Below are 57209 nucleotides of genomic sequence, written 5' to 3'. Positions count from 1 at the left end.
GCGAGCGCTCCCTGGCGCGTGAGCCGGGCTATGCCTTTGCCGCCACCACCAACGCGGTGCCGCTGGTGGCCGAAGAGCTGTCGACGGCCGCACGGCACTTTCCCATCGTCTTCAGCGACGAAGCCACCCCGCACCCCGTGGCCATCCTCGGGCTGCGCGGGCAGCAGAACCTGTTCGTGGGCGCCGATGGGCAATGGGCGACCGGCGTGTACGTCCCGGCCTATGTGCGGCGCTACCCCTTCATCTTCCTGGAGGATGAAGCCCGTGCCGAACTGACGCTGTGCATCGACGAGGCGGCCCAGGCCCTGGTGCCCGGGCGAGATCGCCCTCTGTTCGATGAGCAGGGCGAGCCCACGGCCCTGACGCGCAGCGCGCTGACCTTCTGCCGCGACTACCAGGCGCAGCACCTGGCGGCAGCCGCGTTCGCCAAGGCCCTGCTCGAGGCCGACCTGCTGATCGACCACCGCGCGGATGTCACGCTGCGCAACGGTGAACGCCTGAGCCTGGCCGGCTTCAAGGAGATCGATGCGGAGCGCTTCGCCAAGCTGCCCGACGAGACCTTCCTGGCGTGGCGAACCAAGGGCTGGCTCACGCTGGCCTATGCCCACTTCTTCTCGATCGGGTCGTGGTCGGCCCTGGTGGACCGCATGGGTGGTGGTCAAGGCTAACCACGCTGAGGACATTGCTCCTGCCGGAGTGGAGGGTGCTACGCTAGTACCCATGCAATCCTCCTCCTGCCTGTGAAGATCCGCAGTCGGCTGCTCTGGTTGGTGTTCGTGGCCTGGTTGCCCTCGGCCCTGGCCATCGGCGTGGTGGCGCGGTCGGCCTATGTCGAGCAGCGCGATGCCGTACTGGCCGAAGTCCGGAAGGTGGCAGACAACCTCTCGGGCATCATCGAGCGCGAGATCGACAAGCGCTTCGTGATGGCTCGGACGCTGAGTTCGTCCAGCTCATTGCAGTCGGGCAACCTGCAACGCTTTTACGTGGAAGCTGCGCGCGCCACACAGGGAACGGAGAGCTGGGCGCTGCTGCTCACACGCACCCATCAACTGCTCAACACGGCCCGCCCTTACGAGCCCGGCTTTTCGATCCGCATGGCCGAGGGCGAACCCTGGCTGCCTGCAGGTGAAGGCATTTATTTCTCGATGAAAGGCCCGGTGATCAAGAGGCCGGTATTGGGCGTCGTGGCCATTCCCAGGTCACAGCCCGTCCAGTATGGCGTTGCAGTAGCCTTCGAGCCCAAGGTGTTCCAGGCCATCGTCAACGAGAAGACTGCGGCGCATTACGCCGTGGTGGCCGTGATGGACAAGGATCTGCGCGTGATGGCGCGCAGCAAGAACCCGGACCAGTGGATTGGCCGTCACGCTACGGGGCCCCTGAAGGATCGTGCCATGGCCGGCAAGGCTGGCTTCGAGCCCAGTGTCACGCTTGACAATGTGCCCTCTTTGACCTACCTGAGTGCCCCCAACCGGTATGGATGGTACGCCGTGGTGGCCTTGCCGCTGGCGTATCTGGAGCAACAGGCCCGCAAGGCCGCCATCGACGCGGTGGGGCTGGCCGGCATCCTGCTGGTGCTGAGCCTGATGTTTGCCCTCTATGTGGCGCGCAGCATCGGCCGTCCCATCCTGGCCTTGAAGGCTGCCGCTGACGATCTGGTGCAGGAACGCGTACCCACCCCGCCCAGAACCGGGCTGTTCGAGGCCGATGAGGTTGGCAAGGCCTTGCACGATGCTGGCGTGCGGGCCCGTCAATCTGCCGATATCCTGGAGGCTCGTGTCAACGAAGCCGTGGCGCGCACCGCCGAAGTCCAGGTGCGTCTTGCAGAGGCTCAGAAGCGCGAAGCCGTGGGCCGGCTGGCCGGTGGCGTGGCGCACGATTTCAACAACCTGCTGCAGACGATTAGCGCGGCACACCATCTGTTACTGCCCACCACGCCCGAAGGGCCGCCCCGCCGGATGCTCGAAGCCGCCTCGCGGGCGACGGGCAAGGCCGCGAGCCTGGTCAAGCAGATGCTGGCGTTTGGCCGGGCCCAGACACTGGCGCCCGTGCCGGTGGACCTCAATGACTTCCTGCTCAAGGTGAGCGAACTCACCAGCAAGGCGGCTGGTGCGAATGTGGCACTGCACGCCGATGTCGAGCCTGGCACGCCGGCCGTGTTCGTGGACCCGACGCAGTTCGAGCTGGCCTTGCTCAATGTGATTTTCAATGCCCGCGATGCCATGAGGGATGGGGGGCGCATCGACATCCGGGCTGCCGCGGTGGGCGCTGGCGACCCGGCGCAGCATGTGAACACAGCATCAGCTTTCGTGCGCCTGGAGGTGACAGACGATGGCCCGGGCATGTCTCCGGAGACCTTGCAGAAGGCGTTTGACCCCTACTTCACCACCAAGCCGGTGGGGGCGGGCTCTGGCTTGGGGCTGGCCCAGGTGCAGTCCTTTGCCCGGCAATCTGGCGGCGAGGCAAGCATCACGAGTGAGCTTGGCCGCGGTACCACCGTGTGTCTGTTGCTGCCGGCCACCACACAGGCCCCGGCTGCTGCGCCGGCTGCTTCGGTCAGATCGGCCGTGATGCACGGGCCCTTGCGCGTGTTGATGGTCGAGGACGATCCCTTGGTGGCCTCCGTTGTGGTGCCGGCGATCCGTGGGGCGGGATACTCGGTTCAGCACTGCGCCACCGCGGATGAGGCCAAGAGCGTGCTACAGCATGGCGGCAAGTTCGATGTGGTGTTCAGTGATGTGGTGATGCCTGGGAACACCACGGGCTTTGATCTGGCGCGTTGGTGCCATGCGCATCAGCCGGGCCTGCCTGTTGTGCTGGCGTCGGGCTACACCGCACAGGCCCCACAGCCCGATTTGAAGGTGCTTAGGAAGCCCTACCACGTGGATGAGCTGCTTGAAGCCTTGGTGAGCGCCGTCAATGGGGTGAACTGAACGCCGGACAGGGCCCTCATCGCCTGTTGTCTGATGAAACGGGCGCGTGTCGTGGTGCATCGGTCGCCTGTGATTGGTGCGCCGAGGCCTGCGACATGCCCGATTTCAGGGAAACACCCGAATCCAGAAAATTAATTTAACTATAAAGTTTTTTCTGCTGGCACCGCTTTTGCGTGCTGCAGGCAGGCGCCCGGGCTTCCAGCCTGTCGCCGCACCCCCATGCTTGTTGGCGTCCACGGAGGCTCCATGCTCATCCCCACCTCGACCCCTGCGGCGGGCCTGCATCGTGCGATGCTGGCCGCGCCGACACGCCAGTTGTTTGCTTCGAACGATGTGCAGGAGACCCGTGCGCTCGTGGCTCGGGTGATGAAGCCGCATGCGCTGAACATCACGGGTGGGCGCCAGCGCCTGCAGGCGCGCATGCACCATCTGGCGTTGGGCGATGTCAGCGTGAGCCGCCTGTGTTATGGCGCCGAGGTGAGCATCGAGCCGGGCGAGCTGGATGATTTCTTCCTGGTGATGATGCCCCTGCAGGGCAACGCGCAGGTGCGCAGTGGTTTCGACACGCTGGAGTCGCACCCTGATCTGGCCTCGGTGGTGAGCGCGCACCTGGGCACGGCCATGCGCTGGAGCGCCGATTGCGACCAACTGATGGTGCGCATTGCCCGGCCCTTCCTGGAGCGCATGCTCACGGCCCAGTTGGGGCGTGAGCTGGATGCGCCGCTGCAGTTCGCGCTGGGCCTGCGCTGGAAGGAGCAGCCCGCGTGGCAATGCCTGGTGCGCTATCTGGTGGACTGGGCCGAGCAGGCGGGCGACATGTCCGAGCACAAGCTGCTGGTGGGGCAGATGGAGCAGATGGTGGCGACCTCGCTGCTGTCATGCCAATCGCACAACTTCAGTGATGAGCCCCTGGCGAGGCGTTCAACCGTCCTGCCCCGGCATGTGCGCCGGGTGCAGGAGTATCTGCAGGCCCATGCGCACGCGAACATCCGTGCAGAAGTGCTGGCCGAGATCGCCGGCGTGAGCCTGCGCAGCCTGTATGCGGGCTTCCATGATTTCTGTGGCGAGAGCCCGATGCAGTACCTGCGCAATATCCGCCTGGAGCGGGCGCGGGGGGATCTGCTGGCGGGGCCTGTGGGCGGCGGTGTGGCTTCGGTGGCGCTGCGCTGGGGATTTGCGCACATGGGGCGCTTCAGTGCCGAGTACAAGGAGCGTTTTGGGGAGTCGCCCAGTCAGACCTTGAAGCGGGTTTGATGCCTTCTGTTCCATTGCGCTTGCCACGACAAAGCGCCCTAACCAATGCAGGCAGAGAATCAAGACAGGTTGAGCAACGATTCAAACCGCCCATGGTGAAACACCAGTGGCGAGCCTTCCCGCGTGTCCAGCCGAACCACCCGCCCGATGAACAACTCGTGATCCCCTTCCCCATGGTGCTTGACCGTGCTGCACACCAGCGTCGCCAGTGCCCCATCGATCACGGACACCCCCTCTGGCGCCTCACACACCGCCACCTGATCGAACTTGTCGACCACCGCCGGGCTGGCAAACCGGCTGGCCAGATCCTGCTGGCCATGCGCCAGCACACTGATCGCAAAATGCGATGCCTGCTGGAACGCCGCCAGGTTGGGTGAGCGATCCACCAGGCTCCACAACACCAGCGCCGGCGACAGCGACAAGGATGCGAACGAGTTGATCGTCAGCCCAATGTCCCGCCCGTCCGCGCTGCGCGTCGTGACGATCGCCACCCCGGTCGGATAGCGGCCCAGCGCATGGCGCAAGGCCTTGCTCTCGAACTCGGTCTGCCCCCACGCGGGGCCGCGCGCAGAACTCATGGTGGGTGCGTCCTGCGTGATCATGCAGCCACCGCCTCGGCCATCTTCTCGCCCACGAAGCGCTCACAGGCTTGCGGCTCGGCCCACCACGGGAAGAAGTCCGGCGGGTTGTTGAAGCCGTTGACGATGGCCTTGGCGATCGGCGGGCATTGCCCCGCGGCGCCCAGCAGGTTCAGCAGGTGCGGGGGCGGTGGCATCAGCATGGAGTTGGTCCAGGCCACCACGTCCTGGCCATAGCGCCAGAAGGTCTCGAAGGTCTGGTTCATCCAGTCTTCGGTGTAGGGCTGATCGCCGCGCGCCAGGATGGCGTCCAGGTACACCCGGTAGGCCTTGGTGGCGTTGTTCGAGCCCTGACCCGTGATCGGGTCGTTGACCACGACCGCATCGCCCAGGCCGAACACCAGCTTGCCCGAAGGCAGGCGAAGCACAGGCTTGCGGATGGTGGGCGCGAAGGTACCGGCCAGGATGCCGTTGGCATCGGTCAGCTCGACATGCCTGGCGCGCTCGGCCTCCCAGGGCAGGAAGGTCTCCAGGATCTTGCGGCTGGTGGCCAGGTGCTCCTGCGGGCTGCTGAGGCCCTTCCAGCAATCCATGGGGCCGCCGGGCAGGCCTTCGAACACCATGATGTGGCATGGGCCGGTGTGCGTGTAGGCAGGGAACACGAAGTACTCGCCGACGGTCGGGATCAGGTTGAAGGCCACGCGCGTGTAGTCAGGCGTTTCTGCCAGGCTGTGCACATAGGTCAAGGCCAGCGCGCGCTGCGGGCTGTCAAAACGCGAGCGTGCGGCATCGCGCTCGAACAGCTTGACGACCTCGCCCTTGCCTGCAGCGAGCACCACCAGGTCGTGCGTGCTGGCCAGCTCTTCCAGCTCGGCCACGCCAGCGTCCTGAATGATCAGCTTGCCGCCGCGCTGCTCGAACAGTTCCATCCACACGGGCATCTTCACGCGCTGATCCACCGCTTGGCCATAGTGGTCGAGGCGGTGACCCCAATCGATGAGCTTGGCGCCGGGTTGCTCGGGGTGCGGCACGGTCAGGCTGATGCCTTCGACCGGCGGGCACATGGCTTCCCACTGGTTCAGGCCGGCATCACGCTCGATCTGCAGCGAATCCTGGAACATGCACTGGCTGGACATGACCTTGCCCTTGCGCAGGTCGTCCGGCGTGCGGTTGGTCACCAGGGTGACGTCGTAGTTCTTGTTCAGCAGGGACAGGGCCAGTGGCAGGCCGGCCTGGCCTCCACCCACGATGGCGATGCGACGCATGGTGCGTTCCTTTCAGGCGATTGGGGCAATGGGGTTGTGGGGCGATGCGACGGTGTGCGCCGTCATCAAGCCATCAGGCGGGGAATGGCGGGCACGTTCTGTTCGGGGCCCATGGCCGAGTAGCCGCCATCGACGGCGTAGTCGGCACCGGTGACGAAGCTGGCCTGACTGGAGAGCAGAAAGGCCACCACCTCGGCCACCTCGGCGGGATCGCCCACGCGGCCCAGCAGGTGGTAGGACGAGGCCACGTCATTGGCCTTGGCGCGGTTGCCGCCAGCGCATTCGCTGATCACGCGCGACCAGGTCCAGCCGGGCGACACGGAGTTGACGCGGATGAGGTCGGGCGCGAAGTCCATGGCCAGGCTGCGCGTAACCTGCAGCAAAGCGGCTTTGGACACGGGGTAGAGCCAGCGCCCCGTCTGCGCGACGCTCGACGAGATGCTGGTGAAGTTGACGATGGCGCCGCCACCGGCCTGCTTCATGGGCTCGCGCACGGCACGGGCCATCATCACGGCGCTGACGACGTTCACGTCCAGCGCCTTGAGCCAATCAGCACGGCCCGAGGCCGCGCCGTCGTCCAGGTAGGTGCAGGCCAGGTTCACCAGCAGGTGGATGCCGCCCAGGCTTTGCACCACGTCCGCCACGGCGGCGTCGAGCCGCGCATCGTCGGTCAGGTCCAGCGCCTGAAAGCGCACCTGCTGCGGGTGCTGGGCCGCCAGGCTGGCGCCACCCGCTTCGTCCACATCGAACACCATCACCTGGGCGCCTGCGGCCACCAGGCGGTTCACCACGGCCTGCCCGATCAGGGTGGCGCCACCGGTGACGATGGCCACCTTTCCGCTCAATCCTTGCATGACTTTCCTTTCCGTCCGCGTTGCGATCACCGGCGGGAAAGTCAGATGGATCGATCAGACTCCGCGCGGTGCGTGGCTTGATCTTGGTCGAAGAAGGGTGTCGGGCGGTAGCCGCAAGCTGCAGGCCTTATCCACTATCTGCGGACAGTTCAGGCGATCTCCTTGGCCAGCATGTAGCCCGAGCCTGCGCCCGTGCCGCCGCCGGGCCAGGTGCTGGCGCCCACGTGGTACAGGCTGTCCACGCCGGTGCGCCAGCGCGCGCGGCCCCAGGCCGGGCGCAGCATGAAGAACTGGTCCAGGTGGTGGCTGCCGCCCAGGCTGTCGCCGTCGACCAGATTGGGGTTGTCGCGCTCCAGATCGACCGGCGACAGCACCGTGCGGGCCAGCACCTTGGCCTTGATGCCAGGTGCATAGCCTTCCAGCAGGTCCATCATGCGGTCGGCGTAGGCTTCCTTCAGTTCATCCCAACTGCCAGGCATGAGTTGCCCGGCCGCGTCGGCCTGCACTTCGTAGGGCAAGGTGCGCACCTGTACCCACAGCACATGCTTGCCTTCCGGCGCGCGAGAAGGGTCGAAGGCCGTGGGCTGGCCCACCACCAGCATGGGCTCGGCAGGCAGGGTGCCGGCCAGTGATTGCGCGTAGGTGGTAGCCAGTTGCGTGAGCGATGGTGCCAGGTGCACATAGGCGAACTGCTTGAGCGCATCGCCCGCACGCCAGTCGGGCAGTGAATCCATGGCCAGGTGGATCATCATGGTGGCGGGGCCCGAGCGCAGCTTGCTGGCCTTGGCGCTGTCGGCCGGCGCATCCTGGCCGAGCAGGCGGCCATACAGCGCGCGCGGATGCACGTTGGCGATCACCGCGCGGCGGGCCATCAGCTTCTGGCCGTTGGACAGCTCGACGCCGGTGGCACGCCCCGATTCCACGATGATGCGGGACACTGTGCTCTCGGTGCGCAGTTCGCCACCAGCGGCCTCGACGGCCTTGACCATGGCCTTGATGATGGTGTCGGCGCCGCCCTGGCCCAGCATCATGCCGAAGCGCTGGCTGGCCATGGCTTCCAGGTAAGGGAAGAGCGCACCGCCGGACACGTCAGGCCCGAAGTCCAGGTGCATGCCCCAGGAAGCCAGCATGCAGTGCACGGACGGGCTCTGGAAGTGCTCGTGCAGCCAGTCGCGCGGCGAGCTGACCAGGATGCGCACCAGCTCCGAGGCCTTGCGCAGGCCCAGCCCGCGGTACAGGCGCCACAGCAGCTTGAGCGCGGCCCACGATGGGGCCGGTGTGCCCAGCAGGCCGAAGAGGTAAGGCGCCTGTTCGTCGAAGGCCTTGTCGAGTTCGATCCAGCGCGCGGCGTCATCGGGGTTGGCGCGGCGCACGTGCGCCAGCGTGGCTTCAAGGCCCTTCTCGACGCCCACCCACGGCAGGCCCGACGCGGCCGGGAAGGCCGATGCAAAAGGCTTGTCGGCCGGGATGAAGGTCAAACCATGCTGGGCCAGCAGGCCTGCATGCTCGGCATGGAAGGGTGAGCCCGCAAAGGAGCTCAGGTTCATCGCATACAGGTCGTGCCGGAAACCCGGCAGCGTGCACTGGGCGGTCTTGACGGCACCGCCGGGCAGTGACTGGCGCTCCAGCACCAGCACACGCCAGCCCTTGGTGGAAAGGTGGACGGCGGCGGCCAGGCCGTTGAGGCCACTGCCCACCACGATGGCATCGAAATGAGAACTCATGCAGCGTGAGAGAGAGAAAGCTCCGTGCGACGGAAGTTGTTGGCGAAGAAGGCCGGCGAACGCGGCCTGAGGGTGTCGGAAGGCGAGCAGCCAAAGCGCTTGCGGTATTGCTCGGCAAAGCGCCCCAGGTGCACGAAGCCGAAGTTCAGCGCCACCTCGGTGACGCCTACGGGGCGGCCCGACCGGCTGGCATTGCACAGCAGTTCATGCGCGGCCCTCAGGCGCTGTTCACGCGCATAGCTGAGCGGCGAAGGCTCGCCCTGGCGGCGAAAGGCCGCTTCCAGCGTGCGGGCGCTCACGCAGGCGTGGTCGGCGATCTCGCACAGGGTGAGGGCACGGTCCAGGTGCGCGTGGATGTATTCCTTGGCACGGCGCACGCAGCGCTCGTTGTTGCGCTCGGGGCGTGTGCTGGTGGCTTCTTCAGGCATCAGCAGCGCGAAAGCCGACAGCAGGAACTCTTCCATCGAGGCGCAGGCGGCGCGGTGCGTGAGCCACAGCGAGCCAAAGCGGTCCATGTTGTGCGTGATGTCCATTGCGGCCTGCCACCAGGCGGCCACGCCCGGATCCCGTCTGCTGCGGCTCAGGGCGAAGTCGGCATGCTTGGGGGCGCTGTCATTGAAGAAGCGCCGCTGCACCAGTTGGCTGGGCGCGCTGAACAGCAGCATTTCGCAATCCGAACTCCAGTGCATGCGGCCATGGCCCTGCGGCTGCAGGATGCTCAGCACATCGGTGTCGATGGCGATGTCGTCATCCTTCGACTCCAGCCGGGCCGATCCGCGCAGCGGAATCTGCACCATGTAGAAGTCGCCGCGCTGGCCGGGGTCGATGGTCACGTCTGCCCCATACGAGAGCACATTGAGCGAGGATTCCTGCAGGCGCACCTGATTGTGGCACGCATCAAGGATTTCGGTCTCGTCATGCATCGACAGGTCGTGCCTGGAGAAGACCTGGCCGATTTCGCGGCTGGCCTGCTCGACCGTGGTGGCACGCACGAGGGGGAAACTGTCGAGGAGCAGGGGGGCGGGCAAGGGGGACATCAATCACTCCTGGAGTGCGACATATAGTTGACATGTGAAGCAATTGCCGAACAACTAGGGTTTGCGCCAACTTGCCATGTCACCGCCGGACCCGTCGCAAGGCCCGTCAAGTCACTTCAGGGGTAAAGCAATTTGCGGCCCACCCCGGTCTCGCAGGCGATCGGCGCGTTTCGGCTATTGGCTCGCGCTCAGCGGATAGTGCTGATGCGGTCTGGGCGCGAGGATCGCCCCGTGTTCAATGCAGTAAGCCGGATGCGCCTGCCTGGGTGTCCGATGCCTGTTCGATGTCCTGGAAATCCGCCCCGAGAACTATTTTTCACATCGCGCTCACGCTGCTGGGCGTGGCTGTGGTCGTCTTCTTCCTGATGCGGGTGGTGCCAGGCGATCCGGTGGCCATGATGATCCCGCCGGGCGCCGGCCCTGAAGACATTGCCCGCCTGCGCGCCTTCTATGGCCTGGACCGCCCCATCCATGAGCAGTTCGCGGTGTGGCTGTGGCATGCCTTGCAGGGTGATTTCGGCACCTCCATCAGCCTCAAGCAGAACGTGCTGGGCCTGATCCTGGAGCGCCTGCCCGCCACGCTGGAGCTGGGCTTCACGGCGCTGACGCTGGCGGTGGTGACCGGTGGCCTGCTGGGTATTTCGGCCGCGGCCACGCAGGGCGGCTGGCTGGCCTCCGTGATCGATGCCATCACCGCCTTCTGCCAGGCCATCCCTGATTTCCTGTGGGGCCTGATCTTCATCCTGCTGTTCGGTGTGCTGTGGATGTGGCTGCCCATCTCGGGCCGGCTCGATCCCACCATCCCGTTTGACGCGGGCACGGGCTTTTACTTCTTCGAAAGCCTGCTGCGGGGGCGGTGGGATGTCACGGCCTCGGTGTTCGTGCACTCGCTGGCGCCGGCCGTGGCCCTGGCGATTCCGGTCAGCGCGATGATCGCCCGCGTGCTGCGTGCTTCCATCCTCGAAGCGCTGTCGTCCGATTACGTGCTGCTGGCGCGCCTGAAGGGCATGTCCGGTGCGCGGGTGCTGTGGGTGGAGGCCCTGCCCAATGCCGTCACGCCCACCCTGCAGCTCACGGGTGTGCAGTTCGCCTTCATGCTGGGTGGCACGGTGCTCATTGAACGATTGTTCAGCTACCCCGGCATCGGCGGGCTGGCCATCAATGCCGTGATCGCGCGCGATCTGCCGCTGATCCAGGGCATCGTGCTGACCTTCGCGCTGCTGTTCGTGCTGATCAACCTGCTGGTCGAGGTGCTGACCCTGGCCATCAATCCCCGCCTGAGGACCTCGACATGAGCCGCGCCGCTGTACCCGCCTACGCACGGCTCGTGCGCAACCCGCGTGTCGTCATCGGTGCGCTCATCGTCACTTTGCTGGTGGTGGCCGCGGTCTTCGCGCCCTGGCTGTCGCCCGTCGATCCGCTGGCACAGGACCTGATGTCGCCGCTGTTGCCGCCGGGCACGCTGGCCGAGCCGATGATGGCCGGTGACCCTGCCGTGATGCACTGGCTGGGCACGGACAGCCTGGGCCGTGATGTGGTCTCGCGCATGATCTGGGGTGCCCGCACCGCGCTGATCGTGGCCCTGCTGGCCGCCACGCTGTCGGCACTGGTCGGCACGGTGCTGGGCGGTGTCGCGGGCTACTTCGGCGGTCGGCTCGATGCCGTCATCTGCCGCATGGTCGATGTGTGGATGGCTTTCCCGCCCGTGCTGCTGGCCGTGGTGCTGGTGGCCATGCTGGGCACCGGGCTCACCTCGGTGATCATCGCCATCGTGGTGGTGGACTGGACACGCTTCGCGCGCATCGTGCGGGCCGAAGTGCGGGCCCAGCGCCAACTGGATTACGTGACTTCGGCGCGCATGCTGGGCCTCGGCCCGGTGCGCACGCTGGTCAGCGAGATCTTGCCCAATGTGGCGCCGTTGCTGATCACGCTGATCTCGCTGGAGATGGGCGTGGCCATCGTGGTCGAGGCCATCCTGAGCTTCGTGGGGCTGTCCATCGCCTCGGGCGAGGCCACCTGGGGCAGCATGATCGGCGAGGGGCGCCTGTACGTGAACCAGTCGCCCTGGCTGATGACGGTGCCCATCATCGCGACCATCGTCTCCGTCATCGGGCTCAATGCCCTGGGTGATGGCCTGCGTCATGAACTGGACCCGGTGGTGCGTAAATGAGCAAGCAAGTCCTTCACATCGAGAACCTGGAGATGTCGATCACCTCGGCAGGGCGCACCTCGCACATCCTGCGCGGCGTGAACCTGACGGTGGAGGCCGGCCAGGTCCATGCCCTGGTGGGTGAATCGGGCGGCGGCAAGTCCATGGTGACGCGCTGTGCCACGGGCCTGACGCCGCCTGGTGCGCGCATCACGGGCGGGCACATCTTCCTCAATGGCAAGGATGTGACGCAGGCCCACGAGCGCGAATGGCGCCGACTGCGCGGCCCCGTGGTGAGCATGGTGCTGCAGGATCCGCTCACGGCGCTGAACCCGCTGCGGCGCATCGGCGCGCAGATCGAGGACGTGCTGCGCCTGCACAGCGGGCTGCGTGGCGATGCGCTGCGCAAGGAATGCCTGGCCCTGCTGGAGAAGGTGCACATCCGTGATCCGGAGCGCGTGCGCCAGCTCTACCCCTATGAGCTGTCCGGCGGCATGCGCCAGCGCGTGGTCATCGCCATCGCGTGGGCCTGCAAGCCGCAGCTGATCATCTGCGATGAGCCGACCACCGCGCTGGACGTGACCGTGCAGAAGGAAGTGCTGCGCCTGATCCGTGAGCTGGCCCGCGAAGGGCAGGGCGTGCTCTTCGTCACGCACGATCTGGGCGTGGTGGCCAAGCTGGCTGATCACATGAGCGTGATCCACACCGGGCGCATCCTCGAATCCGGCGCGGTGGCCGATGTCTACCGTGAGCCGAAGCACCCCTACACCCGTGCGCTGCTGGGTGCGACGCCCCGCTTCGACCGCCCGGGCCACCAGCTCACGCCGGTGAGCGAGAGCCTGATCGAATCGCTGCAGGCCGAAGCCCACCAGATCGACGCCTTGAGGAACGCCGCATGAGCCAGCCCCTTCTGCATGTCCGCGGCCTGGGCCTGGACGTGCCTGATCTCTCTCCACAAGGGCGCCGCGACAAGGCGACGCGCACCATCCTGCAGGATGTGAGCATCTCGCTCAAACCTGGCCAGGCCCTGGGCGTGATCGGTGAATCCGGCAGCGGCAAGAGCTCGCTGGCACGGGCGCTGACCCTCTTGATGCCGCCCCAGCGTGGCTTCATCGAGTTCGAGGGCGCCCCCATCGACGCGGACATGGACGCCGAGCGCCTGCGCGATTACCGCGCCAAGCTGCAGCTGGTGTTCCAGGACCCGATGTCGGCGCTGAACCCGCGCCGCCGCGTGGGCGCCAGCATCGTGCGTCCGCTGGAGGCCCTGAACCGCCTGAACGGTCGCAAGCCCGAGCAGGCCGCCATCGCGCTGCTGGAGCGCGTGGGCCTGCCCGCCGGTTTCGCATCGCGTTATCCGCATGAGCTCTCTGGTGGCCAGCGGCAGCGCGTGAACATCGCCCGGGCGCTGGCCCTGAGCCCCAAGGTGCTGATCGCCGATGAGGTGACCTCCGGCCTGGATGTGTCCGCCCAGGCCCGCATCGTAGAACTGCTGGAATCGCTGCGCCGCGAAGAGCGCGTCTCGCTGATCTTCATCAGCCATGACCTGTCGCTGGTGCGCAGCCTGTGCGACCGCGTGCTGATCCTTCGCGGCGGCAACGTGGTCGAATCCGGGGATTGCGGTCAGGTCTTTGCCCAGCCCCGCAGCGAATACACGCGCAAACTGCTCGATTCCATCCCTTTGCCCGAGCCGGACGCCCACTGGCTGGATGCTGTGCAAGGATAAGCGCCAGCCGGATAGCCCGGTGCGGATTCTGGATAGAGCCGCGCCAGGCATCTGGGCAAGATGGGGCCATCCCCACCGTCAGACTTTCGCAGGAGCATTTCAGTGACCCAAGTCCTCCAGGATCTCGTTCAAGGCCTCGCCACCGGTTCGGTGCGCATCATCGACCTGACCCACACCTTGACCGAGGATTTCCCTGCGCTGCAACTGCCGCCGGAGTTCGGACAGGTCTGGGCGTTCAAGCGCGAGAAGATCTCGCAGTACGACGCCGCAGGCCCCGCCTGGTACTGGAACAACTTCAGCTGCGGCGAGCACACCGGCACCCACTTCGACGCGCCCGTGCACTGGATCAGCGGCAAGGATTTCCCGGCCAACACCGTCGATGAGATCGACCCCGCCGCCTTCGTGGGCCCGGTCTGCGTGATCGATGCCAGCGCCGAAGCCGCCGAGAACCCCGATTTCATCGTCACCGTGCCCTTCATCGAGCGCTGGGAGGCGCAGCACGGCCGCATCCCGGCAGGTGCCTGGGTGTTCCTGCGCACCGACTGGTGCAAGCGCATCTCCGATCCCGCCTCGTACGCCAACTTCTCGGCCGACGGCCCGCACACGCCCGGCCCGGACAAGGCCGCGGTCGAGTTCCTGGTGGCGCGTGATGTGCGCGGTTTCGGTGTCGAGACCATCAACACCGATGCGGGCCAGTCCTTCGGCTGGGAAATGCCTTACCCCTGCCACACGCTGATGCACGGCGCCAACAAGTTCGGCCTGCAGTGCCTGAACAACCTGTACATGCTGCCGCCCACGGGCGCGGTGATCATCAGCGCCCCGCTCAAGATCAAGGAAGGCTCCGGCTCGCCGCTGCGCGTGCTGGCCCTGGTCAAGAACTGAGCACCGGCCCGCGGTGCGGGCCACCTCTTCAATGATTCTTCAGTGCCTTGGTCTGCCATGAGCAGGCCAGGGGGTCGCTTTGTCTGTTAGATGGCGCCTGATGCGTGCGCCGAGAAAGGTTTGTATGACTACGAATGCGAATCACGATGGCAGCCGGCGTGCGTTCTGCGCCAACACTGGCATGGTGATTGCGGCCTTGGGTGCCTCCGGTCCTTTGAGTGTGCTTGCGCAAATGAAGAATTCGCTGACCATCGCCTACAACGTCGACCTTCCTTCCTGGGATCCCACCGTGGGACCCTCGGCCGTGAACCCCACCATCCAGTCGCTGTACAAGGCGGTGTTCGCACAGTTCATCACGCAGAACAACGATCTGTCGCTGAAGTCCGACCTGCTCACCGAATGGGGTTGGAACGCAGACAAGACCCAGGTGTCCATGACGGTGCGCAGCGGTGCCAAGTGGCACGACGGCACGCCCATCACGGCCGAGGACGTGGCCTGGTCGCTGCGCCGTGCGGCCGATCCCAAGACGGGCAACCCCATCCAGTTCCTGTGGAGCAAGATCACCAACGTCAAGGCCGTGGGCAACAAGGTCACGGCCGATGTGCGCGAGTACGAACCGGCCTTGTTCAAGTGGATGGCCTTCCTGACGGGCTACATCCTGCCCAAGGCCTATTTCGAGAAGGTCGGCCCTGAAGGTTTCGAGAAGAAGCCCATCGGCAGCGGCCCCTACAAGGTCGATGAGTTCGTGCGCGGCTCGCACGTGCGCCTCTCGGCGTTCAAGGACTACTTCGGTCCCAAGCCCGTGTTCGAGACCGTGGTGATCAAGTTCACGACCGACCCGTCGTCCCGCGTGGCCGAGGTGGAGTCGGGCCGTTCTGACATCACGCTGGAGATCCCCTACGAAGAAGCCGACCGCCTCAAGGGCAAGGGCTTCGGCGTGAGCGTGGCGCCTGTCTCCGACATCGGCATGATCTTCCTGACGAACGTCGAGCCGATGACCAACGACAAGGTCCGCAAGGCCCTGGCCATGGCCATCGACAAGAAGGCCCTGGCCAGCCGCCTGCTGCGTGGCTACGTGCACCCGCTGGACACCCTGGAAGCCTCGGGCTATGCGGCCTACGATCCGTCCATCAAGGCGCCGTTCGACCCCAAGAAGGCTGCCGCCCTGATGGCCGAGGCCGGCTACAGCGCCGCCAAGCCGCTGAAGTTCAAGGTGCAGACCACGCGTGGTTTCAAGCCCAAGGATTTCGAGGTGATGCAGGCCGTGGTGGGCATGTGGTCCCGCATCGGCGTGCAGGCCGAGTTGGAGGTCTACGAAGTGGCCAAGCACTACGAGCTGCGCTCGCAGCACAAGCTGGCGCCTGCGGCCTTCTACAACTGGGGCAATGCCATCGGCGATCCCTCTACCTCCACCGGCTTCGCCATGTTCAGCCATTCGCCGCACTCGGCCTGGAAGGACCCCAAGGTGCTGGACGGCATGATCGGCCCGCTGTGGGGCGAGAAGGACGAGGCCAAGCGCATCGCCGGCTACAAGGCCGTGAGCAAGTACATTGCCGATGAGGCGCTGGTGATCCCGCTGTTCCAGTACAGCCAGACGGTGGTCTATCGCAAGGGCCTGAAGTTCGCGCCGCACGGTGCCGGCTTTGTGCTGCCCCAGACCATCGGCCAGGGCGCCTGACGTTTGCGGTTCTCCTGATTGAGGCAGATGGCTGTGCAAGGCAACTCGACATCCCTTCTGGTGGCCATGTCCGTTGTGGGCGCGGGCATCTGCGCGACAGGAGTTTGGAGCCCGGCAATGGCGCAAAGTGCATGGACCAGTGCCTTGCTGATCGCGCTGTTCGGGCTCATTTTTATCCTGGGCTGGCGTGCGCGACCGGTGGCGGCACGCCGCGCCGTGATCGACGACGAGCCTGCGCTCAGCGTGCGGGCGCCCTTGCCGGAGCCGGTCGGCAGCAGCGCCGATGGGGATGCCTCCGATGTCTCGCTGAAGGATGTCGCCACGCTGGCCCACCGCCTGCGCGAGGGCATCGAGCAGTGCCGGCGCGACATGGACCGCGTCACGGACTTGGCGCGTCAATCCAGCGCCCTGGTGGCCACGGCCTCCGGTGCGACCAAGGATGTCAGCGCCTGCTTCGAATCGCTGCGCGAGAACCTGCAAGCCACGGCCCTGGTCTTCAAAGGCCTGCAGGGCCGTGCCGATGAGATCGGTGGCATCGTCGCCGTGATCAAGCGCATCGCACGCCAGACCAACGAAGCCGCAGCCGAGGCCGGGCGCCTCACGAACAATCTCTCCACCTCATGTCGATCGGCCGATGCGGAGGTCGACGGAACCTTGAAGGTCGGCGACGAGGGGGGTGGGCTTCAACAACGCCTCCCGCCACGCGATACAGCAGGTCGAGGACAGCGCGGCGACACGCATCGAGGTCGTGTCGGCCTTCCTGAAACGGCTGGACCAGCAGGTGCTGAGCAGCCAGCAGCTCGATCAACTGGTGAGGCATCATCAGACCGGATGAACATGATGTGGGCGCCCAGGGCGCCCATTGTTGCTTGAGACAGCGCTTGAGACAGAACCACATTTCCATGAAACAAGAATTCGACATCGTTTTCGTTGGCAGCGGCATCAACGCCCTCGTCGGGGCGGCCTTGCTGGCCACCCGGGGCAAGCGCGTGCTGGTGCTGGAGCGCAATGACCGCCTGGGCGGCTGCATCCGCACGGAAGAGCTTTTCCCGGGCTATCGGATCGATGTGCTCTCGCAGTGGTACCCGCTGTTCATGGGCAGCCCCGGCTATGCCGAACTGAAGGACAAGCTGGAGGCCGCCGGCCTGCGCTTTGCGCAGGGCGAGTACACCACCGGCCTGGTGCTGCCCGATGGCAGCGGCCTGGCGCTCAAGCAGGATCTGGCCGATGCCGCGCGCCGCATCGATGCGCTGTGCCCTGGTGATGGCCAGAAGGTGGCCGCCATGGCGGCCCGCATGTTCGGCGAGGACGCCTCGCTCACCTTCGGCCTGATGGGCCAATCGCCCTATGGCTGGGACATGGCCAAGCTGCTGGCCCGCGAGGGCTTCAAGCGCGGCGTGGATGGCATGGTGGCTTATGCCTCGGCCTCGCTGGAGAGCTTCCGCCGATGGGCCGAGCGCGAGCTGGCGCACGATGCCACCCGCGCGATGATCGCCCCGTGGATCCTGCACTCGGGCCTGGGCCCGGACGAGGCCTGTTCGGCCCTGATCGGCAAGCTCACGTTTGCCGCCGTGGTGGCCGGGGGCATGCCGGTGGTGCAGGGCGGCAGCGAAGGCGTGGTGCGCGCCCTCACCAAGGTCATCGAGGGCGCAGGTGGCAGCCTGCGCGTGAACGCCGATGTCACCGAGATCGTGTTCAGCGGGCAAGGCGCCAAGGCCCGTGCCACCGGCGTGCGCGTGGGTGACGAGCTGGTGCAGGCCAGGCAGGCTGTGGTCTGCAACGTGACGCCCACGCAGCTGTATGGCCGCTTGTGGCCTGATGCCCCGGCCGCCGTGCAGGAGAAGGCCCAGGGCTACCGCTATGGCCGTGGTGGCATGCAGATCCACTTCGCGCTGCGTGGCCAGCCCCAATGGACGACGCCCGAGCTGGCGCGCGTGCCACTGGTGCACCTGACCGAAAGCATGGAAGAAGTCTGCCTGTCGGTGGTCACGGCCTGCAATGGCTACCTGCCGGCCCGGCCCACGTTGGCCATCGGCCAGCCGACGGCGGTCGATCCCAGCCGTGCGCCAGCGGACGGCTCGATCCTGTGGGTGCAGATGCAGGAGCTGCCCAGCCGTATCCGTGGCGATGCCGGCGGCACGATCGACGTGCCCGCTGATGGCGCCTGGACCCCGGCCGTGCGCGAGGCCATGGCCGACCGCGTGCAGCAGCGCCTGGAGCAGGTGATGCCGGGCCTGAGTGCCCAGGTGGTGGGCCGCAAGGCCTTCAGCCCGGCCGATCTGCAGGGCTTGAACTGCAACCTGGTGGGCGGCGACCCCTATGCGGGCGTGTGCTCTCCGGACCAGTTTTTCTGGATGCGTCCCTTCGCGTCCACGGCGGGTGCGCGGGGCCATCAGACGCCCTGCGCCAATCTGTACCAGATCGGTGCTTCCACGCACCCGGGCCCTGGCCTGGGCGCCGGCTCGGGCTACCTGGTGGCGCAGGCCTTGTCGCGAAAGTGAACGCATGAAGGATTGAAACCGGCCGCGGGTATCCGTAAATCGCACAAAGCCATCCGGAATTCGCTCCGATTCAATCCATGAAGATTCATCGATTGACTTCTAAAGCAATTGATGTGACAGTGAATCCGTGGCGCATGTGATGTGCGCGCCGTCCCCCCGGAGAAGTGGCCATGGCCGAAAGATCGTTTGTTGAAGAAGTCAAGAAGCTCCGCCTCGGTGCAGGCGAGGTCTTCAGTGGTGAAGGCATCCTGGCTGTCACCAAGGCACTGCTGGAATCCGGCGTGTCCTATGTGGCGGGTTACCAGGGCGCGCCCATCTCCCACCTGATGGATGTGCTGGCCGACGCGCAGGACATCCTCACCGACCACGGCATCCGCTTCGAGAACAGCGCGAGCGAGGCCACTGCGGCCGCCACCTTGGCTGCCTCGGTGAACTACCCGCTGCGTGGCGCCGTGACCTTCAAGGCCACGGTGGGCACCAATGTGGCCTCCGATGCGCTGGCCAACCTGGCCTCGGGCGGTGTGCTCGGCGGCGCGCTGATCATCGTGGGCGAAGACTACGGCGAAGGCTCGTCGATCATGCAGGAGCGCTCGCACGCCTTCGCGATGAAATCGCAGATGTGGCTGCTGGATCCACGCCCCAACCTGCCCTGCATCGTGCAGGCCGTGAAGGATGGTTTCGATTTATCCGAGGCCAGCAGCACGCCGGTGATGCTGCAGTTGCGCATCCGCGCCTGCCACGTGCACGGCCAGTTCGTCGCCAGCGACAACAAGCGTGCCAATTTCACCATCAAGCAGGCCCTGGCCCGCCCGCAGCGCGATGTGAACCGCATCGTGCTACCGCCCGCCAGCTTCCTGCACGAGAAGGAAAAGGTCGAGCAGCGCTGGCCCGCCGCCGTGCGTTTCATCAAGGAGCGCCAACTCAACGAGTTCTTCTCCGAGAAGGACGACGACGTCGGCATCGTGGTGCAGGGCGGCTCCTACAACACGCTGATCCGCGCGCTCAACAAGCTGGGCCTGGCCGATGTGTACGGCGAGAGCAAGGTGCCGCTGTACGTGATGAACGTGGCCTACCCGCTGATCGACGACGAGTTCGAGCGTTTCTGCGAAGGCAAGCGGGCCGTGCTGGTGCTGGAGGAGGGGCAGCCCAACTTCATCGAGCAGAACGTGGCCGACATCCTGCGCCGCCTGAAATCGCCGACCACCCTGCATGGCAAGGACCTTCTGCCCCTGGCTGGCGAGTACAACACCGCCATCATGCTGGCCGGCATCAAGGCCTTCCTGCAGCAGTACGGCAAGATCCCGGCCGACCCGAAGGAACGCAAGGTCATCCCGCTGCAGCCCGTGTCGGCCGAGGCCAGCGCGGAGCTGGCCGCCAACGTGCACGCCCGCCCGCCGGGCTTCTGCACCGGCTGCCCCGAGCGGCCCATCTTCACGGCGATGAAGCTGGTCGAGCGCGAGCTGGGCCCGCACCACGTGACGGCCGACATCGGCTGCCACCTGTTCTCCATCCTGCCGCCGTTCAACATTGGCGCGACCACCATGGGCTACGGCCTGGGCGCCGCCAGTGCGGCAGCCTTCAACACGCCGGGCGCCAAGCGCGCCATCTCGGTGATGGGCGATGGCGGCTTCTGGCACAACGGGCTCACATCGGGCATCGCCAACGCGGTGTTCAACCGCAGCGACAACCTGACCATCGTTGTTGACAACAGCTACACCTCGGCCACGGGCGGGCAGGACATCCTCTCATCGACCGCGCTGAACGACACGCGCAGCACGGGCCACGAGATCGAGAAGGCGGTGCGCGGCGTGGGCGTCGAATGGGTGCACCGCGTCAAGCGCACCTACGACCTCAAGACCATGATGGCCACCCTGCGCGAGGCGCTGACCACCAAGGAAGCCGGCCCCAAGGTGCTGATCGCACAGAGCGAATGCATGCTCAACAAGCAGCGCCGTGAGAAGCCCAAGGTGCGCAAGGCCGTGGCCGCGGGCGAGCGCGTGGTGCGCGAGCGCTTCGGCGTGGACCCGGACACCTGCACGGGCGACCACTCCTGCATCCGCCTGTCCGGCTGCCCCTCGCTCACGATCAAGCCCAACCCGGATCCGCTGCGCACCGATCCCGTCGCGGCCGTGCAGGACAGTTGCGTGGGCTGCGGGCTGTGCGGCGAGGTGTCGCACGCCGCGGTGCTGTGCCCCTCCTTCTACCGTGCCGAGGTCATCACCAACCCCAGCCGCATGGACAAGTTCAAGAAGCGTGTCGGTGGTGCGGTGATCGGCTGGCTGCAGGGCCGCGATGCCCGCCGTCGTGAAGAACTGGCCTTCTGACAAGGCGCGAGAAGATCATGCAAGAGATCAACAACATCCAGCAGCCCATCAAGATCGCCATCCTGGCGATGGGCGGTGAAGGCGGCGGGGTGCTGGCCGATTGGATCGTCGACCTGGGCGAGCACAACGGCTGGACAGCGCAGACCACCTCGGTGCCCGGCGTGGCGCAACGCACTGGCGCCACCATCTACTACGTGGAGCTGCTGCCCCCCGCGGCACCTTCTGAGAAGCGCACCCCCATCCTGGCCCTGATGCCCATGCCCGGTGACGTGGACGTGGTGCTGTGCTCCGAGCTGATGGAAGCCGGCCGCGCCGTGCAGCGTGGCCTGGTCACGCCGGACCGTACGGCCCTGCTGACCTCCACCCACCGCGTCTACTCGATCGCCGAGAAATCCGCGATGGGCGATGGCCGTGTGGACGTCGACGTGCTGCTAAAGCATGCCGAAAAGGCCGCCAAGCGCCTTGTCAGCTTCGACATGGCCCAGGCGGCCGAGGAAACCGGCAGCGTGATCAGCGCCGTGCTTTTCGGCGCGCTGTGCGGCACCGGTGTCGTGCCATTCAGCCGCGAGCAGTTCGAGCAGACCATCGAGCGTGGCGGTGTGGGCGTCAAGCCCAGCCTGAAGGCCTTCGCACGGGGCAGTGCCGAGGCCATGGGCCAGGGCGCCGTCAAGGCCGAGGCCCCGGCAGCGGCTGCGCCCAATCCTCGCTCTGCTGCGGTGGCAGCTCTGTTGTCGCGGGTAGACGCGGGCTTCGACAAGCGCTCGTCGCACTTGGTGCGCGAAGGCGTGCGCCGCCTGATCGATTACCAGGATGTAGCCTACGCCGGCCTGTACCTCGACCGCCTGGAAACGCTGCAACGCCGCACCGGCGGGCTCGACCCGGTGTTGACGGGCGAGGTGGCGCGCCACCTGGCGCTGTGGATGTCCTACGAGGACACGATCCGCGTGGCTGACCTCAAGACCCGTGGCAGCCGCTTCGACCGCGTGCAGGGCGAGGTGCGTGCCAAGCAGGACCAGCAGGTGCGCATCAACGAGTTCATGCACCCCCGCATCGAAGAGATCTGCGAGACGCTGCCGGCCGGCCTGGGCCGCTGGCTGGCCAAGCCGCACGCCATCCATCGCCTGGTGGCCCGCATGACGACCGAAGGGCGCGTGATCCGCACCTCGTCGCTGCCGGGCTTCCTGCTGCTGTGGACGTTGTCGCGCTGGCGCGTGGCGCGCCGCACCACCCTGCGCTACGAGCTGGAGAACCAGCGCATCGAGCGCTGGTTTGCCAAGATCCTGGCGCTGGCGCATGGCCACCCGGCCCTGGCGCTTGAAGTGGCCCGCCTGCAGCGCCTGGTCAAAGGCTACGGCGACACGCATGCCCGCGGCCTGGGCAACTACGAGACGCTGATGAGCATCCTGGAGAAGCACGAGAACCGCCTGGCACCGGCCGCCCTGGGCGAGCTGCGCGATGCGGCACTGGCTTCCGAAGATGGCCAGAAGCTGCGCTTCGCGCTGCAGCGGATGGCGCTGGCTTGAGAGAGGGCTCTAACGCATGGTGACGCCTGTGCCTCAAGACCCTCGCAGCTTCCAGCGCGCTCACCGGATCCACTTCTCGGAGTGCGATCCGGCGGGCATTGTGTTCTACCCCCAGTACTTCATCCTCTTCAACGACCTGCTGGAGGGCTGGGTGGATGCGATCACGCCCCTGGGCTTTGCCGACATGGTGCTCAAGAAGCGCTTTGGCCTGCCCACGGTGCATCTGGAGGCGGAGTTCTTCGCCATCAGCCGCATGGGTGATGACGTGACCCTGAGCCTGCAGGTCGAGCGGCTGGGCACCAAGTCTCTGACTTTGCGGCTCGATTGCGTCGCCGCGGATGGCGAAAAGCGCATGACCGTCAAGCAGACGATCGTGACCACCTCGCTCGAGACGCACCAGGCCATCGAGATCCCGCCGCTGCTCAAGCAGGTGCTCGATCCGGCCTGAGCCCTGGGGCGATGACATGAGCGCACACGCCACCGACATGATCGACATCCGCGAGGCCAGCACGAGCACCGCGGGCTTCGTGGAGCAGTACCTGCCCGCGCTGCTCAACCAGGCGGCGCATCTGGTGATCGGTGATTTCGCCGATGTGGTGCGGGGCTACGGCCTGTCCATCGTCGAATGGCGTGTGCTGGCCATCCTGGCCGATGGCGACCGCGTGCCGGTGGGCCTGCTGGCGCGCAAGGCCATCACCAAGCAATCCACGCTGACCCGCCTGCTCGACCGCATGGCCGAGCAAGGGCACATCGTGCGGATCACGGCGGGCAATGACCGTCGCTTGACGCTGGTGGAGATCACCAGCGAAGGCCGCGCCCTGGTGCAGGTGCTGATGGCCCGGGCCGACGAGCAGCAGCGGCGCGCCCTGGCGGCCTTGGGGCCGGCGCGTCAGCAGCAACTGGAGGCCTTGCTCAGAGGGCTGATCAGCAGCCTTGAGCCGGCCCTGCCGGCCACGGACGCCTTCGGTCAGGATTAGCGCTTGCCGCGGCGCGCCTTGGGGGCGGGGGCTGCTGCGGGGGCAGGCGCGGGCTCGGTGGTGAGCGCATCGGCTGCCTGGGCCGCGTGCAGGCGCAACTGGCCCAGCAGGTCGGTGAGTGTGAGACGCTCTGGCGAGCGCATGCCCGCGAACATCGACACCACCCAGGCTTCATGCACCGCGGCGATCTGCTCGAAACTGGTGCGTCCTTCGGGCGTGAGCCTCAGCCGATAAGAACGGCGATCGGTGGGATCGACCTCGCGGATCACCCAGCCTTCCTTCTCCAGCTCCTGCGTCAGGCCGGTGACGTTGCCGCCTGTGACCATCAGGTAGGCCGACAGGGCACTCATGCTCAGGCCATCGGGGTAGCGATGCAACTGGGCCAGGTAATCGAAGCGGGCCAGCGAGATGCCGAACTCGGTGCGCAGGCGCCTTCGGATCTCGGTCTGGACCTGGTTGGTGCACGACAGCATCCGTAGCCACAGGCGCAGAGATTGGTGGTCGTCTTCGGTGACGCTGGCTTCCAGGCCAAGGTCGTGCTCGGGCAAGGCCAGTTTCATGGGGGTTCGCGACGAAGGCATGGTGTGACGGCAGTAAAACAGGAGGCCGGCCAAGCAACCAGGAAACAGGCGTCCTCCCGCCGTTGATTTCATTGTAAGGGGGGCGTGCCGGCTATCCCTGCGGCGCTGCTTGTCTATCCGTTTGTCGCTGGGCTGAAAAAAGGGTGCGGGCTGTGTTGCAGCTTGTGATCGGGGTTGTCCCGGCGTCACGGAAACTGGATACCTGATTGCGGCAAACGGATTGAGGCTGCGTTGTGCGTCACAGGACACTGAATACGTTCCTGAAGAACGCACGCGTTTCCCGCCATGCCGACACCCCCCTGAATCCACCATTTGCGCATGGCAGGGCGTTGGCGAATCAACCCACCTGTCCATTCTCAATAGGAGATTCTCAGTGAAGAAGTCGACGATATTCTCCCTGCTGTGCTGCGCATCCAGCATGACTTTTGCGCAGTCCTCTACGAACGTGAGCATCTACGGCATCCTCGACGTCGGGGTCGACCGCGTGAGCAACGTTGGCGGCAACAGCAACACGCTGGTCAACACCGGCGTGCTGGTGCCCAACCTGCTGGGCTTCCGCGGCAGTGAAGATCTGGGCGGCGGCCTCAAGGCCATCTTCAAGCTGGAAACCCAGTTCGCACTGGACACGGGCGCCACCATCGGCATCAACGGCACCAGTGAAGGCATGTGGAACCACGGGGCCTACGTGGGCCTGGAAGGCTCCATGGGCAAGGTCACCGTCGGCGCGCTCGACGACTTCATGTTCTCGAACCTGTCGGTCAAGCGCTATGGCTTTGGCGCGATGTTCCCGTTCGTGAGCCTCACCTTCCTGCGTCAAGGCCCGTTTGCCAACCTCTCGCCCGTTGGTTCGTTCGACTTCGACCGCACTGCACTGACCAGCCGCGTGTCCAATGCCATCCGCTACGACAGCCCCAACATCGGTGGCTTCAACTTCGGCGCGCTGTACGGCATGGGCGAGCAGGCCGGCGGCAAGAATCGCAACAGCACCTACAGCCTGGGCGCCGATTACGCCAGCGGCCCCTGGACCTTCACCGCCGCCATGATCAGCGCCAAGTCGCCGCTGATCAACAACGGTGACGACGGCTTGACGAGCTGGGGTATCGGCGGTCGCTATGACTTCACCGGCGGCATCTCGACGGACTTCCTGTACACCAACACGAAGAACACCTTCACCAATGCCAAGATCGATGTCTACGAAGTGGGCGCGATCATGAGCCCGACGCCGACGACCCGCCTGATCGGCCAGTACACGTACATGAAGGGCAACGACGTGCTGGACAGCAACAAGGCGCACCAGATCAACGCCGGCCTGCACTACCTGCTCTCCAAGCGCAGCAATGTGTACGTGCAGTTCTCGTACCAGAAAGCCTCGGGTGACGACACCACGGCCAAGGCCCAGCTGATGCTGATGGGCCCGTCGTCGGGGGGCAGCCAGAACGTGCTGCGCGTGGGCATGTTCCACGCCTTCTGATCCGACGGACCTCAAGTCCCTTGAACGATGCCCATGAGGTCCAACGGCCTCATGGGCATTTTTTATACCCCCGGGGCTTTGCCCCCTCTCTCATCGTTTGGAGACATCATGTTCAAGCTGTTGCGACTGCTTCCCCTGGCCGTCCTGTCTGCGTCGGCGCTGGCCGCGCCCCTGCCCGGTGTTCGTGGCGTGGACCACGTGGGCTTCACCGTGCCGGACGTGGACCGTGCCGTCAGCTTCTTTCACGATGTGATCGGTTGCGAGGAGGCCTTCCGCTTCGGGCCGATCAAGGATGATCAGGGCACGCTGATGCAGGATCTTGTCAATGTGCACCCCCGCGCGGAGATCCAGCAGATCGTGATGATGCGTTGCGGCCAGGGCTCCAACATCGAGCTGTTCCAGTACAAGGCGCCGGACCAGAAGACCGAACCGCCCAGGAACAGCGACATTGGCGGTCACCATGTGGCTTTCTACGTGAAGGATCTGGCGCTGGCCGTGGAGAAGGCCAAGGCGCTGGGCGTGAAGACGCTGATGGGCCCGTTCCCTGTCAACGAAGGGCCGGGCGCGGGGCAGGCCATCACCTACATCCTGACCCCCTGGGGCATGCAACTGGAGTTGATCTCCTACCCCAAGGGCATGGCCTACGAGAAGAAATCGAAGGTCAAGCTCTGGAAGCCTTCTGGCCAGTGATGCTGGCGTGAAAGAAAAAAGGGCGGTGGCCTGCGCGGCCATCGCCCTTCTTTGTGCCTGCCTGGCGCGGCGGCGTTTGATCAGCGAGTGATCAGAACGCGGCGATGCCGGTTTGCGCACGGCCCAGGATCAGGGCATGCACGTCATGGGTGCCTTCGTAGGTGTTGACCACCTCCAGGTTCACCAGGTGGCGGGCCACGCCGAACTCGTCGCTGATGCCGTTGCCGCCCATCATGTCGCGGGCCAGGCGGGCGATGTCCAGGGCCTTGCCGCAGGAGTTGCGCTTCATGATCGAGGTGATCTCGACCGCAGCCGTGCCTTCATCCTTCATGCGGCCCAGGCGCAGGCAGCCTTGCAGGCCCAGCGTGATCTCGGTCTGCATGTCGGCCAACTTCTTCTGGATCAGCTGGTTGGCGGCCAAGGGGCGGCCAAACTGCTTGCGGTCCAGCGTGTACTGGCGCGCACGGTGCCAGCAGTCTTCCGCAGCACCCAGGGCACCCCAGGCGATGCCGTAGCGTGCCGAGTTCAGGCAGGTGAAGGGGCCCTTGAGGCCGCGCACTTCGGGGAAGGCGTTCTCTTCGGGGCAGAACACCTCGTCCATCACGATCTCGCCGGTGATGCTGGCGCGCAGGCCCACCTTGCCGTGGATGGCGGGGGCGGAGAGGCCCTTCCAGCCCTTTTCCAGCACGAAGCCGCGGATCGCACCTTCGTCATCCTTGGCCCACACCACGAACACGTCGGCGATGGGGCTGTTGCTGATCCACATCTTGGCGCCGCTCAGGCTGTAGCCGCCGGGCACCTTGCGGGCGCGCGTGACCATGCTGCCGGGGTCGGAGCCGTGGTCGGGCTCGGTCAGGCCGAAGCAGCCGATCCATTCGCCGCTGGCCAGCTTGGGCAGGTACTTTTGCTTGGTCTCTTCGTTGCCGAAGGCGTTGATGGGCACCATCACCAGCGACGACTGCACGCTCATCATCGAGCGGTAGCCCGAATCGACGCGCTCCACCTCACGCGCCACCAGGCCGTAGCTCACGTAGTTGAGGTCGGCGCCGCCGTAGGCTTCGGGGATGGTGATGCCCAGCAGGCCCAGCTCGCCCATCTCGCGGAAGATGGCCGGGTCGGTGCGCTCGTGGCGGAAGGCTTCCAGCACGCGCGGGGCCAGGCGTTCCTGGCAGTAGGCGTTGGCGGCGTCGCGCACGGCGCGCTCATCGCTGGTGAGTTGCTGGTCGAGTTGCAGGGGATCGTCCCATGCGAAGGAAACTTTGGTCGAGGCCATGGAGGGGGTCCGTGAGGGGATGTTGAGAGGCGATGGGGAGGTCGCGTGTGTCGAACTGCTGGCTCAGTCGGGGATGACGGCCGTGGCTTCGATCTCGACCTTGGCGCGGTCTTCGATCAGGGCCTTGACTTCCACCGCGGTCATGGCGGCGTTGTACGAGCCGATGATCTCGCGGTAGGCCTTGCCGACCTCGCGGCCCGCGGCCAGGTACTCGCGCTTGTCGGTGACGTACCAGGTGACACGCACGATGTGCTCGGGCTTGCCGCCCGCTTCGCGCAGCACCTCGACGATGTTGCGCAGTGCCTGGGCCACCTGCTCGGCGAAGTCATCGGTGTGGAACACGCACTGCGCATCCCAGCCGATCATGCCGGCGATGTAGACCTGGCGGCCCTTGACCGTGACGCCGTTGGCGTAACCCTTGGGACGAGGCCAGCCTTCTGGCAGCAGCACTTGCATGGAATCTTCCTTCTTCATGATGTGTCGGGTCGTGATGGTTCAGGCCGGCTGGCCTTCGCGCACGTCCTTGAGCAGTTCGCGCGCGATGATGATCTGTTGCACCTCGGTGGCGCCTTCGTAGATGCGCAGGGAGCGGATCTCGCGGTACAGGCGTTCCACGGGCTGTTCGCTGACCACGCCCAGGCCGCCCCACAATTGCACGGCGGCGTCGATCACGGTCTGCGCGCCTTCGGTGGCTGCCATCTTGGCCATGGCAGCCTCGCGGGTCACGTTGCGGCCCTGGTCGCGCTGCCAGGCGGCGCGGTAGGTGAGCAGCGCGGCGCCATCGATGGTGGTGGCCATCTGGGCCAACTTCGATTGCGTGAGCTGGAAGTCGGCCAGCACCTGGCCGAACATGCGGCGGGTGGTGGCGCGGTGCAGGGCCTCGTCCAACGCACGACGGCCGAAGCCCAGGGCTGCTGCAGCCACCGAGGTGCGGAACACGTCCAGCGTGCGCATGGCGACCTTGAAACCTTCGCCGGCGGCGCCGATGCGCTGGGCCACGGGGATGCGGCAGTTGCTGAAGCGCAGGCGGGCCAGCGGGTGCGGCGCGATCACGTCGATGCGCTCGGCGATGTCGAAGCCGGGCGTGCCCGCCTCGACGATGAAGGCCGAGATGCCGCGCGAGCCGGGGGCCTCGCCAGTGCGGGCGAAGACCACGTAGATGTCGGCGATGCCGCCGTTGGAGATCCAGGTCTTCTCGCCGTCGAGCACGTAGTGGTCACCGTCCAGGCGGGCGGCGCAGGCCATGGCGGCCACGTCGGAGCCTGCTTCTGGCTCGGACAGGGCAAAGGCCGAGATGGCCTCACCCCGGGCCACGCGTGGCAGGTAGCGAGCCTGCTGCTCGGGGCTGCCGGCCAGGCTGATGGCGCCAGAGCCCAGGCCCTGCATCGCGAAGGCGAAGTCGGCCAGGCCGTTGTGGCGGGCCAGGGTCTCGCGGATCAGGCACAGGGTGCGGGTGTCCAGCGTGTTGGTGGCGCCGCCGTTGTGGGTGCCGGCCACGGCGTGGCGAAGCCAGCCGGCCTGGCCCAGGGCGCGCACCAGGGTGCGGCAGTCGTTGTCGACGTCATCGCTGTGGATGTGCGCGGCGTGGGTGGCGGCCCAGGCATCCAGCTCGCGTGCCAGGCTGCGGTGGTGGTCTTCCAGGAAGGGCCACTCGAGGTGGGGGAGGCGTTCTGCGGTCACGTCAGTCTCCTTGGAAGACGGGCTTCTGGCGCGCCACGAAGGCTTCGTACGCGCGGGTGAAGTCTTGCGTCAGCATGCACAGGGCCTGGGCTTGCGCCTCGGCCTCGATGGCTTGGTCGATGCCCATGGTCCATTCCTGGTGCAGCATGGTCTTGGTCAGGCCGTTGGCGAAGGTGGGGCCGGCGGCCAGATCGCGCGCCAGCTTCTGGGCGTCGTCCAGCAGCGTTTCGGGGGCGGACAGTCGGTTGAAGAAGCCCCAGCGTTCGCCTTCCTCGCCGCCCATGGAGCGGCCGGTGTAGAGCAGATCGCTGGCGCGGCCCTGGCCCACAATGCGCGGCAGCATGGCGCAGGCGCCCATGTCGCAGCCGGCCAGGCCCACGCGGTTGAACAGGAAGGCGGTCTTGCTGCGGGCGGTGCCCACGCGCAGATCGGAGGCCATGGCCATGATGGCGCCAGCACCGGCGCACACGCCGTCCACGGCGGCCACGATGGGCTGAGGGCAGGCACGCATGGCCTTGACCAAGTCGCCTGTCATGCGCGTGAACATCAGCAGCTCGGGGGCCTTCAGGCGCACCAGCGGGCCGATGATCTCGTGCACGTCACCGCCAGAGCAGAAGTTGCCACCGGCGCCGACCAGCACCACCACGTGCACATCCGGTGCATGGCGCAGGCGGCCGAACAGGTCGCGCAGCTCGGCGTAGGAGTCGAAGGTCAGCGGGTTCTTGCGCTCAGGGCGGTTCAGCGTGATGGTGGCCACGCCGCCTTCGAGCTGCCACAGGAAGTGCTGCGCCTCGTAGCCGGCGATGGGGCGGCGGTTGCCGGCCTGCAGGGCCGGGTCCAGCAAGGGGGTTGTCTCACTCATGGGTTGTTGTCCTCGTTGTTGGCGCGCGCGTGCATCACGTGCACGCGCAGGCTGCCCAGCTGGGCATGCAGGGTCTGCGCGGTCTTGGCATCGAGCCCGCCGAAGAGTTCATGGATCCACAGCTCGTGCTGGCGGGCCATCTCGGAGAAGGCGTCCCGGCCCTTGTCCGTGAGCCGCACGATCCACGAGCGGCGGTCGGTGGGGCTGGGCTCGCGCACCACCAGGGCTTCGCGCTCGAGCTCGTCGGTGAGGCCGGTGATGTTCCCGCCGGTCACCATCAGGTAGCGCGACAGCTCCTTCATCATCAGCCCTTCGGGCTGGCGGTAGAGCTGGGCCATGTAGTCGAAGCGGGCCAGCGAGATGTCGAAGTTCACGCGCAGGCGGCGACGGATCTCGTCCTCGATCTGCGTGGTGCACGAGAGCATGCGCAGCCACAGGCGCAGCACGGCGTGGTCGCCCTGGCCGGCGCGGGCTTCATGGCCCAGTTCGTCCGCCTGGATCAGCAGCTTGTGGCTGGCATCGGCCTTCATCGCGGAAGCTCCCCGCCGCAGACGGCGATGCTCTGGCCATTGACGGAGGCGGCGCCAGGCGAGCTCAGCCACAGCACGGCATCGGCCACTTCCTCGGGCTGCACGAAGCGGCCCTGCGGGTTGCCAGCCGAGAACTGCGCGCGGGCCTCGGCCTCGCTGCGGCCGGTCTTGGCCATGACATTGGCGATGCTCTCGCGCAGGATGTCGGTCTCGGTGTAGCCGGGGCATACGGCGTTGACCGTGATGCCGTGGCGGGCCACTTCGAGCGCCAGCGACCGGGTCAGGCCGATCACGGCATGCTTGGCGGCGGCATAGGCCGTGACATAGGCATAGCCGGTGAGGCCCGCGGTGCTGGCCACGTTGACGATGCGGCCGGCCTTGGCCTGCAGCATGTCGGGCAGGGCGGCCTGGGTGCACAGCACGGTGCCCATCAGGTTCACGTCCAGCATCTGGCGCCAGGCGGCTTCGTCCGTCTTGCCGAAGGGAGCGCTCTTGGCCTGGCCGGCGTTGTTGACCAGCACGGTGATGGGGCCGAAGCGCTGGCGGGCCTGCTCGAAGGCAGCGGCCACCTGATCGACCTGGCCCACATCGGCCGTGACGGCTACACGGTTCGCTTCATCCTCGGCCACCAGCGGCGCCAGGCTGGCGGCGCTGCGGCCCAGCAGGCTCACCTGCGCGCCGCGGGCGGCGAAGGCGCGCACGATGGCGGCGCCGATGCCGCGGGCGGCACCAGTCACCAGCACGTGCTGGCCTTGCAGGTCCTTGGGTTGGCGAGCGTCCATGGTGCTCAACCCTTGCCGCCAGGTACCGCAGCGGCGGCCTGGGCGCGCTCACGCTGGAACAGCGTTTCCATCTGCGACTTGCCCGAGCGGTACTGCGGGGGCCAGGTGACGTTGGTGTAGCCGATCTTGGCAGCTTCGGTCAGCGTCCAGGCTGGATTGGCCAGGTGCGGTCGGGCCACGGCGCACAGGTCGGCGCGGCCAGCCGCGATGATGCTGTTGACGTGGTCGGCTTCGCTGATCGCACCCACGGCGATGGTCTGCACACCGGCTTCGTTGCGCACGCGGTCGGCGAACGGCGTCTGGAACATGCGGCCGTACACGGGCTTCTCGGCCTTGCTGACCTGGCCCGAGGAGCAATCGACCAGATCGGCGCCGGCGGCCTTGAAGGCGCGGGCGATCTCGACCGCGTCCAAGGGTGTGATGCCGCCTTCGACCCAGTCGTGGGCCGAGATACGTACGGACATCGGCAGGTTCTGCGGCCACACCTCGCGCACGGCGGCGAACACTTCCAGCGGGTAGCGCAGGCGGTTGGCCAGCGAGCCGCCGTACTCGTCGGTGCGCTGGTTGGTCAGCGGCGAAATGAAGCTCGACAGCAGGTAGCCGTGTGCGCAGTGCAGTTCCAGCCAGTCGAAGCCAGCCTCAGCCGCCCATTTGGTCGAGCGCACGAACTGATCACGCACCTCGTCCATGTCGGCGCGGGTCATGGCGCGGGCGGTGTCGCTCACGCCCGGCAGGTACTGTAGGGGCGAGGCGGAGATCAGCGGCCAGTTGCCTTCGACCAGCGGCTTGTCGATGCCTTCCCAGCCCAGGCGCGTGGAGCCCTTGGCGCCGGCATGGCCGATCTGCACGGCGATCTTGGCATCGGAGCGCTGGTGCACGAAGTTGACGATGCGCTTCCAGGCGTCGCGCTGGGTCTCGTCCCACAGGCCGGGGCAGCCCGGGGTGATGCGGCCGGTGGGCGATACGCAGGTCATCTCGACCATGACCATGCCGGCACCGCCCATGGCACGCGAGCCCAGGTGCACCAGGTGGTAGTCGTCGACCAGGCCGTTGTCGCAGCTGTACTGCGCCATGGGCGAGACCATCACGCGGTTCTTGAGCGTCACGTCGCGCACGGTGAGGGGAGTGAACATGGGCGGCGGCGGGGCGCTGTCATTGGCGGCTACGCCGGCCTGCTGGGCGAACCAGCGCTCGTAGCCTTCCAGCCAGACCTTGTCGCGCATGCGCAGGTTCTCGTGGCTGATGCGCTGGCTGCGCGTGAGCATGGAGTACATGAACTGCTCGGGGGCCAATTGATCGCAGTAGCGCTCGCCGCAGACCTCGAACCATTCCATGGCGTTCCAGGCGGCGTTCTGCAGGCGCAGCACGTCCACCGAGCGGGCGGCCTGGTAGCGCGCCAGTACTTCGGGGATGTGCTCGGGCGTGTCGCCCAGGGTCTTGAACTGGGCCGTCAGTTCGATGGCGTCTTCCAGGGCCAGCTTGGTGCCCGAGCCGATGGCGAAGTGGGCCGTGTGCACGGCATCGCCCATCAGCACGACGTGGCTCTTGCCGTTGTGCAGCGACCATTGCTCGCAGGTGACGCGCTGGAAGTTCAGCCAGGCCGAGCCACGCAGGTGGCGGGCGTTGGTCATCAGCTTCTCGCCCTTGAGGTTGCTGGCGAAGAGCTTCTCGCAGAACTCGATGGATTGCTGCTGATCGGCCTTGTCCAGGCCGTGGGCCAGCCACACGTGCTCGGGGCACTCGACGATGAAGGTGCTGGTCTGCTCGTCGAACTTGTAGACGTGGGCCTGGAACCAGCCGTGCTCGGTCTTCTCGAACAGGAAGTTGAAGGCGTCGTACACCTTGTTGGTGCCCAGCCAGATGTAGCGGTTGGGGCGCAGCGCGATGTCGGGCTTGAAGGTGTCCTGGTACTTGGTGCGCACCTTGGAGTTCAGGCCGTCGCTGGCGATGATCAGGTCGGCATCGGGGAAATCGGCGTCGGAATCGACTTCCTGCTCGAACACCAGCTTGACGCCGACTTCTTCACAGCGGGCCTGCATGATGTTGAGCAGCTTTTTGCGGCCGATGCCGACGAAGCCGTGGCCGCCCGAGCGGATGGTGCGGCCCTTGATGTGCAGCTCGATGTCGTCCCAGTGGTTGAAGGCCTGCTGGATCTCGTCGGCTGTCTTGATGTCCCAGCGGCGCATGTTCTCCATCGTGGCGTCGGAGAACACCACGCCCCAGCCGAAGGTGTCGTAGGCGCGGTTGCGCTCGACCACGGTGATGTCGTGCGAGGGGTTGTGCTGCTTCATCAGCAGGCCGAAGTACAGGCCGGCCACGCCGCCACCGATACAGACGATCTTCATGCTCAATCCTTCCAGTCGAGGGGCGTTTGCCCGAAGGCATGTCAAATTTACATGCCAACTAAGTTGTTTAGTTCTAAAGTAGTTTAGCGAAGCAAACTGGAAGGCGCAAGCGAAATCAGCGCGTGAAACGCGCCTGTTCAGACAGGAGAGGGGAAACCTTGATGTCGGTCAACGGCGCGCGGCCTGGCGCAAGAGCCAGCCGCATGCCCGAGCGACCACGGCCAGGGTGATGGCCTGGGCGATGCGGTCCCCTCGAAGCACCTGGGGGCCATCAGCCACACCAGCAGCCCATAGAGGACGCCCGACAGTCCCACGTAGTGGGCCACCGAGGGGGACAGGGTGCACAGCAGCGCAGACACGCCCAACCCCAGCACCAGCAGCCGGGCCACGAGACCGGGGGCGCTGACGCGAGCTTCTGCCAGCACACAGCACAGCCACAGGCCGGCCAGGTTCAGGCAGGCATGCGCCCAACCGAGGAGCAGAAAATGTCCTGTGAGGGCGCGCCACCATTGGCCCTGCAGCAGGGTGCTGCGTTCATAGCGCAGCAGGTATCGCGTATCGAGGGGAAGTGTCTGCAGCAGCAACACCAGTGCGGTGAGGCCCGCAGCGTCCAAAACAGCGAGGCCGGCAGCGGCCAGCCTCGGCTCATGCCGGTGGTTCCGGCCGGCACCACAGCCAGCACAGCACCAGGGCCATGCTGATCAGCGCGATGCCACGGGCCCAGACATTACCCACCGTCATCCCGACGATGAGGGCGCTGCCCGTCATGGTGGCGCTGGCGATCCACTTCACGCGCCGGCTCACGAAGCCGCCTTCGTCCCAATTGCGCAGCATGGGGCCGAACATCCGGTGGGCGTAGAGCCAGCGCGACAGCCGGGGCGAGCTGCGCGCGGCGGCCCACCCGGCGATCAGGATGAACACGGTGGTGGGCATGCCGGGCACGACGATGCCGATGAGGCCCAGGGTCACGCAGACCAGGGCCAGCAGGATCAAGGCTGCCCGCACGGGCAGCGGCGGCACCACCACCGTGGGATCAGGCCGTGACGGCGCCGCTGGCTTGGGCATTGTCCAGGCTGAACTGCGTGTTCAGCAGTTGCCCGAAGCGGCCATAGGCGGCCAGGGCGCCGGCGATCACGCGGTCCTGCACATCGGCCAGCTCGGGCGCATCCAGCGAGGCCACGAAGCGCTTCCACGCCTTGGCACGGCCTTCCGGGTAGGCGGCCAGGTTGCGCGCGCCGAACTCGCCGTTCAGGCCGAGCTTTTCGTTCACTTCCTTGAGCAGGAAGGCCGCGCCCAGGGTCGAGCCCTCGGACACGTACAGCCAGCCCAGGGCTTCCGGGGCGCTCATGCCTTGTGTGACGATGGGCTCTTGCGGCACGGGGGCCTGCAGATCGTTCAGATCGGCCTGGGAATCCGTGGCGCGGCCTCGTTCGGACAGGTCGCTCACGGCGGCCTGCACGGCCGGGTCGTCGAACAGGTGCTCGACATCGCGCTGGAACAGGTACTGAACGGCCACGAACTTGGCGTACTGCGCCCGGGAGGAGAAAGGCTGCGCCTTTTCCATCAGGTGGTGCATCTGTTCGTGCTGGGGTGCGGTCTCATGCTTGAGCCGTTGCGACAACGGGGCATGGAGGGTGGAGGTTTCGGACATGGTCGGTGCTTTCGGAAATGAAATGGATCACGCGCTCCGGCCATTTGCACGGCGGCGCGATTGAAAAGCCCACAGCGACAGGCCTGCCAGCAGTCCACCCCACCCGACGGCGCCGCCACCGCCGCCGCCCGAGCCACCGGTGGTGGTCGATGCTGCGACATTGACGGACACCGTCTGCTCGGTAGCCAGTTCGCTGGCGCTATTCTCGCAGCGAAGCGTGAAAGTGTTCACGCCGACCTTGGACAGCGCGGTGTTGATCTGCACCTGGTTTCCGGACGCCTGCTGGGTGCCGCTCCAGGTGCTGCCGTTGTCGCCGCTGGCGGTGCAGCTGGTGGCGTTCTCGGCCACGGACACGCTGGCCGACATGTTGTACAGGCCGAAGGCGGCGTACTGCGTGGTCCGGTCCGCCAGCGGGCCGCCGCCCATGAAGCCGCCGAACAGCCAGCCACGCGTGGTGCCGGGGCGCACGGCGTACAGCGGCGGTGAGGTCGGGTAGCGAGCCCCGGGCCAGCCGACGGTGCCGTCCGGCGTGGTCACGTCGTCGCCGGCAGGGCGCAACGAGACCAGGCTGGTGAACTTGGCCTGGTTCACCTGGGCCTGGGCAGCGGTCGGGCTCGAGAGGCAGGCCAGGCCCACGGCGGTGGCGGTCGCCACGCTGGTGCTCAGCAGCAGAGAGACGATGTGGGTGGGGCGATGAAGAGACAGACGTGGCATGGAGGCCTCGAAAAGATGGGCTGGGTGTTCAGCGCTGCCAGAGCCCACGAAGTAGCTGCCGCCCTGCGTCTCGGCGTAGTTGATGTCGAACACGTTGTTGACGGCCAGGCGCACGCCACCGCTGAGCGAGGCGTTGCGGCGTGGGGGCAGCACGTACCAGATGTTGGCGTCGCCGCCGCTGTGGCCCAGGCTGTTGGAGGGGGAGCCCGTCAGGCTGCCCAGCGGGAAGGGGTCGTAGCCGCCACCACCCGTGTCCATCAGCATGCGCGTGAAGTTCAGCATCGCGAAGGCGGTGCCGGTGCCGGTGTCGATGTCCGATTGCAGCTCGATCCCACGGCTGTGGAAGGGGCCGTCCAGGTTCACGTAGGCGTAGGGCCCGGACACGCCGCTGCTTTCGGTGTCGATGGGCGACATGATCCGGGCCATCGTCACGTAGTCGCGCACCTTGTTGTCGAACCAGGCCAGCTTGAAGCGGGCGGTGTCACGCGCGGTGAGCACGTTCTTGAAGATGCCGTTGACACCCAGTTCCCACTGGCGCGAACGCTCGGCCTTCAGGTTGCGTGTGCGTGTGACGTACAGGCTGGACTTCAGGTCGATCGCGCGCTGGCCTGGCGGCTTCCAGTGGTGGCTGGCCACCAGCGTGTCGCTGCGCACATGGTTCTGGATACCGCCGGCCGTGGCCGATTGGGCTTCTTCGCCGAACTGGGCGTCCAGCCCGATGTAGCTGAGCTTGATCGACTGGCTGGGGGGGGGGCGCCAGGTGCCCTTGAGCAGCACGGAGGTCTGGTCTTGCGATGACAGCTTGGTCACGCGTCATGCCCCACGTTGTTGATGCGGTCGTTCACGGAGCCATGCTGGCCTTTCTCGAACTCGCCGACGGACTTGCGGCTGGCCACCATCACCAATCGATGTCTTCACGGGGTTTGAGGCCCAGGGCCGCGCTGCCCGCGAAGTGGTAGGCATTGCTGCCCGAGGTGGTGTTCAGCCGTGCGCCGTGCGTGGCGCCTTCGCGCACCAGGTCGTCCACCTCCAGCGTGCGGAAGTTCACCATGCCGGCGATCATCCCGGCGCCACCCACGGTGGAGGCCGGGCCCTTGGTGATGTCCACGCCCGCGAGCAGTTCAGGGTCGAGGTAGACCGTGCCGTTGGCGCCGTGTGAAGCGCACGTCCACGGCCGTGTTCGTGTCCAGCCACAGCGCGCTGCCATCGGCCAGGGTGAGTTGCCTGCGTTCGCTCACGCCGGTGCGCAGGTCGGCCATCAGGGCACGGCCCGACAGGCGGTTGAGGCGCCCGTAGATGCCTTGCACACGTTCCCAGGCTACGGCATGGTCGGGGCGTGCATCGCGCCAGCGTTTGCAGGCATCCCAGTCATCGGCACTGGCCTCGCCCGATTGCAGCTTGACCATCCAGCCGATGGCCTGTTCGACCATGGCAGCACTGGGCGCTTGGGCTGAAGCGGTCATGAGGCGTCGGGGTAGAGCAGGCGGTAGCACTGCCGCAGCCCGTTGGCCACGTACTTCTCGACGGAGCTGATGGACACGCCCAGGCGGGCCGCGATCTCCTTGTCGGGCAGGCCGTCGAGCATGCGGTCGACTTCTTCCAGCGCCTGCAGGGCGGCCAGGCGCTCTTCCGGTGAAGGGCTGACCGGCTCCGGCAATTGGGCCAGGGTCTGCAGGTAGGCGCGCTCCAGCGAGAGGCGCCTGGTGTGGTCGATCAGGACACTGCGTGCCACCGTGGCCAGGAAGGCGCGAGGCTCCTGCAGTTTACGGGCCGGGTGGCCCAGCACACGCACGAAGGTGTCCTGGGCCAGATCGGCCGCCTCATGCACATCGTTGACCCGGCGCCTCGCAGGGCGGTATGCGAGCCAAGCCGATGGAAAGTGCTGTGGATCACGGCGGTCAGGGCAGGGCTATAGTGAGTTCAGCAAACCTGCAACAGGAGATGGCCAGATGTTCTCGCACGTGATGGTGGGAGTCAGTGACTTTGATCGCGCCATGGCCTTCTACACACCGGTGCTTGATGCGCTGGGTGCGAGCCTGCGTTTCCAGGAGCCTGGGCGACCTTGGGCGGGCTGGCAATCCTTGCCGGAGCCCCGCCCGCTGTTCCTCATCGGCCGTCCTCATGATCAGCATCCACATCAGCCAGGCAATGGCCAGATGGTTGCGTTCGTGGCCCAGTCGCGCGCCCAGGTCGATGCGGTGTATGCACTGGCATTGCGCAGTGGTGGCCGGTGCGAAGGTGCGCCGGGACTGCGGCCCGAATACCATGCCGCCTACTACGGCGCCTATTTCCGGGACCCGGACGGCAACAAGCTGTGTGTGGTCTGCCATCAAGCCGAATGACGGCCAAGGTCTTTCTCATCAACAACAGGGACAAACATGTATCGGTCATTGGTCTGCGCACTGGCGCTGTGGACTGACCGCATCATCAAGTACGCGGATGAACAGGGTGCCGTGGCACGGGCTGTCCTCAATCCTGCGCGCATGCCTGCGGTGGTGGCAGAGTCCATTCAGGAGACCAACGGTACCCAGCAGCTCAAGGCCGCGCTCGATGCTTACAAGCCTGTTGCGGTTGCCTATGCAAAGGCGTTCGAGCAGTTCCGGGGGCAGTACGACGAGGAATACCTGGACTCCTTCGAGACCATGTTCCAGGCCACGCTGGCCGGCACGAAGACCCTGGGCAGCATCAAGCCGGAAGACATCAAGGACGAGACGATGCGCCCCATGATCGAGGCTGCAATGAAGATGGCGGCCGCATTGCCTCAACTCTTTCTGAGCCTGCTCGACAAGCAGGCGAAGTCCGGCATGTTCAGCACGGCGTTCGAGCCCGCTGTGCAGGGGCGCATGGACAAGCTGCGTGCCGCGGTGGCGGCCCCCTGAGTCCACGGCATCGAGGGCTCAAAGCAAGGCCGTCGCGGTGGTCTTTTCGGGGACGGGAACTGGCTGGCGAGGCAGGGTCATGCGGAAGGTCGTGCCGACGCCGGGCTGCGATTCGGCGGCGATGGTGCCCCCCAGTCGCTCGATGGCCCGTCGCACGATGGTTAGCCCGAGGCCGGTGCCCGGAAAGTCGTGCTCCTCGTGCAGGCGCACGAAAGGCTGAAACAGGCGCTCGGCCCGCGTGGGATCGAAGCCGGCGCCGTTGTCTTCGATGAACAGCTGCAGGGGCTCCGCGGGTGCCGAAGGTCGGGCCCCTACCACCACGCGAGGTCGTGACTGCTTCGATGAGAACTTGAAGGCGTTGGAGATCAGGTTGTCCAGCGCCAAGCGCAGCAGTCCGCCATCGCCATAAGCGATGATGCCTGGCTGAATCAGCACCTCGGCATCGGGCAGGGGCGTGCCTTTTTGAAGGTCGTCCACGGACTGCCGTGCCAGCTCGCTCACATCGATCAGCGCTGCATCGACCTCCTGACGTCCGGCACGGGCCAGGGTCATCAGATCGGAGATGGTCTGCTTCATCTGCGATGCGCAGTCACGGATGGTGTGAAGGTGGTCCTGTTGGGCGGCCTCGAGTCTGGCGCTGGCCTGCATTTCGAGCAGCGAGCTGAAGCCCAGGATGGCATTGAGCCGGTTGCGCAGATCGTGCGACACCGACGACGAGAAGGCCTCCAGTTCCTGGTTGGTACGTTCCAGGTCCAGCGTGCGCTCGATGACGCGTCGCTCCAGGTCTTTCTGGAAGCCCACGTTCTCGATGGTGAGCGAGGTGGCATTGGCCAGAGCCTGCATCAGCTCGACATCTTCCGGTGTGGCGCGGCGCTGCGTGGCCCAGTAGGTGCCGATGGCCCCGATGGGTGACTCGGCACGGATGGGCACCATCAGCAGGCTGCGCACGAATGTGACGGCATAGGCCGCATGGGGCACGCGTTCGTCTTCGTAGATGTCCTCGATGATCACGGGCGCGCGCTGCATCATGGCTACGCCGCTGATGCACGCTTGCATGGGAAAGCGCTGACCCTTCCACAGCGGCGAGATGGCGTCTTCATCGGCGTAGTAGCACTGGTCGCGGTCACGCAGCACGAAGGTGGCGCCGTCGGCACCGCTCAAGTCCCGTGCTGCCTTGCGCACGATGGCCATGACATCGGTCAGGCTGCGGGTCATGGACAGTTGCTGCACCACATTCACCAGCCGGGCCCGGCGTGTCAGCAGGGCCTCGGTGCGGGCCTTGTCGACGGTGGTGCACAGATGGCGCAGCGCGATGCGCAGGCGCAGGTCGTCATGGGGGGCGACGACGTCCAGCGCACCCGCATCGACCCAGTGGCCGTGCTGGGTGGCCGGCGCGTCGCTGAGCAACACGTAAGCAGCGACACCGGGCAGGTGTGTGAGCAGTTCGGTGGCATCGCGGCCCCACACTGTGGCAGGGCTGATCACGCCAGCGGCCTGATGGCTGTCGAGCAGGTTCTTCAGGGACAGCACATCGCGTGCGGTGTGCAACTCGACAGAAGGCGGCAGCGGCGGCAAGGGCTGGGCCAGGCTGCCGGGCTCCTCCAGTTGAATGATGTACAGCGTCTGCATGGGCAAGACTGATCGTGCCGGGACACCTACTCTAAGCGTCAGCCCCGGCTTGTGCCAAAGGCCCTTCGACAGATGGGTGAATCGTGTGTGACGAATTGCCGTCAGTCCGCCTCGGGCCGGCTGGCGGGGCGGGGGGGCTGGTGCGGTGTGCCATCCGGATCATCGGACAGGAAGCCGCCTGCCTGGCGGCTCCACAGCTGCCAGTAGGCGCCACGCCGGGCAAGCAGGTCGGTGTGCGAGCCGTCTTCCACGATGCAGCCCTGATCGAACACCAGGATGCGATCAAGGTGCGCGATGGTGGACAGCCGGTGCGCCACGACGATCACGGTCTTGCCCTTCATCACACGCTCCAGCGTGTCCTGAATCGCCTGCTCGGTGAGCGAATCGAGTGCCGAGGTGGCTTCGTCCAGGATCAGCACCGGCGCGTTCTTGAGCACCACCCGCGCGATGGCCACGCGCGGACGCTGTCCGCCCGAGAGCTTCACGCCGCGCTCGCCCACCATCGAGGCATAGCCATCCTTGATCTTGCGGATGAACTCGTCGGCATGGGTCTGTCGTGCGGCCTCGATCACCTCGTCGTCGCTGGCCTCGATGCGGCCGCCTTGCGGGTCGTACAGCCGCAGCAGCAGGCTCACGAAGGTGGATTTGCCCGAGCCCGACAGGCCGACCAGCCCCACGCGTTGGCTGGCGGGGATGTTCACGCTCAAGCCATCGAATACCGGCGCCTCAGGCCTGTAGCCGAAGCGCACGGCATCGAAGCGGATATGCCCCTGGGTGATGGTGGCTTCGCGGGCATCGGGCGGGTCCACGACCTCGTGCGGGCGCACGATGGTATGCACGCCATTGGCGACGTTGCCGATGTACTCGAAGAACTCCAGGAAGCGCCGGCTGAGGTTGCGCGCCTCGTTGATCACCATCAGCGACAAGCTCACGGTCATCACGAAATCGCCGACGCCAGGCGGGCGAACACCACCTCGCCCGCACACAGGCCGATGAACAGCAGCACCGGGGCATGCAGGCTGGCCAGGGGGGCTGCGGCCTGGCCCTGGCTGTCGGTCACGGCCTTGAGGATGGTACCCAGGGCGTAGGGCAGCAGGATGCCTCAGGCGTCATGAGCAGATCCCCGGATGAAGGATGGTCAGTTTGAGGGCCTACCGTACATCGTTTTGCCAAGCCGACGGGCGCGCCCGGGCATCCCCCTCAGCCAGGGGCCTGAAAACCCAGCTCTGGGGCTTTTCATCCCTTGACATGGTTGACTCAAATTATGAGAATGAATCTCATTCTCATCTGAGAATAAGCTGCCGCCTGTGCCCGTCGGGTGGGCGGCCAGCGCCTTTGTGCCCGCCTTCGCGCGGGTTGTTTTTTGCAATGAAAGGACTGTTTTCAAATGAATGCGATGTTTGGCAAGACGATGGTTGGCCTGGCCGTGCTGGCCATGACGGGCCTGGCCCAGGCCAATGCCACTTACGAAGGCATCGTCGATGTGGCGGGTTCCGTCTCGGTCGATGGCTGGAACGAACTCAACCGCAACCGCACGGGTGGTGCACTGACCGAAGAGCAACTCATCGCCGGCACCGGCTCCAACGTGGCCGGCTCGGGTGATGCGGTGTTCACGCGGCTGTCGGGCTCGCACTACCCGGCTGGCTTTGGCCTGTATGGCAGCAACTCGGTGTTCACCTTCACCGACAGCACCGTGGCCAGCAACATCGGCTCGCTGGTGTTCCAGGGCATCATCAATGACTTTGACGCCCAGTTCGGCGCCGCGCCGTTCACGCTGACGCTGAGCCTCAATGGCGGCAGCGAAGCCTTGAGCGCCACCAGCGTGAGCAGCGTGCTCAACGGTGGTGTCTCCGATCTGCATACCTACACCTGGGATCTGTCTGGCGTGAGCGCGCCCATCACCTCCTACACCCTCACGCTGAGCGCAGGCTTCTCGCAAGTGCTGGCGCTGCAGGTGGACCAGGTTGCCGCTGTGCCTGAGCCCAGCACGTACGCCATGGCCCTGGGTGGTCTGGCCCTGGTTGGCATGATGGCCCGCCGCCGCCGCCGCGCAGTGGCTTGATCAACGCGCTGACCTGATATTCAGGCATCTGCTGCCGCGGGGGACGAGATGCTGCTGACCGGTATTCCGGTGCCTGTTACCCCGACACACCCCTGTTGATCCGCTGTGCACCTTGCCATTGGCGGACATGAGCCTCAAGGCTTGTGACAGATCAAGCTGCCGCACATCGCGGCGACCTAGCATGGCCTCGACTGTTCCGAGCCATGTTGTACCCCCCCTCACCAGTTTCCCCTTCGTTCGCTGATGCGCCTGCCATGGCGCGGCCCGCAGCTTGTTGCATGCGCAGGCGGGTTCCATGAACACCTCCAACTGGGTGCTGCCCACCAGCAAGGAGGAAGAGGCCAGCCCCCTTCCTTGTGATCAGAGCGATCCCCCCGTGCGCCTGGTGCGCCACGTGCTGCTGCCTTCGGCGGTGTCGCTGGTGGCGGTGGTTCTGCTCTTTGTCTTCATCGCCGCGCATGGCCTCACGGCTGGCGATGACGCGGGCCTGACCGCACTGGCTGGGCGGGTGCAGGCCCAGGACAGGCCTGATCAATCTACACACCTGCTGATGAACGTGGCCGGTGCCGGCGCGGCCACCGTGGCCTTGATGCTGATGGTGATGTACGTGCGTGTGCGTGATGCCGAGGTACGCATGCGCCGCGCCGACACCGCCCTGAGGCTGGCCGCCACGGCCTTCGAATCGCAGGATGCCATCATGGTGCTGGACGAGCAGGGCACCATCCTGCAGGTCAACCAGGCCTTCTGCGACATCACCGGCTACACCCTGCAGGAGGTGCGCTACCTGCCTGCCAGCATCCTGCAAAGCGATGCCAACGAGCCGCATCTGTACGACACCATCGGCCGCCAGTTGGCCGAGCGTGGCCGCTGGGTGGGTGATCTGTGGAGCCAGCGCAAGAGTGGCGAGGTCTACCCCAAGCGCCTGAGCCTGACCATGGTGCGCTCCGCCCATGGCGAGCCCACCTACTGCGTGGGCAGCTTCACCGACATCACCGAACACAAGCAGGCCGAAGCCCGCATCGAGCAACTGGCCTTCTACGACTCGCTCACCGGCCTGCCGAACCGGCGCCTTCTGCAGGAACGGCTGCTGCAGGCCCTGCAGACCAGTGCCCTGGAGGCCCATGCTGGGGCCGTGCTGCTGATCGATCTGGACGAGTTCAAGGCCCTCAACGACACCCTGGGCCACGACATGGGCGATCAGTTGCTGCAGCAACTGGCCACCCGCATGCAGGCCTGCCTGCGCGAGCGCGACACCCTGGCCCGCCTGGGCGGTGACGAGTTCGTCGTCGTGCTGCAGGCGCTGAGCGCCGATCCGCAGGAATCGGCGGCGCAGGCGCGCGAGGTGGGCGAGCGCCTGCTCAATGTGCTGGCCCGCCCGTGTCAGCTCGAAGGGCATGAGCACCACAGCACCTGCAGCATCGGCGTGACCCTGTTCGGCGCGGGCCATGCCCTGGTCAGCCTGGAAGAACTGATGAAGCAGGCGGACCTGGCCATGTACGAGGGCAAGTCGGCCGGGCGCAATGCCTTGCGCTTCTTCGATCCGGCCATGCAGGCGGCGATCAGCCAGCGCACGGCCCTGGAGGCCGACATGCGCCGCGGCCTGCAGCGCGGCGAGTTCCTGCTGCACCTGCAGCCCCAGGTGGAGGATGACGGCCGCCTGGTGGGGGCTGAGGCGCTGCTGCGCTGGCGCCATCCCCAGCATGGGCTGGTGTCGCCGGCCGAGTTCATCCCGGTGGCCGAGCAGTCGGGCCTGATCCTGCCGCTGGGCGATTGGGTGCTGATGCAGGCCTGCCAGCAACTGGCCATCTGGGCCCGCAATCCGGTGTTCAAGGATTTGACGCTGTCGGTGAACGTGAGCGTGCGGCAGTTCCACCAGCCTGATTTCGTGGACCAGGTGGTGATGGTGCTGCAACGCAGCGGGGCCAACCCCAGGCGGCTCAAGCTCGAGCTCACCGAGAGCGTGCTGATCGACGATGTGGAGGCGGTGGTGACCCGCATGGGCGCGCTCAAGGCCTGCGGCGTGCGCTTCTCGCTCGATGACTTCGGCACGGGTTATTCATCGCTGACCTACTTGAAGCGTTTGCCGCTCAGCCAGGTCAAGATCGACCAGTCCTTTGTGCGACATATCCTGAGCGACCCCAGTGATGCGGCCATTGCCCGCTCCATCGTGGCGTTGGCGCAGGCACTGCAGCTCAGCGTCATCGCCGAGGGGGTGGAGACCCGGGCACAGCGCGAGGTGCTGCGGCGCCTGGGCTGTACCACCTACCAGGGCTACCTGTTCGGGGCGCCCATGGCGCTGGCGGCTTTCGAGACATGGGCGCAGGCTCGCCAGCCTGCGCTCAACGAAGCGCTGGACGGTCAGGTGATGTTGGCGCCTTCTTCGCCTTCTTGAGGCGCGGGTGCCAGGCCGCTAGCCACCATCCAGGCCTGGCCCTTGCCTTCGGCCTTGGCGCGGTACATGCGCTCGTCGGCGGCCTTGAGCAGCAGGGCGCTGTCTTCCGGGTCGCCACGACGATAGACCGCAATGCCGATGCTGGCACCGATGCGGCCCTGGACGCCCTCGCCCAATTCAAAAGGCTCGGCCGCCTCCGCCAGGATCTTGCGCGCCACCTGCGCCGGGTCCTGATCCGGATCCGGATTGGCCATGCCTTCGAGCAGCACCACGAACTCATCCCCGGCCAGCCGGGCCAGGGTGTCGCTGCGCCGGATGCAGGTGGACACCCGTTGGGCGAACTGCTGCAGCACGGCATCGCCGCTCTGGTGGCCCAGGCGGTCGTTGATGGCCTTGAAGCCGTCGAGGTCGATGAACAGCACGGCCAGGGCCTGCCCCGAGCGCTTGGCTCGGGCCACGGCCTCCGGAAGCCGATCGAGCAGGGCGCGGCGGTTGGGCAGGCCGGTCAAGGGGTCACGCAGGGCCTGCGCCAGCAGGAAGGACTGCAGGCGCTTGCGCTCGGTGATGTCGGTGATGAAGGCGCAGAACAGCTGCCCGTTCTCGTTGGGCAGGGCGGTGATGCGGATCTCCACGGGCAGCTCGGTGCCATCGCGGCGCAGGGCGCTGAGCTCCACCCGCTGGTTGATCACCTTGGCCACACCGGTGCGCAGGTAGCGCTGCAGGCCGTGGCGATGGGCCTCGCGCAGCGCTTCGGGCACGATCAGGCGGTCCAGGTGCTGCCCCACGGCCTCGCCGCGATCCCAGCCCAGCATCACCTCGGCCTGGCGGTTCCATTCGGTGATGCGGCCGCTGTCGTCCATGCTGATGTAGGCATCGGGCGCATTGCGCAGGATGGCCATGAGCTCGGCCTCGCGGGTGGCCAGCGTGCGCGAGGCCAGTTGCCCCTGGTGCAGGGCCACGGCCAGCCGGTCGTTGGCCTGGCTCAACTCCCGGGTGCGCTCCAGCACCCGCATCTCCAATTGGTGGCGCAGGGCTGACAGAGCCTCTTCGGTGTCCTTGCGGCCCTGGATGTCTTCGATGATGGCGATGAAGTAGTGCGGCTCGCCATTGGCCTTGCGGATCAGGGCCACCGTCAGGTTGATCCAGACTGGGTGCCCATCCTTGTGGATGTAGCGTTTTTCCAGCGAGTAGTGGGGGATCTCGTGCTGGATCAGGCGCTCAATCAGGTGCAGGTCCGTCTGCAGGTCGGCCGGGTGGGTGATGTCCTGGAAGGTCAGGCGCATCAGCTCGCTCTCGCTGTAGCCGATGATGCTGCACAGGCGGGCGTTCACGCGCTGCCAGCGCCCATCCGGCTCGACCAGGGCGATGCCCACGGCGGCCTGCTCGAACGTGATCTTGAGGCGGGACTGGCTCTCCCGCACCAGCTCATCGCTGTGGTGGATGACCTGGCGCGCGGTGCGCGAGCTTTCGCGGTAGCTCAGCTCGCGCTCGACGATGTGGGCCAGGTCATGCAGCACCTGCAGTTCATCGGGCTGTAGCTCGCGCGGTTGCCGGCCGATGGCACACAGCGTGCCCAGCGCGGTGCCGTTGCCTGCATGGATGGGCACGCCGGCATAGAAGCGGATGAACGGTGCGCCCAGCACCAGCGGGCTGTCCGCGAAGCGGTCATCCTGGCGGGCATCGTTGATGATCAGTGGCGCATCGGCGGCCACGGCGTGGGCGCAGAACGAGACCGCCAGCGGCGTCTCGGAGATGTCCAGGCCCACGCGGGATTTGAACCATTGGCGGTGCGTGTCGATCAGGCTGACCAACGCAATGGGCACATCCAGAACCCGGGCAAGCAGGCGGGTGATGCGATCGAATTCTTCTTCGGCCGGGCTGTCGAGCAGATCGAGTGAGGCGAGCAGGGCGGCGCGGGCGGCGGCGTCTGATTCCATCGGGCCAGTCTACACACAAGTCCGCACAGACGGAACCGGCCCGGCTGGTATGCTGCGGGATCATTGTTTCGCCGGCCTGTAGTCGAGGGCCTGTTGTCCATGCGTTTTCTTGCGTGCCTGATCGCTGGCCTGGTGCTGGCAGGCTCGTGCCGGGCTGGCGCAGAGGTCGTCCGCATCGCGGCGGAGGATGACTGGCCGCCGTATTCCTCGGCAGTGACGGTGGCGGGCCAGGCGCAGCAGCCGCAGGGCTTTGCGGTGGACCTGGTGCGTGAGGTGTTCGCCTCGCAGGGCATCCGCGTCGAGTTCGTGACCGTGCCGTTTTCCCGCTGCCTGGTCTACACCCTGAACGGGTCGGTGGCGGGCTGCTTCAACGTGGGCAAGACACAGACCAACCAGGACGATTTCATCTGGACCCCGACGCCCTTGCTGGTCGAAGACCTGGCGGTGTTCGCCAGGACCGACACCCGTGTGCAGGGCGAGGTGGGCGTGGCCGAGTTGCGCGACCACGCCGTGGGCTTCACGGTGGGTTATACGTATGCGACCGAGCTGATGACCGATCCGCGCATCACCCGGTATGGGGCTTCTTCTGACCAGCAACTGCTGCGGATGCTGCTGGCCCGGCGCGTGGACTACATCCTGCTCAACCGGCTGCCTGGCGAGTTGCGCATCCATGCCAACCCGGCCTTTCGGGGCAAGGTCAAGTTCGTGGGCAAGCTGTCCACCGACACCTTCTGGCTGGCCTTCTCCAAGGCCCATCCCGATGGGCGCCGCCTGTCGCAGGTGTTCGAGCATGGCCTGGGTGAGTTCAAGCGCGATGGCCGTTACCGGTCCATGATGCAGGCATTCCGCCGCAGTCAGGGGTTGCCGTGAGCGACGGCGGCGGGCATGGCCCCGCAGGGGGCTTGTGGCAGCGCCGCACGCGCCGCTCCCTGTTTGCCCTGCTGGCGCTGGCCGCCTTCCTGGGGCTGGGGGTGCCGGCGCTGATCATCGGCGGCTATGTGGTGTGGGTGCGTGAGCCCGAACTGGCCCGCCAGCAGCAGGAGCAGATCCTGGCTTCCCGGCTGGAGGTGCTGTCCACCAGCCTGCCCTACGTGATGTGGACCTTCGACGACACGGCCATGGCCGATGTGGTCGATGCCATGATGAAGTCGCGCGAGGTGGTGCGCGTGGTCGTGACCGATGCCGATGCACAGGGTGTGCTGATCGATGTGTCGCGCTCACCAGTCGCGAACGCCACGGTGATCGAGCGTCAGCATGACATTCACTTCCGCGGCCAGCTGATCGGCCATGTGCGCCTGTCCATGGACGACCGTCTGCAGCAGGCGGCCCTGAGCCAGCAGCGCCTGTTCTATGCGGCCACCGTGGGTGGCCAGGTGCTGGTGTCGCTGGTGCTGATCTTGGTGCTGCTGCATTCGCGCATCACGCGGCCCTTGCGCGCCCTGGGGGCGTTCGCCGATGACCTGGCGGAAGGGCGTTTCCAGGCGCGCCTGGCGCCTGGCCACAACGACGAGATCGGGCACCTGGGCGAGCGGCTGGAACACATGCGTCAGGCGCTTGAACGCTTGTTCGAAGAGCAGCGCCTGTGGCTGCAGCGCCTGCAGGATGAAGAGGCTCGCACCCTGCGCCAGACACGCTTCTACGAGGCCGTGTCCCGCTCTAACCGCCTGATCGTGCGCCAGCAGGGCACCGACTCCCTGCATGCCGAGATCTGCCGCATCTGTGTGGAAACCGGACACGCCCAGATGGCCGCTGTCTGGTATCTCCAGAAGGTCGGGCCGGTGATGGCCGCCTCGTATGGCCAGGCCCCGGCATGGCCTGCGGGCCTGTCGCCCGGGTTGCTGGCGGGGCCGGACCTGTCGCCCGTGTCCGCGCTGTTTGATGGCCGTGTGGTGGTGTGCAATGAGCTGTTGGCCGAGCCCCACGGGCCGGAGCCTGCTGAGGTGTGCGCACCGGATGCCCCGCCTGAACTGCGCGCCCTGGCCAGCCTGCCCATCCGGCGCGGCGGCGTGGTGGTGGCCCTGCTGATGCTGTACGCCCGCGAGCCCGGCGTGTTCGACGAGGCCGTGGTGACCTTGCTCGATGAGATGACGGGGGATTTGTCCTTCGCGCTGGACAACGCAGACGGCGAGGCTGCCCGGGCCAGTGCGGTGCAGGCGGTCGAGGCCGGCTACGCACGGTTGCAGCGCGTGTTCGGCGCCATGCCCTTGCCCGCCGCCATCCATGCGCTGGACGATGGTCAGATCCTGGAGGTCAACGAAGCGGCCTGCGAGTTCCACGGCCTGGCACGCAGCCAGATGCTGGGGCGCCGCTGGCAGAGCCTGGGCGTCGGGCTCGACCCGCAGGAACTGGCCCGCCTGGACGCGCAGGTCGAGTCCCAGGGTGAGGTGCACAACATCGAAACCCAGGTGTGCACCCGGGCAGGCCTCTGGCTGGACGTGCTGTTCCATGCCGAGCGCATCGAGTTCTTCGGGCGCGAATGCATCCTCACCATCGTGGTCGACATCACCGAGCGCAAGGCGATGGAGCGTGCCTTGAGGGACGGCGCGGCGCGCATGGCCGGCATCGTCGAGGCCGCCATGGACGCGATCATCGTGGTCGATGGCAACCTGCGCGTGGCCGTGTTCAACCGGGCGGCCGAACGCCTGTTCGGCGTGTCGGCGCAAGAAGCCATGGGCAACACGGTGGAGCGTTTCATCCCCGAGCGCCTGCGCCACCAGCATGCCGCCTTCATGGAGGTCTTCGCCTCGGAAGACAGGCCGGCCCGGCACATGACCTTGCGTGCCCTGGCGCCCGGCGTCGATATCCAGGAGGGCAGCACCACCCGGGCCCGGCGCCTGAGCGCCGTGCGTGCCGATGGTGTGGAGTTCCCCATCGAGGCGTCGATCTCGCGCAGCGGCGAGGGGGAACGCCTGATGCTGATGGCCGCCGTGCGCGACATCACCGCCGAGCTGGAGGCTGAAAAGGCCCTGCAGGCCCGCCTGAGCGCCGAGGCCGCCAGCCGCGCCAAGACGGATTTCCTCTCGCGCATGAGTCATGAACTGCGCACGCCGCTCAATGCCATCCTGGGCTTTTCGCAGTTGCTGCAGGCCGACAAGCGAGAGCCCCTGCTGGAGCGCCACCGTCGCCAGGTGGAGCTGATCCGCCAGGCCGGGCTGCACCTGCTGGCCCTGATCAACGATGTGCTGGACGTCTCGCGCATCGAGGCCGGCAAGCTCAATGTGCAGAGCCTGCCCTTGTCGCTGCGTGGCCTGCTTGATGAGGTGCTGCCCCTGGTGCAGACCCTGACCGAACGGCACGGGGTGAGCCTGTCGGCCGACTACCGCCAGGGCGCTGACCGCCAGATTCTGGGGGATCCGGTGCGCCTGCGGCAGGTGATGCTCAATGTGATCGGCAATGCGGTCAAGTACAACCGCCAGGGCGGCACGGTGCACATCGATGTGCGTCCGGGCGTGAAGGCCGGTCAGGTCTGCATCCAGGTCGAGGACACCGGCATCGGCATGAGCCCGGAGCAGCTCGATCAGCTGTGCGAGCCCTTCAACCGCCTGGGCCGCGAGCATGGTCACATCGAAGGCACCGGCATCGGCATGGCCCTGACCAAACAGCTGGTGGACCTGATGAAGGGCCAGCTCGAGGTGCACAGCACGGTGGGCGCTGGCACGGTGGTGCGCATCCACCTGCCACGTGCGGCCGATGAGGCCTTGCCCGAGCCGACGACGGCGGCCTTGCCGGCGGCATCGCTCAGCGATCCCGACTCACCGCGCCAGGGCGTGGTGCTCTGCGTGGACGACGACCCGGTCAATGCCGTGATCGTGCAGCAGTTGCTGGGCCGCTGGCCGGGAGTGGTTTTCCACCATGCGGGCACGGGCCGCGAGGGTCTGGAGATGGCGGCCCAGTTGAGGCCGACGCTGGTGCTGCTGGACGTGAAACTGCCCGATCTGGATGGCATGGAAGTGCTGGCCATGCTGCGGGCCGACCCGCGCACCCGTGGCTTGTGCGTGGTGATGCTCACGGGACAGGCCCAGCCCGACGACATCGAATCGGCCCTGCGCAGCGGTGCCCGGGCCTACTGGACCAAGCCCATGGACTTCGCGCTGTTCATCGCCGAAATGCAAAAGCTGCTGCCGCCGGCGGCCGTTTGATCCCCCCCGATCCGGCACCCCCCTAAGCCACACATTCCCCCTTTGTGGCGGATTGGCTTGGCGGGGATGCCCGCATAGAATCCGACCCAGTTTTCCATGGGCAGACCTGTTCGGGTCAGCCTGCAGTTCCAGCGACCCGATCGCCCTGGGATTTCGCTCCAGGGCGTGGGTGGCTTCCCCACTCCCGCCATGAGCACCACCCGCCCGAACGACGACGACGGCGCCACCACGATCCGCACGGGGCCGGCCAGCGGCTTCCACAGCGATTTCGCGACCTCGTCCATGTACATCGGCGACACCCTGCCGGAAGGGCTGCGCCTGGGCGAGTACGAGATCCTCAGCGTGATCGGCGAAGGCGGCTTCGGCATCGTCTACCTGGCCTACGACCACTTCCTGCAGCGGCAGGTGGCGCTCAAGGAGTACATGCCTTCGTCGCTGGCCGGGCGCTCTCGCATGGGCCTGGACGTGACCATCAAGTCCGAGCGCCACCGCGACACCTTCATGGCGGGCCTGCGCAGCTTCATCAACGAGGCGCGGCTGCTGGCCCAGTTCGACCACCGGGCGCTGGTCAAGGTGTACCGCTTCTGGGAAGGCAACGGCACGGCCTACATGGTGATGCCCTACGTGGTGGGCCCGACGCTCAAGGCCGCGCTGGCCGACATGGGTGCACCACCTGACGAGGCCTGGCTGCGCAGCCAGGTGCTCACGCCGCTGATAGAAGCCCTGAGCCTGCTGCACAAGGCCAGTTGCCTGCACCGCGACATCGCCCCCGACAACATCCTGCTGACCGAGGCCGGCCCGATGCTGCTGGACTTCGGCGCGGCCCGCAAGGTCATCGGAGATCTGAACCAGACCCTGACGGTGGTGCTCAAGCCGGGCTATGCGCCCATCGAGCAGTATGGCGAGGTACCGGCGCTCACCCAGGGGCCGTGGACGGATGTCTATGCCCTGGGCGGCGTGGTGCGCTACGCCATCACCGGCAAGGTGCCGGTGTCGGCCACCACCCGGCTGGTGCAGGACACCATGGTGCCGCTGGCCCAGTTGGCGCAGGGGCAGTATGGCGAGACCTTCCTGCAGGCGGTGGACACAGCGCTGGCGATCAAGCCTGCGGACCGCCCGCAGGACATGCTCCATTTCTCGACGCTGCTGGGCGAGGGGCCTGAGGCTGGCAGTGGCGTCACCGGTCCGGTGAGCCTGGGGGGCGCCGCCACCCCCTTGGCCACGGCGCCGGTGCGTACCGTGTGGCCTGCCACCACGGGGGCGGGGGCTGGTCCGGCCACGGGGCCACACACCCGGCCGCACACCAGCCCAGGCGCGGGGCACCCCACCACCGCAGGGCAGGCGCTCCTGGCCCAGGCCTCTTCCGCGCAACCGGGCACTGTGCCATCCGCGCTGGAGTCCGCGACGACCGGCCGCCCTGTGACGACACAGGCGCCGGTGGCCAAGGCCCCGATCACCGAGGCGCCGGTCACAACCCCTCGGCCTCAGGCCGCACCGCAGACTGTGGCAGCGCCGCTCAGTATGGCGGCCACACCCGCTGCGCCGTCGCGCAGTGCATGGCCTTGGGTACTGGCGGTGGTTGCGCTGCTGGCGCTGGCAGCGCTGGGTGCCTGGTTCCTCTTCAAGCCGGCGCCAGTCAGCATGCCTGCCACAGCCGAACCCTCAACCGCTCCCGCGGCGTCGGCTGCGCCATTGGCGCCACCGCCCACGCCGGCGGCTGCAGAGCCTGCGCCAGCGTCGGTGGACAGCCAGCCTCAGGCGACAACACCGGCCAGTGCCGAAGCGGCTGTGCCCCTGCCCACGGCCCCTTTGCCTCAACCAGCCACGGCCCCACCTGTGCCGACACTCGCCGCAAAGGCCCCGGCACCTGTTGCCACGGATCGTGCTGTTCCGGCCAAACCTGTTGCGACAGTGCCCACCGCCAATGACAAGCCGCCAGTCGACAAACCGGTGTCTCAGACGCTGCCGCCCGCACGTCAGGCGGCCGGCCCCGACAAGAGCGCACGTTGCGCCGACCTGCTCCAGAAAGCCTCTCTCGAACCCCTCACCCCGGGTGAAACCTCTTTCCTCAGAACGGAGTGCAAATAATGAACAAATCGATCATGGGACGCCGCTGGTTCGGCGCGCTGGCCGCCAGCCTGGCCCTGTCCGTCACGGCCTTGCTCGGTGGTTGCGCCGCCCCGCAGGCCACGGCCATCGACAACGAGCTGCCCTTTGAGCAGGCGGTGCTGCAGGCCACCGAAGGCCTCGTGGCGCAGACGCAGCAACTGCCGGCCTTCCTGGCCAAGCTCGAAACCAAGATCGCCAAGCGCGGTGTGGTGCTCGACAACATGATCGATGCTGACTCCGGTCAGCAGACCGGCGTGACCCGCCTGCTCGAGCAGCGCGTCACCTCGCACACGACCACCAAGTACGATCTCTTCGAGATCCTGCCCTTTCAGGGCCCGAACCTGCAGAAGGCGCAGTACCTGCTCACCGGCACGATGAACCGCATCCCTGGCAGCCGCAGCAAGAAGTCCTTCCGCCTGAACCTGGCCCTGACCGAACTGCGCACCGGCAAGGTGGTGGCCCAGGCCTCGGCCATCTCGCGTGACGACGGCCTGGACACCAACCCCACGCCCTACTACCGCGACAGCCCCGTGCTGGTGAAGGACAAGGTCATCGAAGGCTACATCCGCACCACGGCCACGGCCCCGGGCCAGCAGGCCGACCGTGTGTACCTGGAGCGCATCGCCACCTCGGCCCTGGTCAGCGATGCCACCAACTTGTACAACGGCGAGCGTTACCGCGATGCCCTGGCGCAGTACCAGAACGCCCTGTCCACCCCGGCGGGTGAGCAACTGCGCGTGCTCAACGGCATCTACATGTCCAACGTCAAGCTGGGCCGCACGGCCGATGCCGAGAAGGCCTTCTCGCGCCTGGTGGCCTTCGGGGTGGCCAACAACCTGCTGAGCGTGAAGTTCCTGTTCAATCCGGGCGGTACCGAGTTCTGGTCCGACCAGCGTGTCAGCGGTGCCTACGGCATGTGGATCCGCCAGATCGCGCGCGAGGCGGGCTCCGCCAAGGTGTGCATGAACGTGGTCGGCCACACCAGCAAGACCGGTTCCGACCAGGCCAACGAGAGCCTGTCCCTGCAGCGCGCCCAGTACGTCAAGCAGCGGCTCGATGCCGAATCGCCCGATCTGGCGCGCCGTACCAAGGCCCTGGGCGTGGGCTTCCGCGAGAACATCGTGGGCAGCGCCACCGACGATGCGCGCGATGCACTGGACCGGCGCGTCGAGTTCAAGATCGTGCCTTGCGCGGCCTGAGCACCTTGGATCTGAGCACCCCGTCATGCCCCGCTTTGGTGGGTTGACAACACCTGTGGTGCTGTTATGCGCCCCGGGTTGGCGCCCCCTGTTCCAATTTGGGACAAAACGCGTATATTGCCGAGGATCCTTGCGGCGGTAAGGGGTGGTGATGGACGGGTCGACACGCCAGCCCCCTTCGTGACGATGGAAGCAATCAACATGACCCGATCCAGGCACTTCGTGGGCAGATGGCGTGGTTCGGTCAATCGTTTGGCCTTGATGCTGTCCGCCTTGGGTTTGGTGAGTCTGCCGGCCCTGGCCCAATCCTCCGATGAAGAAGAGCTGGCGATGTCCTATGGGGACAAGTCCTTCGTCAGCATCGCCACGGGCTCGCGCGTGGCGGTTGCGCGCGCGCCGGCCGTGGCCACCGTGATCACGGCCGAGGACATCGCGGCCATCGGCGCTACCGACCTCGACGAAATCCTCGAAACCGTGCCTGGCCTGCATGTCTCTCGCGAGACGCAGGTCTATGCGCCGGTCTACGGCATCCGCGGCATCAACATCGGCTTCAACCCGCAAGTGCTGATGTTGATCAACAACGTGCCCATCACCACGCTCTATACCGGCAACCGGGGCGCGGGCTGGGGCGGCATGCCGGTCGAGAACATCGCCCGTGTCGAAGTGATCCGTGGCCCGGGCTCGGCCCTGTATGGCGCCGACGCCTTCTCCGGCGTGATCAACATCATCACCAAGTCAGCCGGCGAGATCAACGGCACGCGGGTCGGCGCGCGCGTTGGCTCCTTCAACACGAAGGACGGCTGGATCCTGCATGGCGGGCAATGGGGCCCGGTGGACGTCGCGGCCTACCTGCGCGCCGGCAGCACGGATGGCGCCCGCAGCACCATCCGCGCCGATGCCCAGACCGCCTGGGATGCGCTCAATGGTACGAACGCTTCGCTGGCACCGGGTCGGGTCTACAATGATCGCGATTTCCTCGATGGCATGCTCGACCTGAGCCTGGACAAGTGGCGCGCGCACTTTACTTACCGCGAGCGCAAGCTGGGCTCCGGCACGGGCATTGCCTCGGCGCTGGACCCGACCGGCTACTCCTACAGCCAGAACGTCAGCGCCGAGTTGAGCTACGAGCACAAGACCGTGGCGCCCAACTGGGGTGTGTCGGCACAGGCCAGCGTGATGCACTACAAAGAATTTTCCGACGCGGTGTTGTTCCCGGCCGGCGCCCAGCTCAACCCCGGTGGCCCGCCCTTTGCCGACGGCATGATCGGCAACCCTGACAAGTGGGAACAGCATGGGCGCCTGAGCGCGTCGGCCACCTACACGGGGTTCGAGGATCACCGGATCCGCATCGGGCTGGGCTGGGAAAAGGAAGAGGTCTACCGTACCAAAGAGGCCAAGAACTTCAACCCTGACTACACACCCATTGGCACCGGCTCCTTCGGCGATGTGATCGATGTGACCAACACGGTGCCCTTCATGGAGCCGCAGGGGCGCTACAAGCGCTATATCTACGCCCAGGACGAGTGGAGCCTGGCGGCCGACTGGACACTCACGGCCGGCATTCGCCACGACCGCTACTCCGATTTCGGCAGCACCACCAACCCGCGGCTGGCGCTGGTCTGGGATGCGGCCTACAACGTCACGGGCAAGCTGATGTACGGCACGGCCTTCCGGGCGCCGTCGATGTCCGAGCTGTATGCCATCAACAACCCGGTGGTGCGCGGCAATCCCAACCTCAGCCCGGAACGCATCCGCACGATCGAGGCGGCACTCACCTGGCAGCCGATGAGCCGGCTGCAACTGGGTGTGAACGTGTTCCGCTACGAGATGAGCGACATCATCCGCCTGGTGAACTTTGCCTATGAGAACGCTGACCACCAGAACGGCCGGGGCATGGAGTTCGAGGCCGAGTGGGAAGTGAGCAAGACACTGCGCCTGTCGGGTAACTATGCTTATCAGCGCTCGATCGATGAGTCCACCGACGAGGACGCGGGCAATGCGCCGCACCACCATGTCTATGCACGCGCCGACTGGCGGTTCACGCCTGGATGGTCATTGCACTCGCAGGTCAACTGGCTCAGCAAGCGCATGCGCGTGGCGGGCGATCCCCGGGATGATCTGGCCGGTTACGAGACGATGGACCTGACCCTCAAGACCGACCTGGGCACGCGCGCCTGGAGCTTCACCATGTCCGTGCGCAACCTGTTCGACAAGGATGTGCGCGAACCCACGCCCTTCGAGTCGGTGGGCGGGCGGGTGCTGCTGCCCAATGACTTCCCCATGCCCGGGCGCTCCGTCTACGCCCAGGCCAGCTACAAGTTCTGAGCTTGATGTCTTGGCCGCTGCATCCCGGGATGGGCTGCAGCGACTTGCTTGCTGACTTGGAATCTATCCGTAAATTATATTTACGCGTAGTGGTACTTTGCGGAACGCAATGATGGCAGCAGCCAGATGGTTGAGCGCAAGGAAGCTGCGTTCGAGCTTCTCGTATCGCACGAGGAGTTTGCGGAACCGATTGAACCAACTATGGCAGACCTCGACAACCCAGCGGCGCGCCTTCTTCTTCGGATCACGTCGCTTGTTGTCGGCCTCTTTGCTCCGATCAACCACATGCGCGATGTAGCCAACCATCAGGAAGCGGCCCGGCTTCTTCGGGTTCCGATCAACCACATGCGCGATGTAGCCATGCTGGGCAATGATCTTGGCAGCGGGCTTGCCACGGTATCCCGCGTCTGCGCACAGGTGTTTGCTGCGCCGTTTGGGCGGCGCCTTGCGCTTGATCACGATCGATTCCAGCACCTGGTCAATCTTGCTGACATCGTGTTCATTTGCTCCGGTCACGATGATCGACAACGGGACGCCACGCCCGTCCACCAGCAGATGCC

Annotated in this window: 51 protein-coding genes and 1 pseudogene (1 of these 52 running past the window's edge); 26 read left to right on the top strand and 26 right to left on the bottom strand. The window is 66.3% G+C overall.

Going from position 1 to position 57209, the window contains the following annotated elements:
* The 3 genes from WAQ08_RS00975 to WAQ08_RS00965 form a co-directional block, all read left to right on the top strand.
* Positions 1–668 carry the 3' portion of a SapC family protein gene (locus WAQ08_RS00975; protein WP_422188776.1) on the top strand. It extends 64 nt beyond the left edge of the window, so only the last 668 of its 732 coding nucleotides appear in the window; its start codon lies off the left edge, out of view; its stop codon occupies positions 666–668.
* Positions 669–740: 72 nt separating this feature from the next.
* Complete coding sequence (locus WAQ08_RS00970) at positions 741–2930, top strand: ATP-binding protein (RefSeq protein ID WP_422188775.1); 2190 nt, start codon at positions 741–743, stop codon at positions 2928–2930.
* Between the two features lie 246 nt (positions 2931–3176).
* Entirely contained in the window at positions 3177–4184 is a 1008-nt protein-coding gene (locus WAQ08_RS00965) for an AraC family transcriptional regulator (RefSeq protein ID WP_422188774.1), read from the top strand.
* A 59-nt stretch (positions 4185–4243) separates the two neighbouring features.
* On the opposite strand, the gene WAQ08_RS00960 is transcribed toward WAQ08_RS00965, so the two are convergent.
* The 5 genes from WAQ08_RS00960 to WAQ08_RS00940 form a co-directional block, all read right to left on the bottom strand.
* A complete protein-coding gene (locus WAQ08_RS00960; protein WP_422188773.1) occupies positions 4244–4762 on the bottom strand; it encodes a flavin reductase family protein in 519 nt (172 codons plus the stop codon).
* Positions 4763–4782: 20 nt separating this feature from the next.
* Entirely contained in the window at positions 4783–6027 is a 1245-nt protein-coding gene (locus WAQ08_RS00955; RefSeq protein WP_422188772.1) for a styrene monooxygenase/indole monooxygenase family protein, read from the bottom strand.
* 65 nt (positions 6028–6092) lie between these two features.
* The gene (locus WAQ08_RS00950; RefSeq protein WP_422188771.1) at positions 6093–6881 is read right to left on the bottom strand and encodes an SDR family oxidoreductase; all 789 of its coding nucleotides are present in this window, start codon (positions 6879–6881) and stop codon (positions 6093–6095) included.
* 149 nt (positions 6882–7030) lie between these two features.
* Positions 7031–8605, bottom strand: a complete 1575-nt coding sequence (locus WAQ08_RS00945; RefSeq protein ID WP_422188770.1) for a phytoene desaturase family protein — start codon at positions 8603–8605, stop codon at positions 7031–7033.
* Positions 8602–9642, bottom strand: coding sequence for an AraC family transcriptional regulator (locus tag WAQ08_RS00940; RefSeq protein ID WP_422188769.1), 1041 nt, complete (start codon positions 9640–9642; stop codon positions 8602–8604). Before WAQ08_RS00940 ends, WAQ08_RS00945 begins: the two co-directional genes overlap by 4 nt.
* Positions 9643–9926: 284 nt before the next feature.
* On the opposite strand from WAQ08_RS00940, the gene WAQ08_RS00935 reads away from it, so the two are divergent.
* From WAQ08_RS00935 to WAQ08_RS00880, 12 genes are all read left to right on the top strand, one after another.
* The gene (locus WAQ08_RS00935) at positions 9927–10937 is read left to right on the top strand and encodes an ABC transporter permease (RefSeq protein ID WP_422188768.1); all 1011 of its coding nucleotides are present in this window, start codon (positions 9927–9929) and stop codon (positions 10935–10937) included.
* On the top strand, positions 10934–11812 hold the full coding sequence (locus tag WAQ08_RS00930) for an ABC transporter permease (protein WP_422188767.1): 879 nt from the start codon (positions 10934–10936) through the stop codon (positions 11810–11812). Before WAQ08_RS00935 ends, WAQ08_RS00930 begins: the two co-directional genes overlap by 4 nt.
* The gene (locus WAQ08_RS00925) at positions 11809–12690 is read left to right on the top strand and encodes an ABC transporter ATP-binding protein (protein WP_422188766.1); all 882 of its coding nucleotides are present in this window, start codon (positions 11809–11811) and stop codon (positions 12688–12690) included. Before WAQ08_RS00930 ends, WAQ08_RS00925 begins: the two co-directional genes overlap by 4 nt.
* Positions 12687–13514, top strand: a complete 828-nt coding sequence (locus WAQ08_RS00920) for an ABC transporter ATP-binding protein (RefSeq protein ID WP_422188765.1) — start codon at positions 12687–12689, stop codon at positions 13512–13514. Before WAQ08_RS00925 ends, WAQ08_RS00920 begins: the two co-directional genes overlap by 4 nt.
* A gap of 60 nt (positions 13515–13574) precedes the next feature.
* Complete coding sequence (locus tag WAQ08_RS00915) at positions 13575–14396, top strand: cyclase family protein (RefSeq protein ID WP_422188764.1); 822 nt, start codon at positions 13575–13577, stop codon at positions 14394–14396.
* 232 nt (positions 14397–14628) lie between these two features.
* Positions 14629–16074 carry an ABC transporter substrate-binding protein gene (locus WAQ08_RS00910; RefSeq protein ID WP_422188763.1) on the top strand — a complete coding sequence of 482 codons (1446 nt, stop codon included), beginning with the start codon at positions 14629–14631 and terminating at the stop codon, positions 16072–16074.
* Positions 16075–16191: 117 nt separating this feature from the next.
* Positions 16192–16947: a hypothetical protein gene (locus WAQ08_RS00905; protein ID WP_422188762.1), complete on the top strand. Its 756-nt coding sequence runs from the start codon at positions 16192–16194 to the stop codon at positions 16945–16947.
* Between the two features lie 29 nt (positions 16948–16976).
* Positions 16977–18575, top strand: a complete 1599-nt coding sequence (locus WAQ08_RS00900) for a phytoene desaturase family protein (protein ID WP_422188761.1) — start codon at positions 16977–16979, stop codon at positions 18573–18575.
* Positions 18576–18745: 170 nt separating this feature from the next.
* On the top strand, positions 18746–20899 hold the full coding sequence (locus WAQ08_RS00895; protein ID WP_422188760.1) for a thiamine pyrophosphate-dependent enzyme: 2154 nt from the start codon (positions 18746–18748) through the stop codon (positions 20897–20899).
* 17 nt (positions 20900–20916) lie between these two features.
* Entirely contained in the window at positions 20917–22422 is a 1506-nt protein-coding gene (locus WAQ08_RS00890) for an indolepyruvate oxidoreductase subunit beta family protein (RefSeq protein WP_422188759.1), read from the top strand.
* A 16-nt stretch (positions 22423–22438) separates the two neighbouring features.
* Positions 22439–22870 carry an acyl-CoA thioesterase gene (locus tag WAQ08_RS00885; RefSeq protein WP_422188758.1) on the top strand — a complete coding sequence of 144 codons (432 nt, stop codon included), beginning with the start codon at positions 22439–22441 and terminating at the stop codon, positions 22868–22870.
* Positions 22871–22886: 16 nt separating this feature from the next.
* Positions 22887–23399, top strand: a complete 513-nt coding sequence (locus WAQ08_RS00880) for a MarR family winged helix-turn-helix transcriptional regulator (protein WP_422188757.1) — start codon at positions 22887–22889, stop codon at positions 23397–23399.
* Here the strand turns inward: WAQ08_RS00880 and WAQ08_RS00875 are convergent.
* Positions 23396–23980, bottom strand: coding sequence for a MarR family winged helix-turn-helix transcriptional regulator (locus WAQ08_RS00875; protein ID WP_422188756.1), 585 nt, complete (start codon positions 23978–23980; stop codon positions 23396–23398). The two genes, WAQ08_RS00880 and WAQ08_RS00875, sit on opposite strands and share 4 nt — an antisense overlap.
* Positions 23981–24353: 373 nt before the next feature.
* Here WAQ08_RS00875 and WAQ08_RS00870 point away from each other — a divergent pair, with 373 nt between their 5' ends.
* Both WAQ08_RS00870 and WAQ08_RS00865 read left to right on the top strand, forming a co-directional pair.
* Complete coding sequence (locus WAQ08_RS00870; RefSeq protein ID WP_422188755.1) at positions 24354–25451, top strand: porin; 1098 nt, start codon at positions 24354–24356, stop codon at positions 25449–25451.
* Between the two features lie 108 nt (positions 25452–25559).
* Positions 25560–26141 carry a VOC family protein gene (locus WAQ08_RS00865; RefSeq protein WP_422188754.1) on the top strand — a complete coding sequence of 194 codons (582 nt, stop codon included), beginning with the start codon at positions 25560–25562 and terminating at the stop codon, positions 26139–26141.
* A gap of 91 nt (positions 26142–26232) precedes the next feature.
* Here WAQ08_RS00865 and WAQ08_RS00860 read toward each other — a convergent pair whose 3' ends face one another.
* The 15 genes and pseudogenes from WAQ08_RS00860 to WAQ08_RS00790 all read right to left on the bottom strand — a co-directional run.
* Positions 26233–27414, bottom strand: coding sequence for an acyl-CoA dehydrogenase (locus WAQ08_RS00860; protein ID WP_422188753.1), 1182 nt, complete (start codon positions 27412–27414; stop codon positions 26233–26235).
* 63 nt (positions 27415–27477) lie between these two features.
* Entirely contained in the window at positions 27478–27870 is a 393-nt protein-coding gene (locus WAQ08_RS00855) for a RidA family protein (RefSeq protein ID WP_422188752.1), read from the bottom strand.
* A gap of 39 nt (positions 27871–27909) precedes the next feature.
* Positions 27910–29094, bottom strand: a complete 1185-nt coding sequence (locus WAQ08_RS00850) for an acyl-CoA dehydrogenase family protein (RefSeq protein WP_422188751.1) — start codon at positions 29092–29094, stop codon at positions 27910–27912.
* Position 29095: 1 nt separating this feature from the next.
* A complete protein-coding gene (locus WAQ08_RS00845; protein ID WP_422188750.1) occupies positions 29096–29956 on the bottom strand; it encodes an enoyl-CoA hydratase family protein in 861 nt (286 codons plus the stop codon).
* Positions 29953–30486 carry a MarR family winged helix-turn-helix transcriptional regulator gene (locus tag WAQ08_RS00840; RefSeq protein ID WP_422188749.1) on the bottom strand — a complete coding sequence of 178 codons (534 nt, stop codon included), beginning with the start codon at positions 30484–30486 and terminating at the stop codon, positions 29953–29955. Before WAQ08_RS00840 ends, WAQ08_RS00845 begins: the two co-directional genes overlap by 4 nt.
* Entirely contained in the window at positions 30483–31268 is a 786-nt protein-coding gene (locus tag WAQ08_RS00835; RefSeq protein WP_422188748.1) for an SDR family NAD(P)-dependent oxidoreductase, read from the bottom strand. Before WAQ08_RS00835 ends, WAQ08_RS00840 begins: the two co-directional genes overlap by 4 nt.
* Positions 31269–31273: 5 nt before the next feature.
* Positions 31274–33613, bottom strand: a complete 2340-nt coding sequence (locus tag WAQ08_RS00830; protein ID WP_422188747.1) for a bifunctional salicylyl-CoA 5-hydroxylase/oxidoreductase — start codon at positions 33611–33613, stop codon at positions 31274–31276.
* A 137-nt stretch (positions 33614–33750) separates the two neighbouring features.
* Positions 33751–34227, bottom strand: coding sequence for a rhombosortase (rrtA, locus tag WAQ08_RS00825; RefSeq protein WP_422188746.1), 477 nt, complete (start codon positions 34225–34227; stop codon positions 33751–33753).
* 31 nt (positions 34228–34258) lie between these two features.
* Entirely contained in the window at positions 34259–34678 is a 420-nt protein-coding gene (locus WAQ08_RS00820; RefSeq protein WP_422188745.1) for a YbaN family protein, read from the bottom strand.
* A complete protein-coding gene (locus tag WAQ08_RS00815) occupies positions 34647–35264 on the bottom strand; it encodes a biliverdin-producing heme oxygenase (protein ID WP_422188744.1) in 618 nt (205 codons plus the stop codon). Before WAQ08_RS00815 ends, WAQ08_RS00820 begins: the two co-directional genes overlap by 32 nt.
* Before the next feature lie 27 nt (positions 35265–35291).
* Positions 35292–36788: a hypothetical protein gene (locus WAQ08_RS00810; protein WP_422188743.1), complete on the bottom strand. Its 1497-nt coding sequence runs from the start codon at positions 36786–36788 to the stop codon at positions 35292–35294.
* Positions 36789–36876: 88 nt separating this feature from the next.
* Complete coding sequence (locus WAQ08_RS00805) at positions 36877–37086, bottom strand: hypothetical protein (RefSeq protein ID WP_422188742.1); 210 nt, start codon at positions 37084–37086, stop codon at positions 36877–36879.
* 13 nt (positions 37087–37099) lie between these two features.
* Positions 37100–37441: a DUF4880 domain-containing protein gene (locus tag WAQ08_RS00800; protein WP_422188741.1), complete on the bottom strand. Its 342-nt coding sequence runs from the start codon at positions 37439–37441 to the stop codon at positions 37100–37102.
* A complete protein-coding gene (locus tag WAQ08_RS00795) occupies positions 37438–37563 on the bottom strand; it encodes a sigma factor-like helix-turn-helix DNA-binding protein (RefSeq protein WP_422188784.1) in 126 nt (41 codons plus the stop codon). The genes WAQ08_RS00800 and WAQ08_RS00795 overlap by 4 nt, the downstream gene beginning before the upstream one ends.
* A 120-nt stretch (positions 37564–37683) precedes the next feature.
* A pseudogene (locus WAQ08_RS00790) lies at positions 37684–37827 on the bottom strand (sigma factor); the annotation flags it as partial.
* Positions 37828–37927: 100 nt separating this feature from the next.
* Between WAQ08_RS00790 and WAQ08_RS00785 the strand changes: the two are divergent.
* Both WAQ08_RS00785 and WAQ08_RS00780 read left to right on the top strand, forming a co-directional pair.
* Entirely contained in the window at positions 37928–38320 is a 393-nt protein-coding gene (locus WAQ08_RS00785) for a VOC family protein (RefSeq protein ID WP_422188740.1), read from the top strand.
* 36 nt (positions 38321–38356) lie between these two features.
* A complete protein-coding gene (locus WAQ08_RS00780) occupies positions 38357–38857 on the top strand; it encodes a hypothetical protein (RefSeq protein ID WP_422188739.1) in 501 nt (166 codons plus the stop codon).
* Between the two features lie 18 nt (positions 38858–38875).
* Here WAQ08_RS00780 and WAQ08_RS00775 read toward each other — a convergent pair whose 3' ends face one another.
* From WAQ08_RS00775 to WAQ08_RS00765, 3 genes are all read right to left on the bottom strand, one after another.
* The gene (locus WAQ08_RS00775; RefSeq protein WP_422188738.1) at positions 38876–40486 is read right to left on the bottom strand and encodes a sensor histidine kinase; all 1611 of its coding nucleotides are present in this window, start codon (positions 40484–40486) and stop codon (positions 38876–38878) included.
* A 101-nt stretch (positions 40487–40587) separates the two neighbouring features.
* Positions 40588–41424 carry an ABC transporter ATP-binding protein gene (locus WAQ08_RS00770; protein WP_422188737.1) on the bottom strand — a complete coding sequence of 279 codons (837 nt, stop codon included), beginning with the start codon at positions 41422–41424 and terminating at the stop codon, positions 40588–40590.
* Positions 41424–41546, bottom strand: a complete 123-nt coding sequence (locus tag WAQ08_RS00765) for a hypothetical protein (protein WP_422188736.1) — start codon at positions 41544–41546, stop codon at positions 41424–41426. Before WAQ08_RS00765 ends, WAQ08_RS00770 begins: the two co-directional genes overlap by 1 nt.
* 327 nt (positions 41547–41873) lie before the next feature.
* On the opposite strand from WAQ08_RS00765, the gene WAQ08_RS00760 reads away from it, so the two are divergent.
* Positions 41874–42548 carry an FxDxF family PEP-CTERM protein gene (locus WAQ08_RS00760; RefSeq protein WP_422188735.1) on the top strand — a complete coding sequence of 225 codons (675 nt, stop codon included), beginning with the start codon at positions 41874–41876 and terminating at the stop codon, positions 42546–42548.
* A 295-nt stretch (positions 42549–42843) separates the two neighbouring features.
* The gene (locus WAQ08_RS00755) at positions 42844–44940 is read left to right on the top strand and encodes a putative bifunctional diguanylate cyclase/phosphodiesterase (RefSeq protein WP_422188734.1); all 2097 of its coding nucleotides are present in this window, start codon (positions 42844–42846) and stop codon (positions 44938–44940) included.
* Here WAQ08_RS00755 and WAQ08_RS00750 read toward each other — a convergent pair.
* Complete coding sequence (locus tag WAQ08_RS00750; RefSeq protein WP_422188733.1) at positions 44907–46877, bottom strand: PAS domain S-box protein; 1971 nt, start codon at positions 46875–46877, stop codon at positions 44907–44909. The two genes, WAQ08_RS00755 and WAQ08_RS00750, sit on opposite strands and share 34 nt — an antisense overlap.
* Positions 46878–46976: 99 nt before the next feature.
* Here WAQ08_RS00750 and WAQ08_RS00745 point away from each other — a divergent pair, with 99 nt between their 5' ends.
* From WAQ08_RS00745 to WAQ08_RS00725, 5 genes are all read left to right on the top strand, one after another.
* The gene (locus tag WAQ08_RS00745) at positions 46977–47747 is read left to right on the top strand and encodes a substrate-binding periplasmic protein (RefSeq protein WP_422188732.1); all 771 of its coding nucleotides are present in this window, start codon (positions 46977–46979) and stop codon (positions 47745–47747) included.
* On the top strand, positions 47744–51016 hold the full coding sequence (locus tag WAQ08_RS00740) for a PAS domain S-box protein (RefSeq protein ID WP_422188731.1): 3273 nt from the start codon (positions 47744–47746) through the stop codon (positions 51014–51016). The genes WAQ08_RS00745 and WAQ08_RS00740 overlap by 4 nt, the downstream gene beginning before the upstream one ends.
* A 189-nt stretch (positions 51017–51205) precedes the next feature.
* Complete coding sequence (locus tag WAQ08_RS00735) at positions 51206–53104, top strand: protein kinase domain-containing protein (protein WP_422188730.1); 1899 nt, start codon at positions 51206–51208, stop codon at positions 53102–53104.
* A complete protein-coding gene (locus tag WAQ08_RS00730) occupies positions 53104–54324 on the top strand; it encodes an OmpA family protein (RefSeq protein ID WP_422188729.1) in 1221 nt (406 codons plus the stop codon). The genes WAQ08_RS00735 and WAQ08_RS00730 overlap by 1 nt, the downstream gene beginning before the upstream one ends.
* A 201-nt stretch (positions 54325–54525) precedes the next feature.
* On the top strand, positions 54526–56649 hold the full coding sequence (locus WAQ08_RS00725; protein WP_422188728.1) for a TonB-dependent receptor plug domain-containing protein: 2124 nt from the start codon (positions 54526–54528) through the stop codon (positions 56647–56649).
* 63 nt (positions 56650–56712) lie between these two features.
* Here the strand turns inward: WAQ08_RS00725 and WAQ08_RS00720 are convergent.
* On the bottom strand, positions 56713–57209 hold a 497-nt coding region (locus tag WAQ08_RS00720), incomplete at its 5' end, for an IS5 family transposase (protein ID WP_422188727.1).

The sequence above is a fragment of the Aquabacterium sp. genome, from assembly GCF_049274795.1.
GTDB lineage: Bacteria > Pseudomonadota > Gammaproteobacteria > Burkholderiales > Burkholderiaceae_C > Aquabacterium.
The sequence above is the reverse complement of the archived record's forward strand: the minus strand, read 5'-3'. Positions and strand labels throughout refer to the sequence as shown.

Coding starts and splice junctions, on each gene's coding strand:
- WAQ08_RS00900 (WP_422188761.1), top strand. CDS start 16,977: ATGAAACAAGAATTCGACATCGTTTTCGTTGGCAGCGGCATCAACGCC.
- WAQ08_RS00950 (WP_422188771.1), bottom strand. CDS start 6,881: ATGCAAGGATTGAGCGGAAAGGTGGCCATCGTCACCGGTGGCGCCACC.
- WAQ08_RS00745 (WP_422188732.1), top strand. CDS start 46,977: ATGCGTTTTCTTGCGTGCCTGATCGCTGGCCTGGTGCTGGCAGGCTCG.
- WAQ08_RS00820 (WP_422188745.1), bottom strand. CDS start 34,678: ATGCCCAAGCCAGCGGCGCCGTCACGGCCTGATCCCACGGTGGTGGTG.
- WAQ08_RS00840 (WP_422188749.1), bottom strand. CDS start 30,486: ATGAAGGCCGATGCCAGCCACAAGCTGCTGATCCAGGCGGACGAACTG.
- WAQ08_RS00945 (WP_422188770.1), bottom strand. CDS start 8,605: ATGAGTTCTCATTTCGATGCCATCGTGGTGGGCAGTGGCCTCAACGGC.
- WAQ08_RS00750 (WP_422188733.1), bottom strand. CDS start 46,877: ATGGAATCAGACGCCGCCGCCCGCGCCGCCCTGCTCGCCTCACTCGAT.
- WAQ08_RS00885 (WP_422188758.1), top strand. CDS start 22,439: ATGGTGACGCCTGTGCCTCAAGACCCTCGCAGCTTCCAGCGCGCTCAC.
- WAQ08_RS00910 (WP_422188763.1), top strand. CDS start 14,629: ATGAAGAATTCGCTGACCATCGCCTACAACGTCGACCTTCCTTCCTGG.
- WAQ08_RS00760 (WP_422188735.1), top strand. CDS start 41,874: ATGAATGCGATGTTTGGCAAGACGATGGTTGGCCTGGCCGTGCTGGCC.
- WAQ08_RS00775 (WP_422188738.1), bottom strand. CDS start 40,486: ATGCAGACGCTGTACATCATTCAACTGGAGGAGCCCGGCAGCCTGGCC.
- WAQ08_RS00965 (WP_422188774.1), top strand. CDS start 3,177: ATGCTCATCCCCACCTCGACCCCTGCGGCGGGCCTGCATCGTGCGATG.
- WAQ08_RS00815 (WP_422188744.1), bottom strand. CDS start 35,264: ATGTCCGAAACCTCCACCCTCCATGCCCCGTTGTCGCAACGGCTCAAG.
- WAQ08_RS00730 (WP_422188729.1), top strand. CDS start 53,104: ATGAACAAATCGATCATGGGACGCCGCTGGTTCGGCGCGCTGGCCGCC.
- WAQ08_RS00875 (WP_422188756.1), bottom strand. CDS start 23,980: ATGCCTTCGTCGCGAACCCCCATGAAACTGGCCTTGCCCGAGCACGAC.
- WAQ08_RS00755 (WP_422188734.1), top strand. CDS start 42,844: ATGAACACCTCCAACTGGGTGCTGCCCACCAGCAAGGAGGAAGAGGCC.
- WAQ08_RS00895 (WP_422188760.1), top strand. CDS start 18,746: ATGGCCGAAAGATCGTTTGTTGAAGAAGTCAAGAAGCTCCGCCTCGGT.
- WAQ08_RS00915 (WP_422188764.1), top strand. CDS start 13,575: ATGGGGCCATCCCCACCGTCAGACTTTCGCAGGAGCATTTCAGTGACC.
- WAQ08_RS00835 (WP_422188748.1), bottom strand. CDS start 31,268: ATGGACGCTCGCCAACCCAAGGACCTGCAAGGCCAGCACGTGCTGGTG.
- WAQ08_RS00925 (WP_422188766.1), top strand. CDS start 11,809: ATGAGCAAGCAAGTCCTTCACATCGAGAACCTGGAGATGTCGATCACC.
- WAQ08_RS00830 (WP_422188747.1), bottom strand. CDS start 33,613: ATGAAGATCGTCTGTATCGGTGGCGGCGTGGCCGGCCTGTACTTCGGC.
- WAQ08_RS00770 (WP_422188737.1), bottom strand. CDS start 41,424: ATGACCGTGAGCTTGTCGCTGATGGTGATCAACGAGGCGCGCAACCTC.
- WAQ08_RS00960 (WP_422188773.1), bottom strand. CDS start 4,762: ATGAGTTCTGCGCGCGGCCCCGCGTGGGGGCAGACCGAGTTCGAGAGC.
- WAQ08_RS00785 (WP_422188740.1), top strand. CDS start 37,928: ATGTTCTCGCACGTGATGGTGGGAGTCAGTGACTTTGATCGCGCCATG.
- WAQ08_RS00800 (WP_422188741.1), bottom strand. CDS start 37,441: ATGACCGCTTCAGCCCAAGCGCCCAGTGCTGCCATGGTCGAACAGGCC.
- WAQ08_RS00860 (WP_422188753.1), bottom strand. CDS start 27,414: ATGGCCTCGACCAAAGTTTCCTTCGCATGGGACGATCCCCTGCAACTC.
- WAQ08_RS00935 (WP_422188768.1), top strand. CDS start 9,927: ATGTCCTGGAAATCCGCCCCGAGAACTATTTTTCACATCGCGCTCACG.
- WAQ08_RS00955 (WP_422188772.1), bottom strand. CDS start 6,027: ATGCGTCGCATCGCCATCGTGGGTGGAGGCCAGGCCGGCCTGCCACTG.
- WAQ08_RS00920 (WP_422188765.1), top strand. CDS start 12,687: ATGAGCCAGCCCCTTCTGCATGTCCGCGGCCTGGGCCTGGACGTGCCT.
- WAQ08_RS00905 (WP_422188762.1), top strand. CDS start 16,192: ATGGCGCAAAGTGCATGGACCAGTGCCTTGCTGATCGCGCTGTTCGGG.
- WAQ08_RS00865 (WP_422188754.1), top strand. CDS start 25,560: ATGTTCAAGCTGTTGCGACTGCTTCCCCTGGCCGTCCTGTCTGCGTCG.
- WAQ08_RS00780 (WP_422188739.1), top strand. CDS start 38,357: ATGTATCGGTCATTGGTCTGCGCACTGGCGCTGTGGACTGACCGCATC.
- WAQ08_RS00735 (WP_422188730.1), top strand. CDS start 51,206: ATGAGCACCACCCGCCCGAACGACGACGACGGCGCCACCACGATCCGC.
- WAQ08_RS00855 (WP_422188752.1), bottom strand. CDS start 27,870: ATGCAAGTGCTGCTGCCAGAAGGCTGGCCTCGTCCCAAGGGTTACGCC.
- WAQ08_RS00725 (WP_422188728.1), top strand. CDS start 54,526: ATGACCCGATCCAGGCACTTCGTGGGCAGATGGCGTGGTTCGGTCAAT.
- WAQ08_RS00880 (WP_422188757.1), top strand. CDS start 22,887: ATGAGCGCACACGCCACCGACATGATCGACATCCGCGAGGCCAGCACG.
- WAQ08_RS00930 (WP_422188767.1), top strand. CDS start 10,934: ATGAGCCGCGCCGCTGTACCCGCCTACGCACGGCTCGTGCGCAACCCG.
- WAQ08_RS00940 (WP_422188769.1), bottom strand. CDS start 9,642: ATGTCCCCCTTGCCCGCCCCCCTGCTCCTCGACAGTTTCCCCCTCGTG.
- WAQ08_RS00795 (WP_422188784.1), bottom strand. CDS start 37,563: ATGCTCGACGGCCTGCCCGACAAGGAGATCGCGGCCCGCCTGGGCGTG.
- WAQ08_RS00890 (WP_422188759.1), top strand. CDS start 20,917: ATGCAAGAGATCAACAACATCCAGCAGCCCATCAAGATCGCCATCCTG.
- WAQ08_RS00845 (WP_422188750.1), bottom strand. CDS start 29,956: ATGAGTGAGACAACCCCCTTGCTGGACCCGGCCCTGCAGGCCGGCAAC.